This is a genomic window from Mycobacterium sp. PO1 (assembly GCF_017312405.1).
Taxonomy (GTDB): Bacteria; Actinomycetota; Actinomycetes; order Mycobacteriales; family Mycobacteriaceae; genus Mycobacterium.
This window is the reverse complement of sequence record NZ_BLTG01000077.1, coordinates 1-57,012: the sequence shown is the minus strand read 5'-3', so window position 1 is coordinate 57,012 and position 57,012 is coordinate 1. Positions and strand designations below refer to the sequence as shown.

Here is a 57,012-nt window from a genome sequence, read left to right as displayed (position 1 = left end):
CGGGCGAGTGGCGGAATGGCAGACGCGCTGGCTTCAGGTGCCAGTGTCCTTCGGGACGTGGGGGTTCAAGTCCCCCTTCGCCCACATTTGAGCGGTTCTACGAACTGCGACGCATGAGGTCACGAACCAGAAATGGTTCGTGACCTTTGTGCTTGTGGGCGGGTTCTTTCAGGACTGATCTCGGGAGGCCAGCCCCGGTGGGGAGGCGGACTTCAGGAGAGTCTCGGTTCTCCAGATCTGAGACGGCTGTCTGCTCACGTGACGGGCTCGAGGGTGTCGTGGATCATTCTTCTGAGAGCGGCTACGCCTGGGTCGTTGTCGACGCGGGTGTGCCAGTGCAGACGAATCTCGTATTCCGGTAGTACCAGCGGTAGTTCGAAGATGTGCAGTGCTGACTGCCCGGCGTGGTGGTGTGCCAGCCGGCGCGGCACGGTGGCTACGCAGTGCCCGTTCTCCACGACAGCGACCAGCGCGCTGTAGTACGGCATGGTCAGTTGAATGTTGCGTGTCAAGCCCAGCCGGGCCAGGGCGTCGTCGACTTCGCGACCGCGGCCCGAGGTGATTTCGACATTGGCATGAGGCAGGTCCACGAACCGTTCGAGTGTCATGGGCGTGCTCGCTGCGGGGTGATCGCGGGCAACGATGCCGACGATGTCGTCAGAGAACACCGGCTCCGATCGCCATGCCGGTGAGGTGGTGGTGGGGATGCCGAGGTACAGGTCGAGCTCACCGGTGGCCAGGGCGTCGGTGACGGCGATGCGATCCAGGGCCATGACGCGCAGGGAGGATCGCGGGGCGTCCCGTTGGAGCCGATGGTGGAGTTCGGGAAGAAGTAGCGGGCCGTACAGCTCGGCGAAGGCGATGACCCATTCGCGGGTGGTCGACGCCAGCTCGAAGTCGTCGAGGTCGTGCACGATTCCGTCCAGCAGTCCCAGCGCCTCCTTGAGGCGCGGCTGAATGGCGAGAGCGGCGGGGGTCGGGCTCAGACCGCGACCGGATCGCACCACCAGAGGGTCACCGAGCAGCAGACGTAAACGTGCCAATGCGTTCGACACCGTTGGCTGGGTGGTGTGAAGCCGCGCGGCGGCCCTGGTGGCGCTGCGCTCGTCGAGTACGGCATCCAAGACCACCAGCAGGTTCAGATCAACCGACGCGAGATTCACCAGATGAATATCGCACATCAGCAATCATTGTTGGTGTGCATGCTTTGCCGCTTCTACAGTCGAAATCGACCAGTCTTTCGACGAAAGGGCGTTGTCATGCGCGTACTGGTGACCGGAGCCCGCGGCGGTGTCGGGGGCTGCATCGTCGATCGACTGCGCGACACGGGAGTGGCTGTGCGTGCGACCTGCCGCCACCCAGCTGCCCAGCGCTGGCCGTGGGCCGAGACCGTGGCCGGCGACCTTGATCATCCGCACACGTTGAGGCCTGCACTCGATGGCGTGGACGCGGTCTTCCTCTACAGCTTCGCCCAACCAGAGACCCTGCCGGGACTTGCCGCCGAGATGCGCGCCGCCGGGGTGCGCAAGGTGGTGGTGCTCTCCACGATCGACACCACCCGTAACGAACCATTCGTCGAGTACAACAAGCAACGTCACCTCGCGGTGGAGAACGCCATGCACGACGGGGGATTCACCACCGTCTGCCTGCGCCCCGGCGCGTTCGCCCGCAACGCGATTCGGTTCTGGGCCAACCAGATCCGCTCCGAAGAGCGGGTGCGTCTGCCGTTCCCGCAATCCCAGCAGGCGCCCATCGCCGACGAGGACATTGCCACGGTCGCTGTACACGCACTGACCTCGCAGCAGTTGGACGGTCAGAAGATCGTCCTCACCGGACCGCACTCGCTGACAATGCGCGAGCAGGTCGAAATCATCAGTCAGGCCATCGGCAAAACGATTGACGTCATCGAGATCCCAGACACCGAGGCCCGCGTACTCTACGGACGAATCCTGCCTCCGGAATACCTCGAGCTACTCATGGGGCAATGGGCCTTCGAGGTCACCGAGCCAGCCGTCGTCACCGACGCCGTGGAACGAATCACCGGCCGCCCAGCCACCACCTACGTGGAATGGGCAACCAGCCACAGCGACGCGTTCACCGAGAATTCGCCGGCCACCGCCCGTACCGATACGTGAGGAGACGACGGGGGGCTCGGAGACAAGATGTGAGCCGTCCACATTCCTGGAAGCGACACGTGGCGAAATTCCACGCAGCCCTGTCGGCGATGAACGACCAAGATCATTTTGCCGGTGTGCTGGTAGACACGGATGTCGTGCGGAAATGGGTTATCGCAACATCGATCGCGCTGGTAATGCTGCTCGCGGCCACGTTCGCCGGCTACACCTTGGCCACGTCTCGGACCTTTCAACTAGCCGGTGAGATCATCGACCGGGTCGACACCACTGACAAGGTGGTGGCGCTGACCTTGGACGACGGCCCCACCGAATGGACACCAGACATCCTCGACGCACTGGCCACAGCGGATATCCCGGCGACGTTCTACCTCAACGGCGCCGACCTGGACCGCCACCCCGACCAAGGTGCGGCGATTGTGCGCGCAGGACACGAAATCGGAAACCACACCTACACCCACCGCCGAATGGTGTTCGTCTCCGGTGCCACCGTTGCCGGCGAAATAGAGCGCACCGACGAAGCCATCGCACGCACTGGCTATCGCGGTCCGGTGACATTTCGACCGCCGTACGGCAAGAAGCTCTGGGCGCTCCCGCACTACCTCGCCGAACACAGCCGCACCACAATCACCTGGGATCTGGAACCAGATTCGGCAGGCAATCCCACCACCGGCCAGATCGTCGGCGACACCGTGGAAAGCGTCCGCCCGGGCTCGATCATCCTGCTGCACGTCATGCTGGAAAGCCGTGCCGCGTCTCGCGCCGCCGTCCCGCAGATCATCGACCGGCTCCAGTCCGACGGCTACCGATTCGTCACCGTGAGCGAACTACTCACCCTCCGCACAGCTGGTGCGCCCGCTGACTGACTCCGGCCCATTAGCGCTGGTCGTGTCGGAGCTGTCTCAAGTTTCATGAAAACGAGGCCGCATCGCGTGAGGCTCTACGTGGTGGTCAGAGCACGGGGTTGCCCTGCCCCAGCGAATCCGACGAAGGCCAGCGTCGACTGCGTGTGTTCGGTAGCGTGAGGCACGCAAATCTGTGGTCGTCAACAGAGCGAACTGGGCCGCGGCGTCGATCATGTGTGGTGCCCGAGTGAGGAATTGGCCGGCCTCGACCCGACCAGGGGACGGGGGTGACGTGGAAAGAGTGATCCAGGCTCTGGTCGCGTCGCTGGAACCGGCGTCGTTGGTGAGCCGCGTCGCGGAGCAGGCATGTGCGTTCGCGCCCAAGGCCGACGGCGCTGCGATCACGCTGCTGCGGGCCACCGACAATGCCTACGTCACCGTATCCGCCCACGGCGTGCTCGCCACGGCGGTCGGCTTCGTGGTGCCCAAGCGAGGCAGCTTGCAGGGACGCGCCGCGCGCGAGCGACGTCCCCAGCTGATCGCCGACGCGATGGTCGACTCGCGCCTGACCGCGCGCGTGCGCTCGATGAACAAGCAGTGGGGGACCCGTTCCTGGGCGGCGATTCCGTTGACCTACAACGATCACGCGATCGGCTCTCTGCTGTTGGCCGCCGCGGAGCCCGGCGCGTTCACGGAGGAGGACCTCGATTCACTGCTCGCGATCAGCGAGTTCGTCTCGGCGTTGATCGGGGCGCAGTCTCAGATCTCGAGCCTGTTGACCCAGGTGATGACCGACAGCGAGGAGCGTGGACAGCGGGCGCTCACCGCCCGGTTCGTCGCGTCGGTGATGCTGCCGGAGACCGCGGAGGTCGGTGGATTACAAGACGAACTGGAATCGCTGCTGGCGCAGTCGAACGTTCTGAGTGTGGTCTTCCAACCGATGGTTCATCTCGCCAGCGGTGAGGCCCTTGCCTACGAGGGGTTGACGCGTTTTCCTCCCGATTCCGCGTTGACACCGCAGAAGTGGTTCACCACCGCCCGCCGCCTGGGCCGCGGTGTTGCGATCGAGCACGCCGCGTTGCGGGAGGTGCTGACCGCGGCCACACGCATTCCCGACCGCTATCCGGTCGCCGTCAACCTGAGCCCGAGCGCTGTTCTGGACCCGTCGATCCAGGAGCTGTTGGTCAGCGTCGACCGGCCTTTGATCGTGGAAGTCACGGAGCACGAACCATTTCCCGAGTCGTTCGGAGCCGATCTGGAGAAGCTGCGCGGTGCGGGGGTCTCAGTGGCCGTCGATGACGCCGGCGCGGGGTACGCCAGCTTCGTCCAGCTCTTGCGGCTGCGTCCCGACATCATCAAGATCGACGGGGAGTTGGTCGACGGCATCGACGAGAATCCCGTGAAGCGCGCCTTCGCCACGGCGTTGAAGGCGTTGGGCGCAGAGCTCGGAGCGAAGATCGTCGCCGAAGCCGTCGAGACACCCGCCCAGCTCGACACCCTGACCCGGCTGGGCATCGAATACGGTCAGGGCTTCCTGCTGGGGCGCCCGGTATCCGAGCCGTTCCCGACGTAGGGCCTCCGGCTTCTGGTGATCGGCATCGTCCGGCTCATCGTCCCCGCCAGCGCAGCACGTCCAGCGCCACCGCGACGTCGACGACGTTGTCGGACAGCGGCCGAGGCAGCAGTTCATCGGCGCGGGCGAGCCGGCGCAGCAGGGTGTTGCGATGGGTGTAGAGCCGTGCCGCTGCGCGAGAGGCGTTGCACTGCAAGGCAATGAATGTCCGCACGCTGTCCTGTATGTCAGGCTCGGCGGCCGCGAAGTCACCCAGGACCCGGTCGACGAAGCTGGTGGCGCGGTCGGGGTCCGTGGTCACCAGCGCGACCAGTTCGATGTCGGCGAAGAACGCGAGCTGCTGTGGTGAGCGCAGTCGCGCCATCATCTGCTGGGTGGTCAGCGCGTCGAAGTGGCTGCGGCGGAAGCCTTCCGGACCGAGGGCAGTGGACCCTACGGCGACTCGGATGCCCTCGGGCGGGTGCACCGCCTGGAGCACCGAAGCGCCGTCGGCCGGGATGACACCCGGCACCCACAGCCACCGCGTCGCGGTGCTGGCGAGCACGCTGAGGTGGTGAGCCGCCCCGGCGGCCTGCGCGATCGCCTCGGCGGTCCGGTCGAGCCGCGGCGCCGCGTCCGGATCGTCGCTCCAGATCACCGCGGCGGTGTGCGGTCCGGTCAGCGCATAGCCGAGGCGGTCCTCGGCCCGTCGGCGGGGGATGGGCGCGCCGTCGAGCAGCAGCGCCACCGTCTCGCGGCGTTCGGCGTGCGTGCCGCGGGTGAGTTCGTCGCGCTCGGCGTCGATCTGCGCCGCGATCCCGGCCAGCGTGGCGTCGATGAACGAACTGATCGACCGCGAGCACACGTCGAGTAGCTCGTGCAGCTCGGCCGGGTCGGAGGTCAGCTCGAAGGCGATCTCCATCAGCCGCCGCCACGCCACGGCTTCCCCCACCCGGTAGGCGTCGAGGGAGTACGCGTCCAAGCCTCTGCGCACCACCTCGCGGGCGATGGTCAGCGGTTCGGGACCGGTGTTGGGCGGGACCGGGGCCCCGGGGTCGCGGATGTTGGCGGTGCCCCAGAAGAACAGGTTGGCGCGGTTGCTCCGGCTGACCGCCGCGGCGAGCTCGGGGTCAGCGGCGATCGTCGGGCTGGCCGCCAGCACGGATGCGTCCAGTTCGTCGAGCCATTCGGGGCGGGCGTTGACGACGATCTGCGCGCACTGCCGGATCAGCTCCCGAACCGCTGGTGAGGGGAGTGCCGACGACATGCTCCGACCGTAGTCCAGTGGTGCATTGTGCACCACTGAACCGGTGCATCAGGGTCGTTCTGACCTTGGCTGGGGGCGTCGAGAACGCGACGATCGGTACATCGCTCGACCACCCGCACAGGAGCTGCCGCCATGGACCATCCCCAACACCTCGACGTCCTGATCGTCGGCGCCGGAATCTCCGGCATCGGCGCCGCCTATTACCTGCAGCGCCACCATCCCGATCGGCAGTACGCGATCGTCGAGGCGCGCGGTGCGACCGGGGGCACCTGGGACCTGTTCCGCTATCCCGGTATCCGCTCGGACTCCGACCTGCACACCTTCGGTTACGAGTTCAAGCCGTGGCGCGACGAACACGCCATCGCCACCGCCGACAAGATCCTGGCGTATCTGCGTGAGACCGCCGCCGAGAACGGCATCGACGACAAGGTCCGGTTCCACCACAAGGTGCTCGGCGCCGAGTGGAGCAGCGCCGAGGGCCGCTGGATCGTCGACATCGAACGGACCGACACCGAAGAACGCCTCCAGATCAGTGCGAACTGGCTGTTCTGCGCCGGCGGCTACTACCGCTACGACGAGGGCTACACCCCGCACTTCGAGGGCCGCGAACGCTTCACCGGCCGCATCGTCCATCCCCAGCACTGGCCGGAGGACCTCGACTACACCGGCAAGAAGGTCGTCATCATCGGCAGCGGCGCCACGGCGGTGACCCTGGTGCCGGCGATGGCCGGCACGGCGGGACACGTCACCATGCTGCAGCGCTCACCGACCTACGTCCTGCCGGTGCCGTCGAAAGACCGGTTCGCCAACATCGCCAAGACCGTGCTCGGCGACACGCGCGGATATGCGCTGGCCCGTCGCAAGAACATCGCCAAACAGCGCTTCGTGTACCAGTTCTGCCAGCAGCACCCCGCCGCCGCGCGCCGGCTGATCCGTCGGCTGAACGCCAAGCAGCTGCCCGCCGGCTACCCCGTCGACGAGCACTTCAGCCCGACCTACAACCCGTGGGATCAGCGCCTGTGCGCGGTGCCCGACGCCGACCTGTTCACCGCGATCAGCGACGGCAGCGCCTCGGTGGTCACCGACCGGATCACCACGTTCACCGAGACGGGGATCCTGTTGGAGTCCGGACGTGAACTGGACGCCGACATCATCGTCACCGCAACGGGATTGACCATGCAGGCTTTCGGCGGCATGTCGCTGACCGTCGACGGCGCCCCGGTGAATCTGCCGGACACCGTCGCCTACAAGGGCATGATGCTCTCGGGCGTGCCGAACTTCGCCTACGCCATCGGTTACACCAACTCGTCGTGGACGTTGAAGGTGGGCCTGCTGTGCGAGCATTTCTGCCGGCTGCTCAGCCACATGGACGCCCACGGCTATGACACCGCGTGCCCCGTGCCCGACGATCCGAACATGCAGACCCGTCCGTTCATCGACTTCTCCGCCGGATACGTCCAGCGCGCCGTCGACCAGCTGCCCCGTCAGGGCGCCGGTCAGCCCTGGGTGACGTCGATGAGCTACCACTCCGATGTGCGGTTGCTGCGCGACGAGGCCGTCGGCGATCCACAGCTCAAGCTGACGTCCTCGGCCGACGTGGCCGCCACGCTGGTGGCCCGGTAGGTCGGACGGGGCGGCCCGGCCACGCCGTGAGGTCAGGAGGCGCGGTGGTGAGCGTCGTCGGGGGTTCGGATTTCCGACCGCGCACTCCAGCGTCGATGGTGGCGACTGTGGGCGATGCGGTCGAGTCGCCGCAGCGCCGCGCGCAGGTTGTCCGCCAGCGGAAGTTCGCCGCCGGGATCGCAGATCGACAGCAACCGGCGCACGTGGCGGCTGCCGACGATCGCCCAGTCGACGTCGGTGCGGGCGCAGTGCACGCTGATGTAGTAGAGCGCGGTGAAACCCTGGGTGCCGAAGAAGTCGACCGAACGCAGATCCAGCACCAGTTGCCGCGAGGCCCGGGTGTGGTGCACCACGTAGCGGGCCAGGTCGCGACCGTTCACCACATCGATGTCGCCCCGGACTCCGACGGCGATCCGGTCGCGCGAGCACGGCCGCACGGCGAACGTGGCGTTGCTGATTCGTCTTCGGTCGTCGCCCGGCACCGGCGGATGGACCCACGTGTTGTCGACGTCGACCGTTCTCATGCTTCGCGTCCTGTCGCTACGGCCTTGTAGGGGACTACGACGGCTTCCCCGCGTCGGTGACGCCGTCGCGGGCTGGAAGCTCAACCCGAGCCCAGGGTAGTACGAAATCCGAAGGTCGCCCACCGGTTCGCCGAACTGGCCCGAAATCGTTCGCATCCTGGCTCTTCTGAACAGGCCGGTCCCGAACGGTGGAAGTTCCCACGCGGGGGTCAGAAGGCTCGGCGACGGAATCCGCAGCGGACGTTCATCGGCTCGACCCGAACGGCTCGAGCAGTTGATCGACCGGAGCATGGTCGTCGGTCAGCACCTGGGTGTCGCCGATCCAACGGGCGAGATCGTCACCGCTGATCGCCGTCCACCCGGTGTCACGGGCAGCCAGTCCCTCGCGGAGGGCCGGCACCGAGATCGGCCGGTCGGACGCGACGACGACGAAATTGCCGCCTCGCTCTGTTGCCGGGCCGGCGGCCAGATCGGTGGGTTCGCCCAGCAGCGCGACGTGGTCGAACACCTCGGCCACCGTGGCGACCTCGGCGCGGGCGAACGCCAGCTCGCCGTGGTCGATCAGATTGGCCGCGTAGACACCGCCGGGCGCGAGCACGCGCTGGATCCCCGACAGGGCCTCGACGGTGGTCAGGTGCCACGGCACGCTGACACCGCCGAACGCATCACCGACAACCAGGTCCCGGGTGTCGGTGTCGAGGCGCTGCAGACCCAGTCGGCCGTCTTCGACGCGGATGTCGATGCCGGTGCCGGCCAGCTCGCCGAACTCGTCGCGGTCGAGTCCGACGACGCCGCCGTCGATCTCGGAGACCACGCTGCGCGTGCCGGGCCGGACCTCGGCGAGATAACGGGGAAAGGTGAGCCCACCGCCACCGAGGTGGTACGCCTCGAGGGTCTCCCGGTCGGGAAACGACGCGTCGACCACCGCGGCGAGGGCGCGCACGTAGTCGTACTGCAGGACGGTGGGGTCGGCGGTGTCGACGTAGGAGTGCCGTAGTCCGTCCAGTACCAGGGTGCGTCCGCTGTCCCGGTCTGGGTCGGCGACGACGTCGGCGCAGTGGTATTTGGTCTCGGCGTCGCAGCCGCCGGGGGCGACGGCGCTGGCCAGGGCGGCGACCGTCAGCGCAATGACCAGCACGGCGGCGCGCGACCGTACCCATCCGTGTGCCCGCCACTCCACGACGGCGGCTCCGATCACCAGCAGCACGCCGAGGCCGACCAGGATGGCGCTGACCGGCAGCCGCGAGATCAGCACGAAGCCGGTGATGACGGTGCCGGCGATGGCGCCCACGGTGCCGACGCCGGAAAGCTTGCCCACCACGGTGCCGGTGTCGGCCAGATCGAACAATCGGATCTTGGTCACCATCGGCGTCACTGCCGAGAGCAGCGCACCCGGGACGAGGATGGCCGCCGACGCGACCAGGATCAGCAGCGGCGGCGCCCATTCCGCGGCCATCCGGACCACGGCCGGGCTCAGCGCCACCACGACGCCGGAGACACCCAGCGCGGGGGCGATGAGGCGACGCGGGTCGACGCGGTCGGCTGCCCGCCCGCCGGCCCAGGAGCCGAGCGCGATCGCCGCCAGCGCGATGCCGATGACCAGCGTGCTGGTCTCCAGCGTGAGCCCGAGGTAGGGCGCCAGCAGCCGGAGCGCGGTGATCTCGACGACCAGCACCGCCGCCGACGACCCGAAGACCAGTGCCGCGGCGGCGCGTGGGCCCATGGCCGGTGGCGGCGGGGGCGGCGGGTCGGTCACAGGGTCAATCCTGCCAACCGCTTGCGTCTTGTATCCCGCGCCCTCGCGTCGACCGGGATCACGCCCCAGCGCGCCGAGCGTGAGCTGGTTGCGATTTTCGAGCCGATTCTTCGCAGAGAATTCACGCTCGGCGAGGCGGCTGGAGGGAGGGCCGGCCGCGGCCGGCTACGCACGGGGAGGCAACCGACAGGTGCCGGAGCCGGCCGGCCCTTGCCCCGCTTACTGGCCGGCGCTGGCCGCCGCCTACTGGTCGGTGGGCTTGTCGACCTCGTTGTCGGGCAACGGCAGGGCTTCGGCCCCGGGTGTCGCCGGCGCCAACACCTGATCTTCTTCGGCGGTCTGGTCCGACGTTACATTCTGCTCGGGGTTTGTCATGACGACGTGGTACCCCGACGGGCTCGGCGCTAATCGGGCGTCATGTCGAAAACCAGGCAGAACGGATGCCCCGACGGGTCGCGGAAGACACGGAAGTTCTCCTCGCCTGGCGCGTCGGTCACCCGGGTGGCGCCCAGCTCGAGCACATCGGATTCGGCCCGGTCGATGTCGTCGACCTCGATGTCGAGGTGGAACTGCTGGGAGCCGTGCGGGTCGGGGAAAGTCGGTGGTTCGTGCTCGGGGGAGAGCTGGAAGGCGAGCCGGCGCCCGGTCGGGTCGTCGAGGGTCACCCATGTTTCGTCGTCGGCCTCGACGCGGCCGCCCAGCACTTCGGCCCAGAATTGAGCGAGCCCGCGCGGGTCGGCGCTGTCCATGACGACGGCGTGCAGTTTTCCGATCATGCCCACCAGATTGCCGGGTCGGATGCCGCCGAAACGAGTGCCGTTTGCGACCGGTTTGATGTCCGCGGTGTTACCGCCGTTGGCGTGCCCGTTAAATCTGTCCGACCAGCAGCTGACCCGGTGTGGAACTGGGAAGCCTGACGCATCCGGTTTGGCCTTTCCGAGGGAGGACGCATGTCAGCTTCATCAGTTGAGCCCGAGCGGCGGAAGCTCTCACTGACCGCAAAAGTCGCGATCGGCATGGTCGCCGGACTGGCGGTGGGGGTCGCCTTCAACGTCCTGGGCAATCAGTGGATCAGTGACAACGTCGTCAACGGCTTCCTCGACATGGTCGGCACGGCCTTCCTGAACGCACTCAAGCTGCTCGTCGTGCCGCTGGTGATCTTCTCGCTGATCACCGGCGTCACCGGGATCGGCGACGTCCGGATGCTGGGTCGCGTCGGCGGCAAGGCGCTCGGGCTCTACCTGATGACGACCGCGCTCGCGATCAGCGTGGCCATCGGCATCGCCCAGTTGATCGGTCCGGGCCGCGGATTCGACATGACCGGCGTCGACACCTCGGGCATCGAAACCGAAGAGGCGCCCTCGTTCTGGGAGGTCATCTCCGGCATCATCCCCACCAACCCGATCGAGGCCTTCGCCGAGGGCGAGATGCTCCAGATCATCTTCTACTCGATTCTCGTCGGAGTCGCCGCGCTGATGCTCGGTGAGCGTTCCGAGGGCTTCGTCAGGGCCTGCGGATTCATGAACGAGCTGATGATGAAGATCGTCAGCATCGTGATGGCGGTCGCTCCCTACGGTGTCTTCGCACTCATCGTTCGGGTGTTCGCCGAAGAGGGAATCGATCTGTTCAAACCGGTGATGGCCTATGTGGTGACACTGGTGGGCTCGTTGCTGTTCCATCTGTTCGTCACGCTGATGGTGTTGTACTGGGCACTGACCCGGCTCAACATCCGGACGTTCATGCGCAAGATCCGCGCCGCGCAGGTGTTCGCGTTCTCGACCGCCAGCTCGAACGCCACCATTCCGATCACTCTGCGCGCCGTGACCCAGCGGATGGGCGCCGGCAATTCCGTTGCCTCCTTCACGGTTCCGTTCGGCGCCACCATCAACATGGATGGCACGGCGATCATGCAGGGCGTCGCCACGGTGTTCCTGGCCAACGTGTACGGCGTCGACCTGGGAATCGCCGGTTACCTCACCGTCATCGCGATGGCGGTGCTGGCGTCCATCGGCACGGCCGGGGTGCCCGGCGTGGGCATGGTGATGCTCACGATGGTGCTCACCCAGGTGGGTCTGCCGATCGAAGGTGTGGCGATCATCCTCGGCGTGGACCGGCTGATGGACATGATCCGCACCGCGGTCAACATCACCGGCGACGCGGTCGTCACCTGCATCGTGGCCAAGAGCGAGAACAAGCTGGACCGCGCCGTCTACGACGATCCCGACGCAGGGCTGCGCGGGGACGACGACATCGAGTTCGACCCCGAGGCCGAAGAGGAGCTCGCCCATACGCTCGAGGGAGCCAGGCGGTAGCCGATATCCTGCCCGGTATGGGCAGCCAACCGGTTCCAGGTGGAGTGGTGCACGAACTGCCCGCTGACCTGCGGGCGGCGTTGAGCGGCAATGACACCGCGCTGGCGGCGTGGCAGGACATCACGCCGCTGGCGCGCAACGAGTTCATCTGCTGGGTGGAGGACGCCAAGCAGCAGAAGACGCGCGAACGCCGCATCCGCCGCACCCAGGAGGAACTCGAGGAGGGCAAGCGCCGGCCGTGTTGCTGGCCGGGATGCAAGCACCGGGAGCGAAACGGCCGCTGACCGCGACCCACGACGCGACGTGGCAGCACCGCGTGACCAGCGGCCAGGTTGACGGGTGACGCCGCTGTGCTGTCGTGTGATTCGGGAATCCGACGGCAATGTCGCGCGGCCCCGGCGCCGGGATGACACGATGGCACGACTGATTCACCGACGAGACACCGGGAGCGGTCGTGGAGTTCATCCAGGAGCACCTGATCAACCCTGTCAGCGACCTGCTGTACAGCTACATCCTCGTCTACCTTCTGGTCGGCGTTGGCCTCTACTTCACGATCCGCACCCGCTTCATCCAGCTGCGCTACTTCCGGCGGATGATCGGCCAGCTCTTCCACTCCCGCACCCACTGTGACGGGGTGTCACCGTTCCAAGCGTTCTGCGTCGGCCTCGCCTCCCGCGTCGGCACCGGCAACATCGCCGGGGTCGCCATCGCGCTGACGGTCGGCGGGCCGGGCGCGATCTTCTGGATGTGGGTCGTCGCCGCGATCGGTATGGCCACCGCGCTGATCGAGGCCACGCTCGGCCAGATCTTCAAGGTCCGCGCCGACGACGGTTCGTTCCGCGGCGGCCCGGCCTACTACATCCAGCGCGGGCTCGGGTCGCGGGCCGGCGGCGTCGTCTTCGCGATCCTGCTGATCTTCACGTTCGGCATCGCGTTCAACATGGTGCAGGCCAACGCGATCAGCGACGTCGTCAACGGTGCCTACGCCATCGACGTCCGGTGGATCACCGCCGGACTGGTCATCCTGGCGGCGCCGGTGCTGTTCGGCGGGGTGCGCCGCGTGGCCCAGGTGGCCGAGATCGTGCTGCCGCTGATGGCGGTGGTGTACGCGCTGTTGGCGTTGGTGATCGTCGCGCTCAACATCAGCTATCTGCCGGAGGTGCTGATCCAGATCGTCGGTGGCGCCTTCGGGTTGACCGAACTGGCCGGCGGTTTCGCGGGCGGCATCGCCGCGGCGCTGCTCAACGGTGTCAAACGCGGGCTGTTCTCCAACGAGGCCGGAATGGGCAGCGTGCCCAACGTGGCTGCCACGGCGACGGTGTCGCACCCGGTGAAGCAAGGGCTGATCCAGTCGCTGGGCGTGTTCGTCGACACGATGATCATCTGCACCGCCACCGCGTTCATCATCCTGGTGTCCGGGCCCAGCATCTACGACCCGGCGACGCCCACCCGGGTGGAAGGCGCCACCCTCACCCAGGCGGCGATCGCCGACAGCCTCGGCACGTGGACGGTGTCGTTGATGACGGTGCTGGTGTTCGTCTTCGCGTTCTCGTCGGTGCTGGGCAACTACGTCTACGCCGAGATCAACCTGTTCTTCCTCGGCGCCGGCCGCAAGACCATCAACGTGTTCCGGGTTTTCGTGTTGATGGCGATCGGCGTGGGCGGGGTGTCGAAGCTGACCGCGGTGTGGGCGCTGGCCGATGTGGCGATGGGGTTGATGGCGCTGGTCAACCTGGTGGCGATCGTGCTGCTGGGCAAGTGGGCGTTCGCCGCGATCAAGGACTTCCACCAGCAGTCCGACGCGGGCGCCGACCCGGTGTTCATCGCCGAAGAAGCAGACCTGCCCGGGCATCTGTTCGGCGACATCTGGAGCAGGCCTGCGCCGGTCGGCAGCAAGACCTGAGTCACCGCAGCGCGGCGCGCCCCCGGATGCGGCCGAGCACGATCAGGGCCAGCAGCGTGACCGCGAGCAGCAGTGTGGTGCTCGCGGCGGCCTGGAACACCTGACCGCGGTCGGTGAGACCGAAGATGGTCACCGGCAACGTCTTCCAGGTCGCGGGGTAGACCATCACCGTCGCGCCGAGCTCACCCATGGACAGCGCCACCGCCAGCCCGGCCGCCGCCCCGAGCGCGGGCAGCAGCAGCGGCAGCGTGATCCGCATCAGCACCCGCACCGGGCCGGCGCCCAGTGACTCGGCGGCCTGCCGGTAGGCCGGGTCGAGGCGGTCGAGTGCAGCAGAGACTGCGCTGAAGGCGAACGCCAGCACCAGCACGGTGTGGGCCAGGATGACGATCCAGCGGGTGCCGCCCAGCAGCAGCGGCCGGGAGTTGAACGCGATCAGCAGCCCCAGCCCGATCGCCACCGACGGCACCGCGATGGGCAGGTGTAAAACCGCATCGGTGATGCGGCGCAACCAATCCGGTGCTTCGCGGGCCGCGAGCGCCGCCCAGGTCCCGACGACCAGCGCGATGCCGCCGGCCAGGAATGCGGTCTGCAGGCTCACCGACAGGCTCGCCAGATCTTCACCGGACAGGGCGGTGCCGAACCGCGCCAATCCCAGGTTCGACGGCAGCGGACCGGTCCAGGAACCGGCCAGCCCGGCCAGCACCACGGTGCCCAGCGGCAGCACGAACACCACGGCGACGACGAGCGCGAACACCGTGAGCACCGCAGCGCGGCTGCGCGGACTCCACAGCAACATCGACGACTCCTATCTCGCCGTCAGCCGGGCGAAGATCACCCGGTAGAGGCCGTAGAGCAGCAACGAGAGCACCACCTGCACGGTTGCGATCACCGCGGCGCCGGGCAGGTCGAAGGTGACGATGCCGCGGGTGTAGATCAGTACCGGCAGCGTGATCACCCCTTTGGCGCCGGTGAACAGCACGATGCCGAACTCGTTGAGCGTCAACAACAGCACCAGGCTGCCGCCGGCGGCCAGGGCGGGCCACGCCTCGGGCATGATGACGCTGCGCAGCACCGTCAGCGGCGACGCGCCGAGGCTGGCCGCGACGTCGAGCTGGGCCCGGGGGATCAACGCGAACGCCGCGAGCAGGGGGCGCACCACGAACGGGGTGAAGAACGTGATCTCGGCGGTGATGACGCCGGCCGGGGTGTACAGAAAATCCAGGAGGGGAGAGGACGATCCGGTGAGGGCCGAGATCGCCGCGTTGACCGCCCCGGCGCTGCCGTAGAGGAACGTGAACGCCAGGGTGATCAGGAACGACGGCAGCGCCAGCACGGTGTCGATCAGGCGACCCACCAACGCCGAACCGGGGAACGGCACGAACGCCAGCACGATCGCCAGGAAGGTTCCGAGCACCAGGCACCCGGCGGTCGACGTCGCCGCAATCGCCACGGTGCGCCACAACGCGTCGCGGAATACCTGGGAGCCGAGTACCTCGCCCCACGAGTTGCCGGTCGAGGACTCCCAGAACACCCGCAGCAGCGGGTAGAGCACCACCAGCAGCACCAGCGCCAGCGGCGGCAGCACCCACAGCCATGCGGTCGACCGGGGCGGGGCCGGGTCGGGCGGTGCCGTCAGATCGCGGTCGAGAACCGTTGTCACGGCGCGCTTCCCGTGGAGACCAGCACGCCGGCCGGTTCGGGTAGGCGCAGCCCGACGACGCTGCCCACCTCGAAGGGGGTGTGGCCGGGCACGTCGACGTCGACGAGCACATCGGGCAGTGACTGCACCGACAGCACCAGCCGGGTCACCGCGCCGCGCCACACCGCTGCGTTGACCGTGGCGGTGAACGCGTCCTTCTCGCGGGTGGAGACGATCTGCAAGGCGTGCGGACGCACGCACAGCAGCGCCGCCGATCCGGGGCCCCAGTCGTCGTGGCCGAACGCCGGCGCCGGGGCCTCGGCGTTGACGGTGCGCGAGCCGACGGTGACCAGCGCCGAGCCGCCGATCACCCGTCCCACGGTGCACGGCAACAGGTTCGCGCCGCCGAGGAAGGCCGCGCTGAAGCTCGTGGGCGGGCGCTTCCACAGGTTCTCGGCGGTGTCGACATCCATCAGCCGCGCGTCGTTCATCACCACGATCCGGTCCGCCAGCGCCAGCGCTTCGGCCTGGTCGTGGGTGACGTAGAGCATCGCGGTGTCGGGCAGGGCCTCTTTGAGCAGTTGCAGCTCGGCCAGCATCGACTGGCGCAGCGCCGCGTCGAGCGCGGCGAGCGGCTCGTCGAGGAGCAGCACCGCCGGCCTGATGGCCAGGGCCCGGGCGATCGCGACGCGCTGCTGCTGGCCGCCGGACAGCTCGCGGGGCAGCCGCTTCAGGTACCCGGACATGCCCACCATGTCGAGGACTTCGGCGACCCGCGAGGCGATCTCGTGCCGCGGTGTCCGCTGCGCCCGCAACCCGAACGCGACGTTGTCGGCGACCGTCATATGCGGAAACAGTGCGTAGGACTGCAGCACGACGCCGATACCGCGCCGAGCCGGCGGCAGGTCGGTGACGTCGCGCCCGGCCAGCCGGACCCGCCCGGAGGTGGGGCGGACGAACCCGGCCAGCGCGTTGAGCGCGGTGGACTTGCCGGACCCGCTGGGCCCGAGCAGCGCCACCGTCTCGCCGGCGGCGACCCGCAGGTTGAAGTCGATCAGCGCGTGGGTCTGCTTGCGGCCGCGGCCGTAGGAGACGCCGACCCGGTCGAACAGGATTGCGGCACTTCCGGGTTCGACGAGCGCTGAGCGCTGACGCAGGCCGGCCTGGCTGACGCGGGTGTCGGCCATCTCAGCTGCCGGTGGCCTGCTGGTAGGCGGCCAGGTCGGCGTCCAGGTCGGCGAGCACCGCATTCCAGTCCGGCACCCAGACGTCCACACCGTCGAGGACTGCTGCCGGGGTGTTGGGTTCGGCGGCACCGTCGGACTTCAGCGACTCCAGCACCGGCATCCCCAGCGCCTCGGGTTCGACCGTCTTCTGGGTGTCCTCGGAGATCAGGAACGCCAGCAGCTGCTTGGCCTCCTCGGCGTGCGGTGCGCCGGCGGTGACCCCGGCGACGTAGGGCAGTGAGACGCTGGTGCGGGTGCCGTCGGCCTCGGCGGGGATGAAGATGGTGAAGGTGGAGCCGTCGTCCTTGATCGAGGCGAGGTTCATCTGCACGTCGCCGTTGGCGACAAGCAGCTCCCCGTTGCTGACCTTGGGCTGCAGCTTGCCGGTCGACGAGGAGGGCCCGACGTTGTTGGCCTGCAGCGCTTTCAGGTACTCCATGGCGCCCTCTTTGCCGCGCAGGTGCTGCAGCAGCACCAGCACCGCGGTCCCGTCGCCGGCCTGACCGGGGGTGGAGTACTGCAGCTTGCCCTTGAACTCGGGCTTGAGCAGGTCGTCCCACGTCACCGGCGGGGGGTTGGCGCCCGGGTTGGCGATGAAGCTCAGCGCGTTGTCGACGATCGGCACGAACGTCGCATCCGGGCCCACCTGGTCGCTCTCGATGCCGCTGGTGTCGGCGCCGCTGGGTTGCAGCAACTCGAGTTGCGCGGCCTTCTGGATGAACGGCGGCAGCGTCACCAGCAGGTCGGCCTGCGGGTTGGACTGCTCCTTCTCCACCCGCGACACCACCTCTCCGGAGCCGGCTTCGACCAGGTTGACGTTGATCCCGGTTTCGTCGGTGAACCGCCGGAACGTGCTCTCGTACCAGGTGGCCAGGCCGTCGGCGCTGTACACCGTCAGCGTGGTGCCGTCACCCGAACCGGAGGTCCCGGTGCCGCCGCAGGCGGCGGTGAGGGTGGCCAGGGCCGCGACCGAGACGGTCGCGAGGGCGGTGCGCAGTTTCATTGTTCAGCCTTTCAGGAGGAGGTCGGCGAAGTCGGTGACGGAGGAGACGACGTGGGTGGCGCCGGCCGCCACGAGCTGACGCTCGTCGTGGGCGCCGGTGAGAGTGCCTGCGGCGATGGAGCACCCGGCCCGCAGCGCGCTCTCCACGTCATTGGCGGTGTCGCCGAGCGCGGCGACGGCGTGCACGCTGTCGGCGCCGAGGCGCAGCAGCGCGGTGAGGATCAGGTCCGGGTAGGGGCGCCCGCGCACCCCGGGCCCGGGGGCCAGGACCAGGTCGGCGAGGTCGTGCCAACCCAGTGCCGCGATGAGCTTGGCCTGGGTGTCGGGGGAGAAGCCGGTGGTCAGCGCGACGCGGATGCCGCCGTCGCGCAGGCGTGAGAGCGATTCGGCGGCGCCGGGTATCGGGACCGCGCGGCCGGCGCCGATGAGCGCGGCGTAGGCCTCTTCGAATGCGGCGTTGGCGCGTTGGGCGCGGGCCTCGTCGTCGAACAGCGCGCGGAAGACCGTGATCTTGGATTGGCCCATCGTGTCGAGCACGTACTGGCGGGCCCGCTGGCGGTCGGGCCCTTCGTCCGGCAACCCGGCCGCGGTGGCCGCGGCCTCGAATGCCTCGACCACCAGGCCGTCGTCGGCGACGGTGGTGCCGGCCATGTCGATGACGGCGAGCTGAATGGTGTTGTGGTGCATCAGTTACAGTCCGATCTCGTCTGCGGTGTGTTCCCCGATGACCGGCCCCAGGGTCATGCCGCGCCCGCCGGGGCCGGTCACCACCCACACGCTGTCGCTCACCTCGGCGCGGTAGACCAGGCGGCCGGGGTCCACGCACTGGCTGTACACGCCGGCCCACCGTTGCCGGATGGGCGGCAGGGGGCGGCCGAGCAGCTCCTCGACGACGCCGGCGAGGTAGGTGTAGGGCGCCTCGGCGACGTCGAACGCGAACGGTTCGCGGTACTCGTGGGTGTCGCCGATGGTCAGCCCGCCGTGCCGGCGCTGCACGCACAGCAGCTGCATGCAGTGCTCGGCGGCGATCGGGTCCTGGTGTTCGCTGCGCCGCAACTCTTCCAGTGCGTTGCCCGCGTAGGCCGGGTAGTAGCGCAGGCTGTCGCCGTCGGCGATCGCCGTGGTCAGTGGCTCGTCGAGCGGCGCGGTCTGCATCATCTGCAGCCGGACCCGGCGCACCGGCAGCGGACCGGCGAGTTCGGCGACCAGACCGCCGTGGGCGGCGCCGGCGCAGACGATCACCACGTCGCCGTCGTGACTGTCGCCGCGGTCGTCGACGACGCGGGTGCCGGTGACGGTGCGCGCCTCGGCGCCGGGGACGAACGTGTAGCGTCCGCTGGTCTGCAGTGCCGCCCGGATCGCGGGTAGCGCCTGGCGGGACTCGACCGCACCGTCGCGCGAACAGTGCAGCGCGGCAAGGAATTTGCCGCGCAGCGCCGGGTTGATTCGCCGCGCCTCGCCCGGTTCGAGCAGCCGGAATCCGCGGCGGCCGGTGTCGGCGCGGGTGCAGACCTCCTCGGCGACCGCCACCTCGGCGGGGGTGCGCAGCAGCGTCAGCGACCCGCAGGGACGGAACCCGATCCCGGGCACCTCGGCGCCGAGTTCCTCCCACAGCGTGCGCGAGCGCAGGCTGGCGTCGAGTTCTCCCGACGAGCGCCCGGACACCCAGACCAGCCCGAAGTTGCGCACGGTCGCTCCGCGCGCCTCGACCTCGCGGTCGAGCTGGGCGACCTCGTGGCCGCGGCGCACCGCCTGCCAGGCGTGGGCGGTGCCGAGGATTCCGCCGCCGATGATGGTGACCCGCATGGGGGTTGAGACAACCGGGCGTGAGCGTCGGCACCGCAATGGTGCGATGTGGCGCCGCGGAACACCCGGTGAACTATTGGTATAGACCAATCAGGGGTATGGTTGGCGCCATGCCGACCAGAGCCGAATACGTGCGGGCCGAGACCGCGGCCCTGCTGGACTCGCTGCGCGGGGTGTGGGACGAGACCGCCGTCGACGAATGGGACCATGCGCTGCAGGCCGCGGCGTGCGCCATCGCCGACGGCGCCGACGACGAGCTGATTCTGGCCGCGGCGCTGCACGACGTCGGGCACAGCCCGCTGCTGGGCGGCCCCGGCGTCGACGACCACTCCGGGATCGCCCGCGACTGGATCACCGCCCGGTTCGGCGCACGGGCCGGCTGGCTGGCCGGCGCGCATGTCGCCGCCAAACGCCACCTCGCCGCCGTCGACCCCGGCTACGCCGCGGCGCTGAGCACCACCTCGGTGGCGTCGCTGGCCGCGCAGGGCGGCGCCGCGGCGGATCCCGATTTCGCCGGGCATCCCTGGCATTCGGACGCGTTGCGGCTGCGCCGCTACGACGACGCCGCCAAGGACCCCGCGGCACCGGGGGTGCCGGTGCAGGTCGTGCTCGACCTGGCGCAGCGCCTGGCCCGATGAGCCTGCCGAAGCCGTATCTGGTGCGCACCGGGCTCGACGAGATTCTCGACGGCCTGCGCGAAGGTGACCCGTTCCCGCCCGAGCGGGAACTGGCCGCCCGGTTCCAGGTGGCCCGCGAGACAGTGCGTCAGGCGGTGCACGAGCTGCTGGTGGAGGGCCGCATCGAACGGCGTGGTCGCGGAACGGTCGTTTCCCGCCCGAAGTTGGTGCAGCCGTTGTCGCTGCAGTCCTACACCGAGGGCGCCCAGCGGATGGGCCGGTCGCCGGGCCGGTTGCTGGTGACGTGGGAAGACGTCACCGTTGAGCCGGAAACGACTGCCGCGCTCGATGTTTCGCCGCGGGATCGGGTGATGCACCTGGAGCGGGTGCTGCTGGCCGACGGCGCACGGATCGGGTTGGAGAGTACGTATCTGCCGCGGCACCGGTTCGCCGACCTGGCCGACGACTTCGACCCGACGACGTCGTTGTACGCGGCGCTGCGCGCCCGCGGGGTGGTGTTCGGTCAGGCCACCGAACGCATCGAGACGGTGCTGCCGTCGCCGCGGGAGGCGGCTCTGCTCGAATCCACCACCGCGATGCCGATGCTGCTGCTCAACCGCCGCTCCGTGGACACCGCCGGGTCGCCGATCGAGGTGGTGCGCGCGCTCTACCGCGGTGATCGGGTGGCCTTCGAGGCGACGCTGACCGACCGGTGACGGCGCGCCGCGCGGGTGTCGTACGTCGGTGCTCGCGGGTATGAACGAAAGCATGCGTATCGCAGAGGGAGTCACCCTGGACAGCGGGCTGCAGGCGGTGCAGGCGACCGCCGGGGCCCTGTTCGCCCAGACCGGGGACCTGTTCGCCGCTGGAGACACATTCGCCGCGACGTTGACCATCGATGGCCGCGCCGACGTGCCGGGTTCGGCGACGCTGCTGCAACCGGGCAGCTCCCACGACGCCGTCGTGCAGGTCGGCCCTGACACCCCGGAACGGGCCGCGCGCGGCCTGTGCATCAAGATTCCGGACGCCTACGGGCCGGGAAAAGACCAGGACTTCCTGCTGGCGTCGTCGGGGGACGGTGCGCCACTGCATCATGCGGTGCTGCCGGCCGATCCGGTCGCCCCGCTGTACTCCTCGCTGTGGCTCTACCTGGTCGGGTTCACGCCGCTGCTGTTCGGGGTCCGCCCGCGCACCACCGGCCCGGATGCCCGCTTCGGAACCGGCGACCGGCTCAGTTTCCAGGTCAGCGCGCCGGTCGGCCAGTTCCGGCCCGTGGGTGAGCTGACGCTGGGCCCGCCCCGCGAGGGGCCGGTGCGGTTCTCGGCCCGGCACAGCGGCGGCGGCGGCATCCGAGCGCTGCCGCCGGTGTCGTTCTACTGAGCGCGGACGCGCCATGCTGGTGGTCACCGGACCTTCCGGGAACGTCGGCGCCGAGCTGGTGCGGCTGCTAGCCCGCAGCGACTCCGCTCGTCCGTGGCGGGTCGCCAGCCGGAACCCGGTACAGGCGGACGGGGCCGAGGCGGTGCACTTCGACTTCTTCAACCGTGGCACCTGGGCGGCGGCTCTCGATGGGGTGCAGTCGCTGTTTCTGCTGTTCCCGCTGCCGGGCAACAAGGCCGCCCGGTCGGCGCTGGTGCCGTTCGTGCAGGCCGCGCAGCAGGCGGGCTGTCGGCACGTGGTGTACGTGTCGGTGTTCGGTGCGGACCGGGCCCGCTTCATCCCGCATCACACGGTCGAGAAGGCGCTGCGTGACAGCCGAATGACGTGGACCGTACTGCGGTGCGGGTTCTTCATGCAGAACTTGCACCGCGCCATCTCCACTCACGGAATCGACATCACCGACCACCATGAGCTGTTCATCCCGGCCGGCCGCGGCGCCACCGCGTTCCTGGACGCCCGCGACGCCGCGGCGGTCGTTGCCGCCGTCCTCGACGACCCGGACCGGCACCGCAATGTCGTGCACCACCTCAGCGGCCCCCGCCGGTGGCGGATGGCCGAGGTGGCCGACGAACTCAGCGCCGTGCTGGGGTATCGGGTCCGTTACACCGACCCCAACCTGATCGCGTTCGCGCGCCGGCTACGTGCCCGCGGTGTCGGGTGGGACACCGTCGGGTTCATGGCCGCGGTCTACACCCTGACCCGATTCGGGGCCAACCAGCAGATCACCGCCGACGTGCAGCGCCTGCTGGGCCGGCCGCCGGGCACGCTGGAACAGTTCCTGCGCGACAGCGCCTGGCGGTTCCGCGATCGGGTGTGGACCTAGGAGTCACTCGCCACGGTCGGATATGGCGGTCACTGTCCGCGATCAGGAGTGGACGCGGCCGGTCACTCGCCGCGCCCGGTCTGCTGCTGCAGGTCGTCGATCATCTCGAAGGCCTGGGCCTTGGTCAGGTCGTCGGACACCTTGGCGCCGGCTTCCTGGGCCAGCGTGTGCAGGTAGCTGCGCTGCGCGCCGGTCATCGGCTCGTCGCCGGTCACCCACTGCGAGGTGTCCTTCGTGGGGTTCTCCTGCGGGGCCTGGGTGATGTCTTCGCTCATGCCCAGCCGAATTCCCATCGCAAGTGTGTTCGAAACACGGGCCTCGGTGACGGGCACGATCGCGGCACTGCCAGTATCGACGGGTGGGCAAGAACGAACGCGCCAAGATCGTCATGACCGACGGCGAGATCGCCGAATTCATCGAACGCAGCCGCACCGCCACGATGGCCACCGTGCTTCCCAGCGGCCGGCCTCACCTGGTGGCCATGTGGTACGCCGTGCTCGACGGCGAGATCTGGTTCGAGACGAAAGCCAAGTCGCAGAAGGCGGTGAATCTGCGGCGCGACCCGACCATCACCGTGATGATCGAGGACGGCCTGTCCTACGACACGCTGCGCGGGGTGTCGATCGACGGGACGGCCGAGATCCACGACGATCCGGAGACGAATCTGCGGGTCGGCATCAGCGTGTGGGAGCGCTACACCGGCCCCTACACCGAGGAGATGCGGCCCTTCGTCGACCAGATGATGAACAACCGCATCTGTGTGCGCGTGGTCCCGTCGCGGCTGCGCAGCTGGGATCACCGTAAGCTGGGCATGGACGGCATGCCGATCTCCGGCAGCACCGCCCAGTACCTCTAGGCCAAAAGGCCGTTTGACCTGCAGTCATGCGCCTGTGCATGTCATGCTGCAAGCATGCCTAAGACGGTGCGAATCCGTGACATCGACGATGAGGTGTATGCGGGTTTGGTGCGCCGAGCCGGCGAAGAAGGAATCAGCGTCCCGGAGCTGCTGCGCCGTGAGGCGGCGCGCATAGTCGCGTGGCCATCGATCGCGGAATGGCTGCGGCGGGCCGGTCGTCGGCCCTCACAGATCACGACCGGTGACGTGGTGCAGACGCTGGACGGGTGGCGCGGTGCGTGGCCCGATGCTGATCGTTGACGAGGACCTGGCCCGCTAACGCTGCGACGCCACCTGCTTGGCCTCGTCGGTCACCGGGTCGGTGATGTCGCCGAACTCGGTGTTCTTGTCGATGAACGCGGCGACCATCGGACACACCGGCACGATCCGCAGTCCGGCGTCGCGGGTGGCTTCCAGCGCCTGACGCACCAGGATGGTGCCCAGACCCCGGCCTTCGAAAGTCTCGTCGACTTCGGTGTGCGGGAAGATGCGCTGGCCGTCGCGGTCGAGGAACTCGGCGAAGCCGGCCTGCTCGCCGTCGACACTGATGGTGAACCTGTCGGACTGCTGGGTGACTTCGGTGAGGGCACCGGTCTTGTCGGTCGTCGTCATGGTCTCTGGCTACCCACTCGAGCGGTCGAGCAGATCAGCGAATTCCGGATTCTTGTCGATGAACTCCGCGACCATCCAGCAGTGCGGCACCACCCGCAACCCGGTGGGACGGGTGGCCTCCAGCGCTGCACGTACCAGGATGGTGGCCAGACCGCGGCCCTGGAACTGCGGGTTGACCTCGGTGTGCGGGAAGAGGCGCCGGCCGTCGCGGTCGATGAAGTCGGCGACGCCGACGATGCGGCCGTCGACCGAGATGGTGAAGCGGTCGCCCTGCTCGCTGACCTGGGTGGGCGCACCGGTCCGGTCGGTGGTGGTCATCTGTTCTCTATACCCCCGGGTTGGCGCGCGATACCCCCGGATTGGACCGCGGACGCAGCCTGCCGTTGGGCAGCGGAGGCGCGGGCAACCGATCCGGCGATCCGCGGTAGCCGTCGACGGCGCCGAACCGGGCGTCGTGGCTCTGCCATTGCTCGCGGTAGGCGGCGATGTCGTCGTGGCTGCGGCCGACGAAGTTCCACCACATGACCAGCTCCTCGCCGAACGGGGTGCCGCCGAGCACCAGGACCCGCGCCGGCGTCGAACCGCGGTTGGCCAGGTGTAGCCGAGGTCGGCCCGGCTCCTGGTAGGCCAGGTCGGCCACCTGTAGCCGCGCTCCGCACGCCTCGACCTCCCCCTGGTCGACGAGCACGCCGTGTTCGAAGCCCGGGTCGACGTCGAGGTCCGCCTGCGCGCCCGCCTCGAGGTCCAGCTGCGCACCGAGCAGCGGAGTGAACGTATGCACCGGGGAGCGCTGCCCGGCGAGCTCGCCGAGGAACACCCGCGCGGTCACCCCGTCGCCCGCGGCGCCGGGATCGGGCGCGTAGTGCGCGAAATCGCGCGCGGTGTCGCGGTCGGCGTGCGGCAGCGCAACCCAGAGCTGCACCCCGTGCAGCACCTCGTCACCCGGCGCGGTCGTCACCGACACCTCGGAGTGGCAGATGCCGGCCCCCGCCGTCATCAGGTTCAGCTCACCCGGACGCACCATGGCGTGCACGCCGGCGGAGTCGCGGTGCTCGACCAGGCCGCTGAACAACCAGCTGACCGTCTGCAGCCCGGTGTGCGGATGGGGCGGCACGTCCATGCCGGAGCCGCCGCGCTGGTCGTGCGGGCCGTAGTGGTCGACGAAACACCACGCCCCGATCAGGGAGCGTTCCCGCTGGGGCAGTGTCCGGCGCACCCGGATGGCGCGCGGCCCACCCAGCGGCACGTCACGGGGATGCAGGACACCGGTGAATGACGATGGGGCACAGTCGACTTCGTCAGGCGCCGTGTCGGTGTTGCTCACGTGTCCACAGTAGCCTCCCCGATGGGTACCAGCATGGCCGATCGCAGCACGTCGAGGTCGTGGTCGTCGATGCGGAACACCCCGAAGCGGAACTTGAAGCCCCAGCGGGACTTGTCCTCGATGAAGTTCAGCCGCTCGAGCAGCGGCCGGATCGGAGCTTCCACGCAGTCGAGGAAGTCGACCTTGCGCCGCCACGGCGTGAAGTCCGGGGACACCTCGGCCTGGTACGGCTCGTCGTCGGTGATCTGTCCGATCGCGGTGAATGCCTGCAGCGGCGGGCCGCCGGGGTAGACCGTGCGCGGTGAGTAGAAGGCAATCCAGTCGCCGCGGGCCATCTTCGCCAGCATGTGCGGCTTGCCGTGGTTGGCCTGGGTGAACCCGCCTTGCACGCCGCGTTCGACATGGTCGCGGCTGACCGTGTTGATCCAGTTCGTCATGGACTCAAGCTAGGACCGGGCACCGACGATCTGCGGCCCTCGCGAGACCGCCTGTGGATAACTTTGTCAGGGGGATGTGCTGGCGGCCGTGATGTCGGAGACGGCCTGTGCCACCGCGGCCGGGTTGTCCAGCGCGACGAACGTCGTCGCGTCGGGCACGGCGACGAGCATCGCCGCGGGGAACGCCTCGGCCAGCCGACGCCCGAGTTCCGGGGTGAAGCACCGGTCGCGTTGACCCCACACCAGCATGACGGGCTTGGTGAACCGGTTCAACCGTGTCCCGACGTCGGTGAGGTCGGTGGCCGCGACCGCGCGCAGCAGCGCAGCAAGATCAAGCCGGATGCGGACGTCGCGGCGCGCCGGCGCCAACCACGAGTCGGTCAGGTGCGGGTCGGGGCGGGTCATCAGCAGGCCATAGCCCAGCGGAGAGTGGCGCAACGGACGCAGCCGCAGCTGCTCGGCCAGCACCTTGATCGAGCGGGGACCGCGCAGCAGCGCGAACACCAGTGTGAACGGAAACGGGGGAAACTGTTCGAACGCATCGCAATTGGTCAGCACCATCCGGCCGATCCGCTCGGGGTGCGCGTCGACGACCAGCTGGCAGATGCCGCCGCCGGTGTCGTTGCCGACCAGCGTCACGTCCTGCAGGCCCAGCTCGGTGATGAAGTCGTGGACCAGGTCTGCCATCCCGGACGGTGACAGCACCGCGGTATCGGTGACCGGGATCGTGTGGGAGCCCAGTGGCAGGTTCGGCAGGAAGCAGCGATAGCCCTGCTCGGCGAGCTGTTGCGCGGCGGCGGTCCACAGTCGGCTGTCGACGAGGATGCCGTGGACGAACACGACCGGCGGGTGGGGCGAGGTGTCCGGCCCGACCACTCGGTAGTCGATCGTGGCCTGGGGGAGCGCGAGCTGCGGCATGGCCGCTATCCTTTCCGGGAAACTTACAAACACTGTGTATGAAAGTTACGTACAGACTGTATGGAAGTCAATGGTCGCCGTAGGACGCAGGCCGAGCGCACCGCCGCCACCCGAGCCGTCCTGATCGACGCGGCACGGGCGCTGTTCGCCGAGCAGGGCTTTGCCAACGTGTCCACCCAGGCCATCGCCGCCGCGGCGGGTGTCACCCGGGGGGCGCTGTATCACCAGTTCGCCGACAAGACAGCGCTGTTCACCGCGGTGTACGAGGACGTCGAGCGCACGGTGGTGGCCGAGGTCGCCGAGCGCATCGCCGCCGCGCAGCCGCCCGACTCCCTGGCCGCCATGCGGTTGGGGGCGCGGCTGTTCCTGGAGGTCTGCTCGGCGCCCGACGTGCAGCAGATCGTGCTGATCGACGCGCCGGCGGCACTGGGCTGGGACACCTGGCGCGCGGTGGGGGCGAAGTACGGACTGGGGGTGATCGAGGCCATGCTCGCCCAGGCCGTTGCGGAGGGCGCGATTCCCGAGCAACCGCTGCGTTCGACCGCGCACGTGCTGCTCGGTGCACTCGACGAGGCGGCGTTGTTCGTCTCGCGCGCCGAGGATCAGGAGCAGGCCCGCGCGGAGATGGACGCGGTGTGCGCGCGGCTCATCGACGGCATCGCCGGGCGACCGGGGTGATCAGTTTCCGGGCATGTACGTCGCTGAGGTGACTCGCCGCCAGTGAGGCGCGAACCCGCGGAGACCGCTCATCGCCGGGGCTAGAGTCAGGCTCCATGGGCGACGGCGTGCTGCGAGCTGAGGATCTGCGCAACATCACCTTCGAGAAGCCGGCGTTCGGCAAACGCGGCTACGACGAGAAGTCCGTCAACGACTTCCTGGCGCTGGCCGCCCGCCGCCTCGACGGGCGCGGGCATCTGTCGGCCGACGACGTGCGGGGCATGCGGTTCAACAAGCCCAAGCTCGGCAAGCGTGGCTACGACCCCGCCCAGGTCGACTCGCTCGTCGACGAGATCGCCACGGCCATCGCGCATCTCGATGGCTGAGCGCGACGATCTGACCGAGCTGCGTCGTCGCCGGGAGCTGACCGAGGACGCCGCCCGCCCAGACGCGGTGACCCGGCGGCACGAGCGCGGCGGGCGCACCGCGCGGGAGAACCTCGCCGACCTCGTCGACCCCGGTTCGTTCGTCGAGTACGGCCGCTTCGCCATCGCCCCGCAGCGGATGCGCCGCGACGTCGAAGACCTCATCGCGCGCACCCCGGCCGACGGGCTGGTCGCCGGCACCGCCCGCGTCAACGGCGACGTGTTCGGCGCTGAAGCCAGCGCCTGCGCGGTGCTGTCCTATGACTACACGGTGCTGGCCGGCACCCAGGGCGCGCTGGGGCACCGCAAGAAGGACCGGTTGTTCGAGCTGATCGAGCGGATGCGGCTGCCCACGGTGTTCTTCGCCGAGGGCGGCGGCGGTCGGCCCGGTGACACCGACTATCCCGTGGTGTCCGCCCTGGACACCCGCGCCTTCGCGCTGTGGGCCAAGCTCTCCGGGGTTGTGCCGCGTATCGCCGTGGTGCACGGCCGCTGCTTCGCCGGCAACGCCGTCATCGCCGGAGCGTCGGATCTGATCGTCGCGACGAAGAATGCGTCGCTGGGCATGGGCGGGCCGGCGATGATCGCCGGCGGCGGGCTCGGCGAGGTGGCGCCCGACGACGTCGGGCCGATGTCGGTGCAGGAACCGAACGGCAACGTCGACGTCGTGGTCGCCGACGAGGCCGAGGCGGTCGCGGTGACCAAGACCCTGCTGGGCTACTTCCAGGGCCGGGTGACCGCGTGGAGCGCGCCGGATCAGACGCCCCTGCGGGACGCGGTACCCGAGCGGGCGCGGCGCGCCTACGACGTCGCGCCGGTTATCGAGACGCTGGCCGACGCGGGGTCGGTGACGTTCCTGCGCCCCCGGTTCGCCCGGGAGATGGTGACCGCGCTGGCGCGTATCGAGGGCCGTGCCGTCGGCATCATCGCCAACGACACCCGCTTCACCGCCGGCGCGATCACCGCGGCCGCCTCGGACAAGGCTGCCCGGCTGCTGCAGTTGTGTGACGCGTTCGGGTTGCCGGTGGTGTCGCTGATCGACTGTCCCGGATACATGGTGGGCCCGGCTGCCGAGGCGGAGTCGCTGGTGCGCCGGGCATCGCGGATGCTGTTGGCCGGGGCGGCATTACGGGTGCCGATGGTGGCGGTGATCCTGCGCCGCGGTTACGGGTTGGGTGCGCAGGCGATGGCCGGCGGCAGCCTGCACGAACCGGTGCTGACGGTGGCGTGGCCGGGGGCGCACCTGGGCCCGATGGGCCTGGAGGGCGCGGTGCGTCTGGGTATGCGCAAGGAACTCGAGGCGATCGCCGACGACGCCGAACGTGAGAAGCGGGTCGCCGCGGCGACCACTACGGCGCAGGACAACGCGAAGGCGCTCAACGCAGCGATGCTCTTCGAGATCGACGACGTGATCGACCCCGCCGAGACCCGCGGCGTCATCGCCGCGACGTTGGCGGCGGCGCGTACCCGAGACCAGCGCGACAGGTTCGTCGACACCTGGTGAGAGAAGTTTGGGGGACGGTGCCGGCTGCGCCTCTCGGCAAGTGGTCGCTCGAAGCGACGGTTCTGAGTTGGGGCCCGGGGCATGCCCGGCACCGTCGGACGGTGTAACCACGCGGTACGGCGCGCTATTCCACCGGACCCGTGCGCTGCCGGACCCCTCGTTCCCGGCAGCGGGCGGGCGCGGCATCAGGCGATGTCGGCGTAGTAGACGCGCCGCTCGCGGACCGGGTAGCCGTTGCGCTCGGCGAGTGACTTGAGCTGGCGAAGGGCAAAGGTGCGGCCACGACCGGCCTCGGGAACGTAGATGCCGGCCCACAGGCCTTCGGCGCGGGGCAACTCGCAGGCATCCCGGGCGCACAGCCAGCGGCGCGGGCACGACCGGCACAGCGCCTTTGCCTCGTCGTCGGCCGTCGTGGTCCACCTTTCCGGATCGCGGGTGCAGACGCCGACCGGTGTCTCGTCGAAGGGATTGGCGGTCATCGGCTTGCTCCTCACGTGCGCTGGGCGGCGCTGTCGCCGCGGTGAAGTGAAACTATCGCACAAAACCGTAGCAACGCAACAGTTAGATCGAGTGGAAGCGCAGCGGCCGCTGTGGCGCTCACGCATGGCAGCGCCACCCAGCGATTCAAATACCTGCGATCAACTGCTAAAACATCTAGACACGTCGCGTCGAGAACGGTCTCGGCGCGTCACCAGAAACGAACCGTGAAACCAGGTCGGCGCGGTACTCGAGGTGTAGCTTTGACATGGAAACGTCGCCGAATGAAGCACCAAGTCGTAGCGGGTTGCGTAGCGATCGCTACGATGAATTCCGCCGATCCCAGCCCGATCCGGAGGACGCCGGTAGATGACCACCCCCGAGCCGGTCGATCAGTCGACCGGCGCTCCGGATCCCGGGATGGTCCGGGCGGGGGCTGCCGCGGCGGCCCGGCGCCGTGAGCTGAACATCAGCCAGCGCAGCCTGGCCAGCAGCGGCATCATCAACGCCGGGGCGTTGATCGCCTTCGAGAAGGGCCGAAGTTGGCCTCGTGAACGGACGCGGGCAAAGCTCGAAGAGGTGCTGAAGTGGCCGCCCGGAACGATCACCCGACTGCGTCGCGGCGAGGTGTTACGGCCCGTATCGCGACCCGAGACCGCATCTGCAGCCTCCGACGGGGACGAGGTGTCGCTGCTCGCACAGGCGGTCGTCGCCGCGGTCGGGGGCTTCGGCTCAACCGTCGCCTCGCTCCCACCGGTCGAGGACCCGGCATTCACCCCCCGGGTCACCGCGATCCTGTCCGATCTGCGTCAACTCGAAGCAGTGGCCGCGCGCGCCGCACGCATCGGCAGGGTCACCCCGGCGTTGATCAAGGCGCTCGGTACGGTGCGTCGGCTCTACGACGACGTGATGTTGAGGGCGGCCACCGCGCCGCAGGCCACCCTCGGGCAGCGGCTCTACGCCGCCCGACGCGAAGCCAACCTGACGGTGGATGAGACCGCCCAAGCCGCGGGCGTCGACGGGGCGGCGATCCAGCAGGCGGAGTCAGAACTGCCCGTCCCCGCCGCCGACGCCGAGGCCATCGAAGCGCTCGTCGCACAGCTCAGGTGAGCTCGGTTCGGCTCAGCGCCGGTCGCGGGTGCGGTCGTCCTGGCGGGGGAAGTGCTCGGCCAGCGCTGCGCACACTTCGAGCAAGCGCGTGCGGGTGGGCCGCGACATCTCCGCGGTCCCGTCGATCACCCCGCCGGGGCGCAGGTGACCGTCGAACGGCACCTCGATGACCCGTTGGCCCTGACTCGAGAATTGCTGAGCCAACGTCGATTTGGTGCGCTTGTCGGCGTGACCGTCGGAGTCGTTGAGCACCACGACGGTGCGGCGCAGCAGTCCGGTCATCCCGCGCGCGGACAACCAGTCCAGTGTCTGGCCGGCCGCGGCGGCACCGTCCACCCATGGCGACGACACCACCACCAGCGCATCCAGGTCGCGCAGCACTTCCTGCGTGACCGGTGAATCCATCGTCGAGCTGCAGTCGATGACCGAGATCGAGAAATGGCGGTCCAGGCGGGCCGCGGCTTCCCGGTAGATGGCCGGGTCGAGCACTCGCCGACGGGCCGGCGTGGCCTCCCCGGCAAGAACGAACAGACCGGCGGCGTTGCTGCCGACGCGGTGACGGATGTCGGCGAACGTCTCCAGATGTTGATCGGCGGTCAGTTCCCAGAACGAGGTTTGTACCCGAGGGTCGACCCGACTGCCGAGCTTGCCGAATGCGGTGTCGGCGTCGACGGCGATGACGCGGTCGTCCTGACGGAGCTCCGCGAGCACCGAGCCGATGCTCGCCGAGACGGTGGTCTTGCCGACCCCGCCCTTGCCCATCACACCGACTTTGAAATGCCCGCGCAGTGGGCCCCGGATCATTTTCTCCAGCTCCGCGATCCGGCGTTCCTCGGGGGAGGGCCCGAGGTTGACCAGGCCGAACGTGGCGGTGTACAGAGCCCGTCGCCAACCCCGGCCCGGCGTGGGTTTGCGGGTCGGAACGACACCGTCGGCGCGGATCAGCTCGGCATAGGAGTTGGTTTGTGGTGGTGCGGGGGGCTGCGGCGCGCCACCGAACATCGGCGCCGGCTGCCCGGGCTGGATCGGCCGGGTGGGCGGGGTCCAAGCCTGTGGACCCGGTGCGGAGCCCCACCCGCCCGGACGTGCGGGCGGCGCGCCGTACACCGGCTGCCGAAACGAGTTGCCGGGGCGCTCGGCCTCGAACGGGTGCGGGTGAGTGCCGGCGGGGGGCCGAGGGGGCACGGGTTGCCGCGGCGGCGACGCCGGTTCCTGGTGCGACGCCGGCTCGGCATCGGGGTCCCCGGGTCCGGTCCAGCCCGGCTCGTTCCGCAATGTCTCATCGCGGTCGGTCACAGCACGTCTCCTCCAGGTTGGTCGGTCGCCGAGACTAAGCGAACGCGTACCACGAGCGTCCGCCAGGCTAGCGGGCGACGGATGCGAGCAAATCGACGCGTGGGTCACTGTTCGCAGGACGGCGCGGGACGCGACACCTACCGGCAGCCGCCGCGTCCGACGTCGAGAGGCGGAGATCGCCTGCAGCTACAAAAATTTGCTGACAGCTGAAACAAGCACATCAATGAGTAAGTAGAAGTTGCTGATCGGCGCTGCAGATGGAGGCCGCATCCCCTTCTGGGCAGCGATATTGGCGTCTGGAGGACCCGGGCTCCACTGGTAGTCTGCCCTGGGGAAGGGGAGGTTCAGCATGCGCGGAATCGATGGGGTCGGCAGTTCCGGCAAAGGTACCGGTTCGCCGGTTCTCGAAGCCGGTCTCGACGTCATCGACGGGATGCGCAGAACCACCGGGTCGGGGGAGCCGGAGCGCGGCGAAGCGTTCCGGCGGGGTGCGCAGCGATTCCGAGAGGCCGGCGACCACATCACGGCGGCACAGCCCCAGGACTGGGTGGGTCGAGGCGCTCAGGCGTACGGGCTGGCCAACCGCCGCCACGCTCGCCGCGTCGCCGCGGTCGCGGCACTCGACGATGCCGCGCATGCCGTACTGGCCCGCCAAGCCGAGCAGATCGTCCACCGTCGGCACGTGATCGATGACCAAGCGGATCGCCTGGCCCGCTTCAGCCGCACCTCGCGCGACATCGCCACGACGCCAGGCGTCGGCGCAGCGTTGAAGGCCACGTTCGAGATGGCTGCGGTGGCGACCGCCCTCGACACCTGCCGCGATGCGCTTCACGGGCTGATGCAGCAGGTCAACGACAATGCCGATGAGCTGCGCAGGATCACCGTCGAGTACGCCGTCCTGACCGACGATCCGCCGGGTCCGTCGGACGCGCCGGCGGAGCAGCGCGACCCCGGGCCGGGCGGCCGTGAGGACGAGAATGAGGCCGAGCCGCAGATCGCAGTGCCGGCCGGGTTCGGTGGTGCCGGCGTACCTGCGGCCACGGCTGACGTGGCTGGCCCGGCGCCGGAATCGCATCAACCCGAAGCGATGCCTGCCGAGGCGATGTCCGCGCTGAGCTCCGCGATGGGGGGCGCGGGCGGAATGATCGGCGCACTGGTCGCCCCGGTCGCCGCGGCGCTCGCGGGGGTTGCCGGTGCGGTGACGCAGGCTCTGCCGGTCCTCTCGGACTCCCCGGGGACACTCGGTGACGAAGCTCGCTCCGATGACAAGGCACCTCCCGAAGAGTCGGTGGACGTCGAGGACGAGAAGGCCGAGCACGACGAGACCGACGAGGCCGAGGACCCGGACAGGGCCCCGGCGCCCGCCGAGAATGCCGCCTCGGCCACGGCCACCCCATCCCCACCGCTGCTGCCGCCGACCGTGCCGAGTCCCGCTGCGCCCATCAGGCCGCCGACATGACCGAGCAGGAGACTGTTGTGACCTCCCACCGGCTGCAGGTGACGACGACGCACCTGCGGGCTCTGGGTGACCATCACGCCCGCGCCGCCGGCGCGATCGACGCAGCCGCAGGCTTCACGGCCGACACCGACCGGTCGGTCACGTCCTCGCACGGCCTCATCGCCGCATCGACGGTGCAGGTCATGGAGGTACTCCTGCAGGCCCGGCGGCGGTGCAGCTCCGCGGCGGCCCACGCCGCGCGCGCGGTCAGCGAGGACTTGGCGGTCGTGGCGCAGCGCTACGAGGGGACCGACGAGTCGGCCGGCGTCGACCTCGACCGCCAGATCGGGTCGCCGTGATGGCCAGCCCGTTCATCGGCGACGGGGAACCCACCCACTACGACGATGTCGTCGGCGTCGAGGTGACGATCGACGGAATGCTGGTGATCGCTGACCTGCTGCACCTGGTCGACTTTCCTCTGTCGCTGGGTATCCGGCCCAACATCCCGTACGAAGACCAGCGCAAGATCGTGTGGGACCAGGTCACCCGCGATCTGACCGCGCAGGGGATTCTCACCGCCTTCGGCGATCCGCACCCCGAGGTGGCGGCCATGGTCGACACCCTCAGCAGGCCCGACCGGCTGCTGGACTGCCGGTGGTGGCGCCGCGACGTCGGTGGCAAAATGGTGCGCTTCGTGGTGTGTCGCAAGGGGGATCGGCATGTCGTGGCCGCGCGGGACGAGGACATGCTCGTGCTGCAGCGGGTGGCACCCCAGGTGGGGCTGTCCGCCATGGTGAACGTCGTGATCGGCGACGCCGCCGCCGCCGACGTCGAACCCCTGACGGGGATCGCCACGAAGCTGGCGGAGGTCCGCACCGCAGAACAACTCGCCGGTTACGGCATGCCGCCGTCGTCGGCCCGCATCTATGCCGAAGTGACCGGCAACCCCGACAGCTGGGTGGAGATCACCGCCTCCGAACGTCACCCCGGCGGCACGTTCTCCCCGGCCGGGGTGGCCGCGGGAGTGCTCGACTCGCCGCACGGCAGAATCGTGTCGATTCCGCGGCGGGTGAGCGGCGAGCTCTACGGCAGCTTCCTGCCCGGCACACCCGAGAACTTCCGGCGTGCGCTCGACGGCCTGATGGAGTTCCTGCCGTCCAAGAGCTGGTTCGAGCACAAGGACATGCTCGAACCCGACAATGTCCTCGAAACCGACGCAGACCTGTCGTACCCCGACTGAGAAAGGCGATCCACGGTGGCCCACCTCCCGCCCGGTGATCCCGGGGACGACGGGAATCCCGACGGCGACTTGGCGGCGCTCGACTTCGGCGCCGCCGCAGACGACGACGCTCCTGAGACCGACCTCGGCGTCATCCTCGGGGACTACCCCGGTGACAGCGGCGACATCGACGCGGCGACGGACGACGACCCCATCGCCGCGTTCCCGTCCCCCGGCCTCGGAGACGGGCACGCCGACGATGCCGCCGCACCGCTGTTCACCGTGGGCAACCCTCCCGGCACCGTCACCGTGACGACGTTCCTGGATGGCCGCGTCCACCGGGTGGACCTCGCGCCGGCGACCGCGACGATGGCCGAGTCCGCTCTGGCCGACGAGATCGTCGTCATCGCGGCGCTGGCGACCCAGGATGCCCGGTCGGCCCAGTACACGGTCATGCTAGACGGCATGCGTGAACACGGCCACGACAATGCCGCCACCCGCGACTTCCTCAATCGCGACCTGGATCTGCCCACCCCGGAACAAGCTGCGGCCGCACGGATCGAGCTGTTCACGAACCGCTACGCAGGTGAGGAATGACTGAACATCTGGCCGGTCTCTTCGGTACCGCGGTCGGCATGCTGCCCAGCGCGCCCGCACGCTCGCTCGAGCTGTTCACCGAGATCACCGATGTCGACGACACCGCCTGCGACGCGTGGGTGGGACGCATCCGCTGCGGTGACCGAGATCGGGCGACCATGTTCAGGGCGTGGTTCTCGCGCACCAGTTTCGGCCAGCTCGCGGGCGCCGCCGAGATGTCGATGAACAGCCTGGGCACCAGGGTCCCGATCGGCGGCATGTTCGGTGACATCACCTATCCGGTCAATTCGCCGCTGGCCATCACCATGGGATTCGCGGTGAGCGAGGCCGCCGAGGGTAACTACGCCGACGCGATGGAGGCGATCGAGGACGTCCCCGCGGCCGGCGCCGAACACCTTGTCGCCTGGGTCAAGGCCGTCATCTACGCGGCGGCGCAACGATGGACCGACGTCATCGAGGAGGTGCGCAGCGCCGCGGCCTGGCCGGACAAGTTCCTCGCGGCCGCGGCCGGGGTGGCGCACGGGGTCGCCGCAGCCAACCTGGGCCTGTTCACCGAAGCCGAACGCCGGCTGACGGAGGCCAACGCCTCACCCGCCGGGGAGGCCTGCAACCAGGCGATCGCCTGGTTCCTGGCGATGACCTACCGGAGCCAGGGTAACGAGGAGGGCGCTCTGGCACTGCTGGAATGGCTGCAGGCCAGCCACCCGACGCCTATGGTCACCGCCGCATTGCGCGACCCGGCCTATCGGCTGCAGACCACCACCGCTGAGCAGATCAGCGCGCGACGCGACCCCTGGGATCCTGGCAGCGCCGAAGCCGACACGTCGGTGCGCGATCAACTGCTGGCCGATGCCCAGGCCGAACTTGACCGCCAGATCGGGCTCAGCCGGGTCAAGGAACAGATCGAGCGCTACCGCGCGGCGACACAGATGGCCAAGGTGCGGGCCGCCCGGGGGATGAAGGTCGCGCAGGCGTCCAAGCACATGATCTTCACCGGCCCGCCCGGCACCGGGAAGACCACAATCGCGCGGGTGGTCGCCAACATCCTGGCGGGCCTCGGTGTGATCGCCGAACCCAAACTCGTCGAAACCTCCCGCAAGGACTTCGTCGCCGAATACGAAGGGCAGTCAGCGGTCAAGACCGCCCGCACCATCGACCGGGCCGTGGGCGGCGTGCTGTTCATCGACGAGGCCTACACCCTGGTGCAGGAACGCGACGGCCGTGCCGACCCATTCGGAACCGAGGCGCTGGACACCCTGTTGGCCAGAATGGAGAACGACCGCGACCGGCTGGTGGTGATCATCGCCGGCTACAGCAATGACATCGACCGGCTGCTGGAGACCAACGACGGATTGCGTTCGCGGTTCTCCACCCGCATCGAATTCGACTCGTACTCACCGCAGGAGATCGTCGAGATCGCCGAAGTCATTGCCGCGGGAACGGATTCGAGCCTCAGTGCGGAGGCAGCGACCGCGGTGTTCGAGGCCGCGACGCTGCTGGTTCAGAGCAGCACCAACGGCAAGCCCGCGATCGACGTCGCCGGAAACGGGCGCTACGCCCGCCAGCTGGTCGAGGCCGGTGAGCAGACCCGGGACATGAGACTGGCCCGGTCCGCGGACATCGACAGCCTCGACGTCGCCCAGCTCAGCGAGATCAGCGGGGCGGACATGGCTGCGGCGATCACATCGGTGCACAGCAGACTGAACATCAGCGGGTAGACGATGGCAGGTTTCAGGCTCACCACCAAGGTGCAGGTCAGCGGCTGGCGTTTCCTGCTGCGCCGCGTTGAGCACGCCATCGTGCGACGCGACACCCGCATGTTCGACGACCCGCTGCAGTTCTACAGCCGCGCAGTGAGCGCAGGCATCATCATCGCGGTCCTCATCTGTCTCGGCGCCGCGTTGCTCGCCTACTTCAAACCGCTCGGCAAGCGCGGCGGGGACAGCCTTCTGGTCGACCGCACCACCAATCAGCTCTACGTCGTGCTGCCCGATACCGGCCAGCTGCGTCCCGTCTACAACCTCACCTCGGCGCGACTGATCCTGGGCAACAGCAACAACCCGGTCGCGGTGAAGTCCGAGGAACTCGACAACATGCCAAAGGGGCAACCGCTCGGCATCCCCGGGGCCCCATACGCCACCCCCGTCTCGTCGTCGCCCGTCTCGCAATGGTCGTTGTGTGACACGGTGATCCAACCGGAGACGGTGGCGCCGAGCGTCGACACGTCGGTGCTGATCACACCCCTGGCGCTGGACGGTTCGGTCGGCGCGCTGAGATCCGGGCAGGGCATGCTGGTGTCCTACGAGGGACAGGACTGGCTCATCACCGACACCGGCCGCCACTCGATCGACCTCGCCGACCGGGCGGTCACCTCGGCGGTCGGCATCCCCGTCACGGCGCGTTCGGCACCGATCTCCGAGGGCCTGTTCAATGCTCTATCCGACGCCGGGCCGTGGCGGCTGCCCGCGATCCCGGGCAGTGGCGCACCCAACACCGTCGGGCTACCACCGGAACTGGTCATCGGATCCGTGTTCACCACCGACACCGAATCCGACGAACAGCATTACGTGGTGCTGCCCAATGGCGTCGCCAAGGTCAACGACACCACCGCCGCGGCGCTGCGGGCCACCAACTCCTACGGATTGGTCGCCTCGCCGTCGATGGCACCGAGTGCGGTGGCCGCGATCGTCGAGCAGGTGTACGACTCGCCGCTGCCCGACGCACCGATGGACATCCTTGCGCGCGAGGAACTTCCGGCGCTGTGCTGGACATGGCAGCGTGAGACCGGCGACCAGGCGCCGCAGACGACGGTCATCGCCGGCCGCCACCTGCCGCTACCCGCCGCCGACATGGCCACCGGGATCAAACAGATCAGCGGTGACGCGACCGTGCACATCAGCGGTGGTCAGTACATTCGGCTGCAATCACCGGATCCCCGCTTCGGCGAGAGCCTCTACTACATCGACCCACAAGGCGTCCGCTACGGACTGCCCGACGAGGACACGGCAGCCAAATTAGGGCTGACGTCGCCGCGCACCGCGCCGTGGCAGGTGGTCAGCCTTCTCGTCGACGGCCCGGTGCTGTCCAAAGAGGCTGCACTGATCGAACACGACACATTGCCGCCGAACCCGAACCCGCGCAAGGTCGGAGCAGGGGACGCCCAGCCCGCCGGAAGCAACGGAGGTGGCGGATGACGACCCGCAAGTTCACACCCATCATGAAGCGCGGCCCGAGGCTCAGCCCCGGGGAGATCAACGTGGTCCCGCCCGACGACCTCGGCGTCGACATCCCGCCGTCGGGCATGCAGAAGGCCCTGCCCTGGGTGCTGGGCGGCTGCATGCTCGGCATGATCGCGATCATGATCTTCAGTGGGGTGCGGCAACTCTCGCCGTACATGTTCATGATGCCGCTGATGATGGTGATGGGCGCCGTCGGTCTGGTGGCCAGCGGCGGCAGCGGAGGCAAGAAGGTCCCGGAGATCAATTCCGACCGCAAGGAGTACCTGCGTTATCTCGCCGGACTGCGGACGAGGGTCACGTCGTCGGCGGCGGCGCAGGTGACGTTCTTCAACTATCACGCACCGCATCCCGACGACCTGCTGTCCGTAATCGGCACCCACCGGCAGTGGTCACGGGCGTCCACCGCCGATTTCTATGCGGCGGCTCGAATCGGCATCGGGTCCGAGCCCGCGGTGGACCGCCTGTTGAAGCCTGCGGTCGGCGGCGACTTGGCCGGACCCGCGGGTGCGCCGCAGGCGCACCTCGAGCCCGTCAGCCACATGTGGGTCACAAAATTCTTGCGCACCCACGGCCTGATCCATGACTGCCCGAAACTCGTTCAGCTGCGCACGTTTCCGACGATTGCGATCGGGGGCGACCCCGACGGCGCGGCCGGACTGTTGACGGCGATGATCTGCCACCTGGCGGTGTTCCATCCGCCGGACCTGTTGCAGATCCGGGTGTTGACCGACGATCCGGAGGATTCCCACTGGGCCTGGCTGAAGTGGCTGCCCCACGTGGCACACCAGTCCGACACCGACGCCGCCGGTCACACCCGGATGATCTTCACCCGGCCCGACGGTCTGAGCGACCTGGCCGCTCGTGGCCCGCACACCGCCGACGCCACACCGAACGGCCCCTATGTCGTCGTCATCGACCTGTCCGGCGGCAAAGCGGGCTTCCCCGCCGACGGCCGGGCCGGCGTCACCGTCATCACGCTCGGTAACCATCGCTCGGCCTACCGCATCCGCGTCGACGCCGACGGCACAGCCGACGACCGGCTCCCCAACCAGACCTTCCGGCTGGTGGCCAGCCAGGTCGACACGATGACCGCCGGGCAGGCCCAGCGGGTGGCGCGCAAGCTGGCGGGATGGTCCATCACCGGGACGATCATCGACAAGAGCACCCGGGTGCAGAAGAAGGTCGCCACCGAATGGCACGAGATCGTGGGCGCGCAATCGGTGGAGGAGGTGACCCCCGCGCGCTGGCGAATGTTCACCGACACCGACCGTGACCGGCTCCGAATCCCGTTCGGCCACGAGCTCAAGACCGGCGACGTGATGTACCTCGACATCAAGGAGGGTGCAGAGTTCGGCGCGGGCCCGCACGGCATGCTGATCGGCACCACCGGCTCGGGTAAGTCGGAGTTCCTGCGGACGTTGATCCTGTCGCTGGCCGCCACCCACCACCCCGACCAGATCAATCTGCTGCTGACGGACTTCAAGGGTGGATCGACATTCCTGGGCATGGAGAAGTTGCCGCACACCGCCGCGGTGGTGACCAACATGGAAGAGGAGGCGGAGCTCGTCAGCCGGATGGGCGAGGTGCTCAGCGGCGAACTGGACCGTCGGCAGTCGATCCTGCGCCAGGCCGGCATCCAGGTCGGAGCGGCCGGCGCCCTGTCGGGCGTGGCCGAGTACGAGAAACATCGTGAGCGCGGCGCCGATCTGCCGCCGTTGCCCACACTGTTCGTCGTCGTCGACGAGTTCGCCGAGCTGCTGCAGAACCATCCCGACTTCATCGGGCTGTTCGACCGCATCTGCCGGGTGGGCCGTTCGCTGCGGGTGCACCTGCTGCTGGCCACGCAGTCGCTGAACACCGGCGGCACCCGCATCGACAAGCTCGAGCCGAACCTGACCTATCGCATCGCGCTGCGCACCACGAGCTCCGCGGAATCCAAGGCGGTGATCGGGACGCCCGAGGCGCAATACATCTCGAACAAGGAGAGCGGCGTCGGGTTCCTGCGGGTCGGCATGGAGGATCCGGTGAAGTTCCAGAGCGTCTATACGGGTAACCCGTACGTGCCCGTCGTCGCCGCCGCCGGTGACGACGACGCACCTCGGGCCCAGGCAGACAAGACGCTACGGATCCACCGCTTCACCGCAGCCCCGATCATGGATGCGACGGTGGCGCAATGACGATCGAGTCCGGGCAGAAGGTGCTCCGCGAGGTCGTCCTCGACCAGCTGACCACCGGCGAAAACCATGCGTATCGGATGTGGTTGCCCCCGTTGGCCGATCCAACTCCGGTCAACGAACTGATCGCGCGTGACTACGATCGTCGCCCACTGCGGATCGGTCTGGGAGTCATGGACGAGCCCCGCCGGCACCGCCAAGAAGTCTGGGGTATCGACGTCTCCACCGCCGCGGGCAACATCGCCGTCGGCGGAGCCCCACAGACCGGCAAGTCGACCTTCCTGCAGACGTTCATCCTGTCGGCCTCGGCGTCGCACACCCCGCGGCAGATCCAGTTCTACTGCGTGGACATGGGCGGCGGTGGCCTCATGTACATCGAGGACCTGCCCCACGTCGGCGGTGTCGCCACCCGCGCCGAGCCCGACCGGGTGAACCGCGTGATTGCGGAGGTCAAAGCCGTTCTGCGGCAGCGCGAGCAGACCTTCAAGCAGTTCCGGGTCGGCTCGATGGCCGACTACCGGCAGATGCGCGAAGATCCGGACAACCCGGCGTCGGCGGATCCGTTTGGTGACGTGTTCCTGGTGATCGACGGTTGGCCGGCCTTCGCCGCGGAGTTCACCGACCTGGAAGCCGTCGTGCAGGACATTGCCGGGCAGGGGTTGGCCTACGGTGTGCACACGATGATCTCCACCCCGCGGTGGACGGAGCTCAAGGCGCGGATCCGCGACTACCTGGGCACCAAGGTCGAATTCCGGTTGGGCGATGTCAACGAGACCCAGATCGACCGCATCACCCGCGAGATCCCACTGAACCGGCCGGGGCGCGCGGTGTCCACCGAGAGGTTCCATCTGATGATCGGCGTGCCGCGCCTGGACGGTGTGCACAGCGCCGAGGCGTTGGTGCCGGCGATGGCCGCGGCCGTACAGGAAGTGTCCGCGCGCCACACCATGGAAGCGCCGCCCGTGCGGGTGCTGCCCAGCCGGATCCATCTGCACCAGCTCGATCCGAATCCACCCGGCCCCGAGGCCGATTACCGGACCCGGTGGACAGTGCCGGTGGGGGTGCGTGAATCCGATCTCACCGTGGCGCACAGCCACATGCACACCAGCCCGCACCATCTGATCTTCGGAGCGCCCAAATCCGGGAAAACGACCATCGCTCATGCGCTGGCCCGGGCCATCTGCGCGCGCAACAGTCCAGAACAGGTGCGGTTCATGGTGGCCGACTACCGGTCGGGGCTGCTGGAAGCGGTCCCGGAGACCCATCTGCTGGCGGCCGGCGCCATCAATCGCAACCATGCCACCCTCGAACAGTCGGTCAAGGCGCTGGCGGCGAACCTGACCAAGCGTCTGCCACCGGCGGATCTGACACCGTCACAACTGCGGGCCCGGTCATGGTGGACGGGCCCCGACATCGTGCTGTTGGTCGACGACTGGCACATGATCGTCGCGGCCGGCGGGATGATGTCGCCGATGGCCCCGTTGGCGCCGCTGCTTCCGGCGGCCGCGGACATCGGTCTGCACCTGATCGTGACCTGTCAGATGAGTCAGGCCCACCGGGCCACGATGGACAAGTTCGTCGGCGCTGCCTACGGGGCGGGTACGCCGACGATGTTCCTGTCCGGTGAGAAGCAGGACTTCCCGTCGCGCGAGATCCTGGTCAAGAAACGACCACCTGGCCAGGCGTTTTATGTGACGCCGGATGGTAAGGAAGTGATTCAGGCGGCGTATGTGGATCCGCCCGAAGAAGATGCGTTCGCAGCACCCTCGGACGCCGGTTAGTATGGAATCGCGGTTCATTCCAGCAAACGCTGTTTGACCGGATGGCAATTGGGTCGGGGGACTCCAATCTCACCCACAGATAATTGCTGCTGTTTGCGCAAGTAACTAAATACATGCATGTCTTTAGCAAGAGTGAGGAGAACAGCAAATGCAACCACTGAGCCACAATGCAGGTGCTGTGGGGGTCGGCGGTCAGGTCGTCGCAAATGGCGCGCGGGGATTGGCAACGGGAACTGCGGCGACTGCACAAGTAAGTGCACTTACGCCCGCCGGTGCTGACGAGGTGTCCGTGCTGGCCTCGACGGCGTTCATGGCCGAGGGGGTGCAGACGCTCGGCATCAACGCACTGGCTCAGGAGGAGATCTCCCGCGCCGGCGCGACCGTGATCGAGGTGGCCGGCGTCTATCAGGCTGTCGACGGTGAAAACGGCGCCACGCTGATCTGAGCTGACCACCCGATTCGAGTCGAGTGAGCCATGGCCATTCCACCCATCTTCATTCCACCCATCTGGGGAGCGTTTCCTCCCGAGGTGAACACCTCGCGCCTGATGGCAGGCGCGGGGCCCGCGCCGATGTTGCAGGCTGCGGCCGGCTGGGAGGTGCTGGCGGTCTCGCTGGAGACGCAGGCTGACGAGCTGGCCGCCAGCCTGGCCTCGTTGGCCCAGATGTGGCAGGGCATGGGCAGCGAGCGGGCCATCACCGCATCGATGCCCATGGTGGTGTGGTTGCGGATGCTCGCACTGCAGGCGCAGAAGCGCGCGCTGCAGGCCTCGGCGCAGGCCAGTTCCTATACGACGGCGTTGGCCACGACGCCCCCACTGCCGGAGATCGAGCTCAACCACGTCACTCACGGGGTCCTCGAGGCCACCAACTTCCTCGGTGTGAACACCGTGCCGATCGGGCTGAACGAGGCCGACTACGTGCGGATGTGGGACCAGGCCGCGACCGTCATGAGCGCTTATCAGGCCGAGACGACGGCCAACGCCACGTTCGAGCCGGTCGCTCCTCCCCAACCGATCGTGCTGCCCGGGGCAGCGAGCGCAGCGATGTCGATGGGCATGGCCAGCGCCGCCCCGATGGCCGGCAGCGCCGCGGTCCGCAATGCGGCGTTCACACACGTCAGCGGGCAGGGCAAGATCGAGGAAGCCAACCTCAAGGCGGGCCGCATGGAGCAGGCCGTCAACCAGGCGACCAATCAGGGCCGCTCGCAGGGCGACCCGGGTCAGATGATGCAGCAGGCGCCCCAGATGGGCATGCAGATGGCTTCGCAGCTCGGCTCCACGCTCGGTCAGTTGCCTCAGCAGATGATGCAGGGCGTCACCCAGCCTTTCCAGCAGCTCACCCAGCCGCTGCAGCAGGTGTCGTCGATGTTCGGCCAGATGAGCGGAATGATGGGCGGCGATCGGGGCGCGCAGATCGGAATGCTCGGCGCCACACCGTTTTCCAATCACCCTGCGATCGGCGGCAATGGTGCGGCCAGCGGCGCCGGCCTGGTCCGGGCCGCGTCACTGCCCGGCGCCGGCGGCACCGCGGCGCGCACCCCGCTGATGTCGAACCTGGTGGGCAAGGAACTGCAGCCCACCTTGTCACCGGTATCGGTCGGTGCCGGCGCGGCTGCGGGGGCGGCCGCGGCAGGCCTGGCCCCCGTCGGTGGTGGCGGCATGGGCGGCGGACCGATGGGCATGCTTGGCCAACGGGGGAAAAGCGGCGGCAGCAGGGCAAGTCTGAATGCGCCGGCCCCACTCGAACACGACCTCAGTGAGGACGACGAGGACGACTGGTGATCGTCCCCCACGACTTGCCGACCGCCTGGGTCGGGAGGGCCCGCCGACGTCGGCGGGAGCACAGGTAAACAGAGAGAAGGTCAGCAATGGCATTGGTGAATGCGGATACCCCGCAGTTGATGGCGGAGGCGGCGAACTTCGACCGGATCTCCGGTGAGCTTCAGTCCGTCCTCGCCCAGGTCGAGTCGACAGCAGCTGCGCTGCAGCAGAGTCTGCACAGCGAAGGTGCGGGGCAGGCCGCGCAAGCCGCGCTGCTGCGTTTCCACGAGGCGTCGAATCAGCAGATCCGTCTGCTCACCGACATCTCGCAGAACATCCACACCAGCGGATCGTCGTACCTCAACACCGACGCGAACAACGCCGACGACCTCGCGTCGCAGATGCAGATCTAGCCAAACCCCGAGACCGAGACTGAGAACGGAGAACACAAGTGGGACAGATCAACTACGAGTTCGGCGCGATCGAGGCCGGCGCGGGCGAGATCCACGCCGCCGTCGGACGCACTGCGGGGCTGCTCGACGAGGGCCAGGGGTCGCTCGCCCGCCTGCAGTCGGCATGGGTCGGCGACGGCTCGATGTCGTATCAGGCCGTCCAGCAGCGCTGGGACGCGAACTCCAACGAACTCAACATGGCCCTGCAGAGCCTGGCTCAGGCCATCAGCAACGCCGGTTCGACCATGGGAACCACCGAAGCGGGCGTGATCGGGACCTTTTCCTAAACGCGGTGGAGCGCGCCGGTGGGCGACCGGTTTAGATGAAGGGATCGCCCACCGCGTGCACCGCGTTCCATGCCGAAACACTGAGAGGTACACATGTCGGCCGACTACGACCGGCTCTTCCACTCCCCGGATGCCGTTCGAACGGCCGACGAGGAGATAGAGCACGACACCCCGCCAGCCGGCCGGGACACCGCGTCCTCGCATGTGGCTGCGCCGCGCAACGACGCGACCCCACCGCCCATGCCGATCGCGCAGCCGCGCGCGCAGGCTGCCGCCGCTCCGCCGCCCCGGCAGTCCGAGATCACCAGCCAGATCCCGGCGACGCAGACGACCGGCCCGCAGCACGTTCCCAACAACGGGATGATGCGCGCGCCCCAGACCTCCGCGCCGCAGGGGGCACGCCACGAACAACAGCGGCCTGCCCCGGCGCCTGCCCCCCGCCACGCGCCCGCACCGGCACCGTCGCAGCACTTCGCGGATCCCGCCGCCGACTGGCGTCCCGCGCCGCAGCCGGCGCCGACGTCCGCGGCGTCGATGGGTAACCACCGCGCGATCGACGCGCTGTCGCACGTCGGCGTCCGCTCGGCGGTCAAGATGCCCTCCCAACGTGGGTGGCGGCACTGGATCTACCTGATGACCCGCATCAACCTCGGCCTCTCGCCGGACGAGATGTACGAGATGGATCTGCACGCCAGGATTCGGCGTAACGCGCGGGATTCGTACCAGATCGGCGTGTTCGGCCTCAAGGGCGGAGTCGGAAAGACCGCTGTCACCGTGGCGCTCGGCTCAGCTCTGAGCAAGGTGCGCGGCGACCGCATTCTCGCGATCGATGCCGATCCCGACGGCGGGAACCTCGCCGACCGGGCCGGCCGGCAGTCCGCGGCGACGATCTCGGATCTGCTCTCCGACAAGGAGCTGCACCGCTACAACGACATCCGTGCCTACACCAGCATGAACGGCTCCAACCTCGAGGTGCTCTCCTCCGAGGAGTACAGCGCGGCCCGTCGCGAGTTCAACGACGAGGATTGGCAGGGCGCCACCGACATCGTGTCGCGGTACTACAACCTCGTGCTCGCCGACTGCGGCGCCGGGCTGTTCCAGCCGGCGGCGCGCAGCGTGTTGTCGACGGTGTCGGGCCTGGTGATCGTGGCCAGCGCCTCGATCGACGGTGCGCGGCAGGCGGCGATCACCATGGACTGGTTGCGCCAGAACGGATATCAGGATCTGCTCGGCCGCTCCTGTGTGGTGATCAACCACGTCGTCCCGGGCAAGCCCAACATCGACGTCGACGACCTCGTGCAGCAGTTCGAAAGGCATGTGTCCCCCGGTCGGGTGATCGTGTTGCCGTTCGACAAGCACATCGCGGCCGGCACCGAGATCCAACTCGACCTGCTGGGCAAGACGTTCGAGCGTCGGATCGTCGAGTTGGCGGCCGCGCTGTCGGACGACTTCGACAGGCTCGAGCGGCGTTGACCGCCACGGCGACCCCGGCCAGTTCGCCGAGCGTCACCCCCGGCCGTCCGTCGACCACCCGGGTCACCATCCTGACCGGGCGGCGGATGACCGATCTGGTGCTGCCCTCGACTGCGCCGATCGAGAGCTACGTCGACGAGACGGTGTCGGTGCTGGCCGAGATCCTCGACGACACCCCACCGGACGTGCTGGCCGGCTTCGACTTCAACGCACAGGGGGTGTGGTCGTTCGCCCGGCCAGGTGCCCCGCCGATGAAGCTCACGGAGTCACTCGACGAGGCGGGGGTGGTCGACGGTTCGCTGTTGACGGTGGTGTCGGTGAGCCGTACCGAGCGGTACCGGCCGCTGGTCGAGGACGTCATCGATGCGATCGCCGTCCTCGACGAGACCCCGGAATTCGACCGGCGCGCGCTGTACCGCTTCATGGGGTGGATGGTGCCGTTGGTGGCGTTGGTCGTCACCGTGGTCACGATGCTGTCCTGGTCGGCGACGGGTCGCGACTGGTGGTGGGCGGCCGCGCTCGGTGCATTCGGGCTGGGCCTCGCGGCCGCAAGCACATTGGCCCAGAACAGGTTCAACAGCCTCGACATGGCTGAGAGCCTGCTGGTCGCGTCGCTGTTCACCCTCGGCGGTGCGGTGGCCCTGGCGGTACCGCTGCCAAGGGGCGTGGACAGTATCGGGGCGCCGCAGATCGCCGGTGCAGGGGCGCTGATCTTCTTGATGGTGCTCGCCTCCCGCGGTGGACCACGTCGGCGGGCCGAAGTCGCCGCGTTCCTCGCGGTGATGGCGTTGGCGGTGACCGTCGCTGCGGTCGCGTTCGGCTACGGCTGGGACAGTTGGGTGCCGGCCGGGGCCATCGCATTCGGTCTGATCGTCGTCACGAACGCGGCCAAACTGACGGTCGCCGTAGCGCGGATCGCGTTGCCGCCGATCCCGGCGCCGGGCGAGACCGTGTCGAACGACGAACTGCTCGACCCCGTCTCCACGACCGACACCTCAGAAGAGTCCGAGACCTGGCAGGCGATCATCGCATCGGTGCCCGACTCGGCGGCGCGGCTGACCGAGCGCAGCCGCCTTGCCAAACGGTTGCTGATCGGGTTCCTCACCGCCGGTGCGGCGATCCTGGCGGCCGGGTCGATCGCGGTTGTCGTGCAAGGCCATTTCTTCCTGCACAGTCTGATCGTCGCGGGGCTGGTGACGGTGGTCTGCGGGTTCCGGTCTCGGCTCTATGCCGAACGGTGGTGTGCCTGGGCGCTGATCGCTGCCGCCATCGCCATTCCCACAGGCGTGATGGTCCGACTGTGTCTGTGGTACCCGGAGCGGGCCTGGCTGGTGCTGGGGATCTACGTGCTTGTCGCGGTGGTGGCGGTGATCGTCGTCGGCGCCACCGAGAGCGTCAGGCGGGTGTCTCCGGTGACCAAACGCATTCTCGAGCTGTTCGACGGCGCGGCGATCGCTGCGGTGATCCCGATGTTGTTGTGGATCTCCGGGGTGTACGACCTGCTGCGGAATCTGCGGTTCTAGGAGGCTGAGCATGGGCAATCCACCACCGCTGTCGGTCGATCCCGAACAGCTCGGTGCGGCCGGAAACGAGCTGAAGTACGCGGCGGGCCAATTGCCCGATGCCCCTGGCCCGTTCGGTGTAGTGGGTTCCGACCCGTTGACGCAGGCCATCGACGCGCAGATTCCCGCTATCGAACACCCGATCGCGACGCAGCTGCCCGCCGTGAAGGCGCAGGCGACCAAGACCGCGCAGAACGTCATCTCAGCAGCCGAGGCATACCTGACCACCGATCAGCAGCTGGGCGGACAGATCAGCCAGGAGATGCAGAACCTCCCTGCTGCCGAAGGGCTTTCCGGTGGGAGCGGCTCCGCCGGTGGTGCCGCGGCGTCCGCTGCCGGCGGCACGGCCGGTGCGGCGGGGTCGGCAGCGGGTGGGGCCGGCTCGATGAGTCAGATGATGGGCATGCCGATGCAGATGGCCAGCCAGATGTCGCAGATGCCGACCCAGGCGATGGGCGCGATGACATCGGCTCCGCAGGGCGTGATGCAGGGCGCCCAGCAGGTTGGGCAGCAGGTGCAGCAGATGGTCGGGCAATTCGGCGAAGCCGGCTCGTCCGACGTCGGCTCAGGTTCTCACGCTGAGCCTGCAGCGCAGGAGGGCGCTGCGGCGGGTGATGTCACTGCTGAACGTGCGCCGGAAACGAGCGACAAGGTCGAGGGCGAGGACGCCGCCCGGGAGGAGTCCGGCGGGCGGCATCGGCGTGCCGAGGACGACCCGGGCATCGACCTGTAGCCCCAACTCCGTGCTTGCTTCCTGCCGGGCGACGCGTCGTCCAGTCTCCGTCAGCTGTTGATGTACTGGGTGATGGCGTTCATGGCCTTGTCGGCGATCTGTGCCTTGAGAACCGTCACCAGTGCAGTCACCTCGAATATGGCTGTCTGCAAAGGCGCTCCGCCACTTCCGTCGGTGGCCAGGTCGCTGACCACGGCGCCGTCGGTGGCCACCGCGTCGGCGAGGTTGTCGTCACCGAGGGCAATGGCGTTGGCCGAGCCGTTGACGCTGTCGGCCAGAGCGGCGCTCATGTTGCCGACGACGGTGGCGTCGGACCGGCCGGCGTCGGTTCCGGCCTGGGCGGCGTTGTCGCTGCCGAGGATGACGCCTCGGCTGTGGCCGCCGTTGTCCGCCTGACTGGCGATCACGCTGTTCCCGCCGATGTTCGTGGCTGACGCAACGCTGCCAAATCCGTCGGCCTCAGAGACATTGGTCGAACTGCGGCTGACTCGTACGTAGGCGCGTGCGCCGTTCTCGGCCGCCGCATTTCCTGAACTGTTGGCGTCGCTGGCGACCGTGGCACGGCCGTCATTCTGCGCATACGCAAGGCCGTCCGAGCTCTCGCGCACGCGGACCGTGGCCCGACTGTCATCGATCGCGACGGCATTAGCGATGCTGCTGATACGGGCCACGGCACTGGCGACGCTGTCCTCCGCGCCGAAGGCGGTTGCGCTGCTGGTGTCTTCGGCAACCGCGCGAGCCGAACCGCCGTCGTAGCCGCTCGCCGTGGCGGAGCTGGTGTTCCCAGCCAGAGCAGTGGCCAGCCCCGATTTGCTGGTGGCTTCAGCCGCGCTGCCGTACTTGGCGACGGCGCTGGCCAGGCCGCCGTCAGCACTGGCGGAGGCGGCACTGGAGTCGTCGGCGTATGCGTTGGCCAGGCTGCCGTCGGTGCTGTCGGCACTGGCGACGCTGGAGTCGAAAGCAGCAGCTTTCGCAGAACCGCCATCGGTGTCGGCAACCCCCGTGCTCCCGGAGCCCGCCGTGGCTTTGGCCACCCCGTTGACCGAGCTCGCCTGCGCGGAACTGTCGGTGCCGACGGCCAAGGCACGGCTGATGCCGCTAGCGGCAGCGTCGGCGTCCGCGGTGTTGCCGCTGCCGATCACCCGAGCATAGGCGTCACCGCCGTCGGTTGATTCCGCTGTCCCATGATTGCCGGTGCCGCTCACCAGGACCGTGGCACGAGACTCGGTCGCTGCAACTGCAGTACCGACATTATCGTTGCCGAGCACGACGGCCCTGCCACCGTCGGTGGCTGAGACGGCGTTGCCGCTGCCGTAGGCCGCTGCACGCGTGTAGCTCTGCGACAATGTCGTGTGGACGAAGGCGGAGCTGTTGTCGCCGACGAGTTCTGACCACGCCACGCCACCGAACGCCGTGGCCGCAGAGGAGCTGTCGGCCGCGAGGATACGGCTGACGCTGTAGCCGGCATCCTCGGCGCTCACGGCGTTGGCGTTACCGTCTCCAAGGACGACAACTCGGGCGACCGACTCACCATCAGCGTCGGCATTTGCCGAGTTTCGATCACCCGTCACGACGGAGCTGGCCCAGGATCCGTTAAAAGATGCCACGGTCGAAACGTTGTCGCTGCCGATCATCGAGATGGCGGCCGCGCTGTCCTCGGACAGCGCCAGCACAGAGTTCTCATCTCCCAGCGCGACGACCTTGGCGCGTCCACCCGATGCGGCGGATGTGCCCTCGTTTGAGTCACCCACCAGCAACAGGGTGATGTGTGCGCCGCTGTCGGCAGCCGTGCTCGCCTCGTTCTCATCGCCGTGCACGATGATCGTGGACCGGCCGTCAGAAGCGTCGGCGTCACCGGTGTTGCCGTTCCCGCTCATCCGCGCGTAGGCGTCACCGCCCTCCTCTGAATCCGCGGTCCCGGTGTTACCGCTGCCACGCACCAAGACGGAGGCACGCGAGTCGGTGGCGGCCGCCGAGCCGACGTTCTCGTCCCCAATGAGAACGACACTGGCGCCCCGGCCGAAAGCACCGTTCCCCTCTGCCGAGGCGTTCGCCGAGCTGTCTGTACCGATGACGAGGCCCGTGGAACGTGCACCGCCTTGCCCGAACGCCAGGATGTCGTTGCTGGAGCCGATGATGCGTGCGACCGCGAAGGACCCGTCCAGAGCGACGGAGTTCGCGACACTGCTGGAGCCGACGATGACAGACTTGCTCTGCGCTCCGGCACCTGCGAACGCCGCGGCGTTGCTGTTCGCACCGATGATGGTTGCCCGGCTGAATCCCTCACCACTTGCGGTGGCGGTGTTTCCCTGGCCGTGGCTGCGGACGTAAGCCACGCTGTACCCGTCATTGGCGGTGCCGACGTTGCCGTCTCCGACGATCCGCACCGTGTTGAAGTTGCCGCCGGTGGCGTCAGCGTCGTTGTTGTTGCCGTAGACGCGGGCGGTGTTGAAGTTGCCGTCGGTGGCGTCGGCGGTGGAGTCGTCGCCGCGCACGATGGCGCGGCTGAACCAACCGTCGGCGGTGGCGATGGCGTTGTCGCCGTGGGCGATGGCGATAGAACCGAAGCCGTCGGAGATGGCGATGGCGGTGCCTTGCTGGATGATCTGGTTGCCGTTGATCGAGACGCTGAAGTCGGCGAAGGACACCCCGATTTGTTCGCCGATCCAGCTGAGCACACCCACCAGCACCGAGGCCTGCGCCGGTGCCGAGGCGGGGGCCGGTCCGGTCGGCGGAGTTGCTTGTTGAGAGACCAGCGTGGTGGCGACCTGAGTGAAGGTGGCTGGAGAGTATCGGAACGCCGCGGCTCCCGCGGGTGGGGTCTCGGTGGAGTCGTCTACTCCCGTGGCGGCAGCGGGCTGTGCCGCCGCAGCCGCGGCGGGTGCCAGCACTGAACGTCTCGACGATTCGGCGGCCATTGCTATCGGCAATGCGGGGCTTTCCGTAGGCGGCGCCGGAGTCTGCGGGGCGGGGGCGCCGTCGACGTCGTCGCCACTGTCTAGACCGCCGGCATTGTCGGGTTCGTCGGCGACGTCCACTTCCGTGAGGTCGCCGTCGATGTCGTCGAGCTCGGCGCCCAGGTCCTGCTCAACGTCCTTGTCGTCGGCCGCGTCGTCGGTCTCGTCGACGTCAGCGTTGAGCTCGTCGTCGGCGTCGTCGAGCTCGTCGGCCTCCGCACCGAAATCGTCGTCATCCTCGTCGGTGTCGGTGTCGGTGTCCGAGGATCGCTCGCCGGACGAACCCGAACTGTCGGAGCTGCCGTCTGAGGAAGCCCCCGATGACGAGGACGATGCAGAGGAACTGGCGCTGCTGCCCGACGATGAGGAGTCGTCGGAGTCAGCGGCCGCGGTCCAAGGCGCGGCGAACAGCACAGCCCCCACTCCGAGTGCGGCGGCCAGCCCGCCGACCCGGCCGATGCTCTGGGCATGGGCGCGCACCTCTGCCCGACGGTGGGCACCCTCATATGGTGTCTGCAGCCGATGCTTGCCCGTCGAACCCACCTGTGACCCCCTTGAATCGCCTGCCGGGCAGGCCGCCTGAAAACTTGCTGCGAATGCGCTGGGCTTCCACGCTATCGCCGTCGACGACGGTGGGGATATAGGGAATTCCCTACACTTCACCCTCGCTGTCGGTGCCAGGATCACCATTCAGCGCGAGGCCGCCGGCCCGGATCAAACACGCCTAGGCACTCCAAATCACGCCCTTCCGGCTCGTGACTGGGCGTTCGGTGTCCGCTACGACGACCCCAAACGCTGGTCTGCGGGTCTTGCGCCAACCGTGAGTTGCGACGATGCAAATTCAGGGTTTCGGCCTCAAACTTGAAATCTGAAGCGCCAAATTCAAGGTTGGGGGCTCAACCTGATAATCGATGCACCCATTTTCATGTTGACCGGTATGACATTGTGGGCCGGCCCCCGACATTCTCGCGTTGGAGCTGCATTGCAGCCCTGACGCCGTGCTTGGTTCTTGCCGGGCGCCGCGTCGTTCAGTCTGCGTCAGCTGTTGATGTATTGGGTGATGGCGTTCATGGCTTTGTCGGCGATTTGGGCCTTGAGAACCGTCACCAGTGCAGTCACCTCGAAGATGGCTGTCTGCAATGCCGCTCCACCGCTGCCGTCGGTGGCCAGGTCGCTGACCACGGCGCCGTCAGTTGCCACCGCTTCGGCGAGGTTGTCGTCACCGAGGGCGATGGCGTTGGCCGAGCCGTTGACGCTGTCGGCCAGCGCGGCGCTCATGTTGCCGAGCACGGTGGCGTCGGACCGGCCGTTGTCGCTGGCTGCCTGGGCGGCGTTGTCGCTGCCGACGATGACGCCTCGGCTGTGGCCGCCGTTGTCCGCCTGACTGGCGATCACGCTGTTCGCGCCGATGTTCGTGGCCGATGAAACGCTGCCAGCTCCGTCGGCCTCGGAGACATTGGTCGAATTGCGGCTGACGCTGACGTGAGCGTGTGCACCGTTCTCGGCGGCCGCACTTCCTGAACTGTTGGCGTCGCTGGCGGCCGTGGCGCGGCCGTCATTCTGGGCATAGGCAAGGCCGTCCGAGTTCCCCCGCGCGCTCACGGTGGCCCGACTGTCATCGATTGCGACGGCCCTAGCGATACTGTCGTCACGGGCGACCGCACTGGCCACGCTGGCTTCGGCGGCGAACGTGGTGGCGTTACTCAGGTCTCGGGCCATAGAACGGGCGGTGCCGCCGTCGAAGCCGTTCGCGGTGGCCGAGGCAGTGTTGCTGGCCACGGCTTTGGCCCAGCCCATCACGCTGGTGGCGTCGGCGGCGCTGCCGTCGGCAGCTCTTGCGTTGGCCAGGCCGCCGTCCGCGCTGGCCGAGGCGGCACTGGAATCGGCGGCGTACGCGTTGGCCAGGCTGCCGTCTGTGCTGTCGGCGCTGGCGACACTGGAATCGAAAGCAGCGGCTTTCGCCCAACCGCCGTCGGTGTCGGCAACTGCGGTGCCCTCGGTGCCCGCGACGGCTTTGGCCACGCCGTCTACTGCGCTCGCCTCCGCGGAACCGTTGTCGCCGAACGCCAGGGCACGGCTGATGCCGGTGCCGATAGCGTCGGCGGTGTTTCCGTCGCCGATGACCCGGGCGTACGCGTCACCGCCCTCCTCTGAATCGGCGTTTGCGTTGTTACCGGCGCCGCGCACCATGACCGTGGCGCGCGAGTCGAGGGCCGAGGCGGTGCCGGCGTTGTCGTCACCGATCAGGACAACCGTAGATCCCTGGCCGAAGCCACCCTCACCTTCTGCGGTGGAGACCGCCGAGCTGTCCGTGCCGACGACGAGGCCTGTCGAGTTTGCACCTCCTTGCCCGAATACCAAGGCGTTGCTGTCGGAACCGATGATGCGGGCGATCGCGGTGGAACCGTCAACAGCTACGGAGTTGGCGACACTGCCGGAGCCGACGATGACGGACTTACTCCGTGATCCGGACTTACTCTGTGATCCGGCACCGGCAAACGCTGAGGCGGTGTTGGTCTCACCGATGATCGCGGCGGTGGCGAAACCCTCGCCACCTGCGGTGGCGGTGTTGCTGTCGCCGCGGATGTAGGCCACGCTGTACCCGTCACTGGCCGTGCCAACGTTGCCGTCACCGACGATCCGCACCGTGTTGAAGTTGCCGCCGGTGGCGTCGGCGTCGTTGTTGTTGCCGTAGACGCGGGCGGTGTTGAAGTTGCCGCCGGTGGCATCGGCGGTGGAGTCGTCGCCGCGAACGATGGCGCGGCTGAACCAGCCCTCGGCGGTGGCGGTGGCATTGCTGCCGCGCGCGATCGCGATGGAGCCGAAGCCGTCGGAGATGGCGATGGCGGTTCCCTGTTGAATGATCGTGGTGCCGTTGATCGAGACGCTGAAGTCGGCGAAGGACACCCCGATTTGTTGGCCGATCCAGCTGAGCACACCCACTAGCGCGGAGGCCTGCGCCGACGCTGGCGCAGGGGCGGGCTCGGTTATTGCGGCGATCTGCTGCGAGACCAGGGTGGTGGCGACCTGGGTGAAGGTGCCGGGAGCGTATTGCAACGCTGCTGGCTTGGTCGGCGGGGCCTCGGCGGAGTCGTCCACTTCGGCGGCTGCAGCGGGCTGTGCGGTCGCGGCCGCTGCGGGGGCCAGCACTGAGCGTCGCGACGACTCCGTGGACACCGCTACCGGGAGCACCGGGCTTTCCGTGGGAGTTGCCGGCGTCTGCGGGTCTGGGGCCTCGTCGGTATCGCGGACGGTGTCGGCGACCTCGACTTCGGCCAGGTCGCCCGCGGAGTTGTCCAGGTGGGCGGTGAGGTCCACCTCGTCCTCAGCCGCGTCGTCGGTGCCGAGATCGTCAGCGTCGTCAGTGTCCGCGTCGGCAATGTCGACATCGTCGACCTCTGCGCCGAGATCCTCGGCATCCTCATCGGTGTCGGTGTCGGTGTCGGTGTCGGTGTCGGTGTCGGTGTCGGTGTCGGTGTCGGTGTCGGTGTCGGAGGACCGCTCAGCGGAGGGGCTGGAACCGGCGGAGCTTCTGGCCGAGGACGCCCCAGGCGACGAGGATGACGATGCTGAGGAGCTGGCGTTGCTGCTCGATGATGAGGCGTCATCGGAGTCAGCGGCCGCCGTCCAGGGCGCGGCGAGCAGCACAGCCCCCACACCGAGTGCGGCGGCCAGCCCGCCGACCCGGCCGATGCTCTGGGAGTGGGCCCGCACCTGTATCCGACGGTGGGCGCCTATAGGCGGTGTCTGTAGCCGATGCTTGCCCGTCGAACCCACCTGTGACCCCCTTGGATCGCCTGCCAAAGCAGGCACCTGAGAACTTGCTGCGAATGCGCTGGGCTTCCACGCTATCGCCGTCGACGACGGTGGGGATATAGGGAATTCCCTACACTTGACCCTCGCTGTCGTTCCAGGATCAACCATTCAGCGCGAGGCCGCCGGCCCGGATCAAACACGCCTAGGCACTCCAAATCACGCCCTTCCGGCTCGTGACTGGGCGTTCGGTGTCCGCTACGACGACCCCAAACGCTGGTCTGCGGCTCTTGCGCCAACCGTGAGTTGCGACGATGCAAATTCAGGGTTTCGGCCTCAAACTTGAAATCTGAAGCGCCAAATTCAAGGTTGGGGGCTCCACCTTGAAAACCGAGGCACCCATTTTTATGTTGACCGGTATGACATTCATGGGGCGGCCCCGGGCATTCTCGCGTTGCAGCTCCACGGCGACAGTGTCCTAGCCGTGCTCCTGGAGCGTTGACGGCCGTACGCCGGACTCAGGCAGGCGCCTCCGAGGCGACAGCGTCATTCATGAGGACGCCGAGGTGTTGCCAGTAGATCCAGTCGGTGATGGCGTGACGCTGCGCATCCGGCTCGGAAGCGGTTTGCGCGCGGTGCAGCGCCAACTCTTGGGCGTGGTTGGCGTAGGCGACGAAGGCATGCAAGTGCGCTGCACCCCGTTGGGGGCTGGTGCTCATCAACGGCTTCGCGACGTCGAACCACAGCTTGGCGCTCTGATCGGCCGGCGGTTCGAGATCTGTCGCTGCCGGAGGTAGCAGTTCGGTCAGTCCGGTGTCGGCGATTGAGGTGAGGCGCTGTGCAGCGTCTGGGGCGATGACCTCTAACCGGCTGCGGCCGTTCATTGTTCCGTCGTCGGGAATGTCCTCGGTGGTCAGGATGATCTTCGCGACTCCGGGATCGAAGTTCGCGAACTGCTCTTCGGTTGCGACGACGGCGCGCAGTTGCTTGTCGTGGTGGCGGCACCAACCCTGGACAGCCACGATGGGATAGGTCGCCCAGGTGGCGCGTTCAGCAGGAGAGATCGACTCGTCGGCGGTCGCCATCTTCACGTGTTCGGGCAAGTGGATTCCGTCGGGGATGTAGGCCAGTCCGTAGGAGTTGGCGACGACGATTGTGCCGTCAGCGATGAGGCCGGTGACCCAGAAGAAGCCGAAGTCCATCACGCCCACGTTGAGGGCGGCGCCGATGTGGCGTGCCCGCTGGAGCGGATCGCTATCACCGGTTCTACGCCGTCCCCCCGGAGTGGAAGCGGCCAAGATCGCGTCGCGCTCCGCTCGGGCCGTTGACACGGGAACCGGCGCCGGGGCTGCCGCGACGCCACTAGAGCTCGCCGTCGACATCGGGCCGACACCCGGCCCCGCAGCGGCAGGAGCCGTGCCCGCGGGGGGCGGAGCAGGCGGGGCAGGAGTTGTTGGGG

Annotated in this window: 55 protein-coding genes and 1 tRNA gene; 33 read left to right on the top strand and 23 right to left on the bottom strand. The window is 68.4% G+C overall.

Going from position 1 to position 57,012, the window contains the following annotated elements:
* Position 1: 1 nt before the first annotated feature.
* Positions 2-84: transfer RNA gene (locus J3476_RS22555), tRNA-Leu, on the top strand.
* A 170-nt stretch (positions 85-254) separates the two neighbouring features.
* On the opposite strand, the gene J3476_RS22550 is transcribed toward J3476_RS22555, so the two are convergent.
* Positions 255-1,181 (bottom strand): LysR family transcriptional regulator, encoded by a 927-nt coding sequence (locus J3476_RS22550; protein WP_286183559.1) that lies wholly within the window; start codon positions 1,179-1,181, stop codon positions 255-257.
* Here J3476_RS22550 and J3476_RS22545 point away from each other — a divergent pair.
* The 3 genes from J3476_RS22545 (at position 1,071) to J3476_RS22535 (ending at position 4,550) form a co-directional block, all read left to right on the top strand.
* Positions 1,071-2,135 (top strand): SDR family oxidoreductase, encoded by a 1,065-nt coding sequence (locus J3476_RS22545; protein WP_286183558.1) that lies wholly within the window; start codon positions 1,071-1,073, stop codon positions 2,133-2,135. The genes J3476_RS22550 and J3476_RS22545 overlap by 111 nt on opposite strands.
* Positions 2,136-2,272: 137 nt before the next feature.
* Complete coding sequence (locus J3476_RS22540) at positions 2,273-2,998, top strand: polysaccharide deacetylase family protein (protein WP_286183557.1); 726 nt, start codon at positions 2,273-2,275, stop codon at positions 2,996-2,998.
* Between the two features lie 271 nt (positions 2,999-3,269).
* Positions 3,270-4,550, top strand: a complete 1,281-nt coding sequence (locus J3476_RS22535) for an EAL domain-containing protein (protein ID WP_207068569.1) — start codon at positions 3,270-3,272, stop codon at positions 4,548-4,550.
* A gap of 34 nt (positions 4,551-4,584) precedes the next feature.
* Here the strand turns inward: J3476_RS22535 and J3476_RS22530 are convergent, their stop codons facing one another.
* Positions 4,585-5,796, bottom strand: coding sequence for a CdaR family transcriptional regulator (locus J3476_RS22530; RefSeq protein WP_207068568.1), 1,212 nt, complete (start codon positions 5,794-5,796; stop codon positions 4,585-4,587).
* 69 nt (positions 5,797-5,865) lie between these two features.
* Between J3476_RS22530 and J3476_RS22525 the strand changes: the two genes are divergently transcribed.
* The gene (locus tag J3476_RS22525; protein WP_286183562.1) at positions 5,866-7,419 is read left to right on the top strand and encodes an NAD(P)/FAD-dependent oxidoreductase; all 1,554 of its coding nucleotides are present in this window, start codon (positions 5,866-5,868) and stop codon (positions 7,417-7,419) included.
* Positions 7,420-7,451: 32 nt separating this feature from the next.
* Here J3476_RS22525 and J3476_RS22520 read toward each other — a convergent pair whose 3' ends face one another.
* From J3476_RS22520 to J3476_RS22510, 4 genes are all read right to left on the bottom strand, one after another.
* Positions 7,452-7,943, bottom strand: coding sequence for an STAS domain-containing protein (locus J3476_RS22520; RefSeq protein ID WP_207068566.1), 492 nt, complete (start codon positions 7,941-7,943; stop codon positions 7,452-7,454).
* Positions 7,944-8,187: 244 nt separating this feature from the next.
* On the bottom strand, positions 8,188-9,699 hold the full coding sequence (locus J3476_RS22515) for a fused MFS/spermidine synthase (protein WP_286183553.1): 1,512 nt from the start codon (positions 9,697-9,699) through the stop codon (positions 8,188-8,190).
* Between the two features lie 243 nt (positions 9,700-9,942).
* Positions 9,943-10,074, bottom strand: a complete 132-nt coding sequence (locus J3476_RS28025) for a hypothetical protein (protein ID WP_286183552.1) — start codon at positions 10,072-10,074, stop codon at positions 9,943-9,945.
* Positions 10,075-10,103: 29 nt separating this feature from the next.
* Positions 10,104-10,475, bottom strand: coding sequence for a VOC family protein (locus J3476_RS22510; RefSeq protein ID WP_207068565.1), 372 nt, complete (start codon positions 10,473-10,475; stop codon positions 10,104-10,106).
* A gap of 174 nt (positions 10,476-10,649) precedes the next feature.
* Here J3476_RS22510 and J3476_RS22505 point away from each other — a divergent pair, with 174 nt between their 5' ends.
* The 3 genes from J3476_RS22505 to J3476_RS22495 all read left to right on the top strand — a co-directional run bounded on the left by J3476_RS22505 (position 10,650) and on the right by J3476_RS22495 (position 13,914).
* Complete coding sequence (locus tag J3476_RS22505) at positions 10,650-12,011, top strand: dicarboxylate/amino acid:cation symporter (protein ID WP_207068564.1); 1,362 nt, start codon at positions 10,650-10,652, stop codon at positions 12,009-12,011.
* A 17-nt stretch (positions 12,012-12,028) separates the two neighbouring features.
* Positions 12,029-12,295, top strand: a complete 267-nt coding sequence (locus J3476_RS22500) for a YdeI/OmpD-associated family protein (protein WP_152514851.1) — start codon at positions 12,029-12,031, stop codon at positions 12,293-12,295.
* Positions 12,296-12,465: 170 nt separating this feature from the next.
* Entirely contained in the window at positions 12,466-13,914 is a 1,449-nt protein-coding gene (locus J3476_RS22495; RefSeq protein ID WP_207068563.1) for a sodium:alanine symporter family protein, read from the top strand.
* Position 13,915: 1 nt separating this feature from the next.
* Here J3476_RS22495 and J3476_RS22490 read toward each other — a convergent pair whose 3' ends face one another.
* From J3476_RS22490 to J3476_RS22465, 6 genes are read right to left on the bottom strand one after another with little or no spacing between them, the layout of a single operon-like run.
* A complete protein-coding gene (locus J3476_RS22490; protein ID WP_207068562.1) occupies positions 13,916-14,713 on the bottom strand; it encodes an ABC transporter permease in 798 nt (265 codons plus the stop codon).
* A gap of 9 nt (positions 14,714-14,722) precedes the next feature.
* Entirely contained in the window at positions 14,723-15,577 is an 855-nt protein-coding gene (locus tag J3476_RS22485; protein ID WP_207068561.1) for a 2-aminoethylphosphonate ABC transporter permease subunit, read from the bottom strand.
* Positions 15,574-16,743: an ABC transporter ATP-binding protein gene (locus J3476_RS22480; protein ID WP_207068560.1), complete on the bottom strand. Its 1,170-nt coding sequence runs from the start codon at positions 16,741-16,743 to the stop codon at positions 15,574-15,576. The genes J3476_RS22485 and J3476_RS22480 overlap by 4 nt, the downstream gene beginning before the upstream one ends.
* Before the next feature lies 1 nt (position 16,744).
* Positions 16,745-17,785, bottom strand: coding sequence for a 2-aminoethylphosphonate ABC transporter substrate-binding protein (locus tag J3476_RS22475; RefSeq protein ID WP_207068559.1), 1,041 nt, complete (start codon positions 17,783-17,785; stop codon positions 16,745-16,747).
* A gap of 3 nt (positions 17,786-17,788) precedes the next feature.
* Positions 17,789-18,472, bottom strand: coding sequence for a phosphonatase-like hydrolase (locus tag J3476_RS22470; RefSeq protein ID WP_207068558.1), 684 nt, complete (start codon positions 18,470-18,472; stop codon positions 17,789-17,791).
* A 3-nt stretch (positions 18,473-18,475) separates the two neighbouring features.
* Complete coding sequence (locus tag J3476_RS22465; RefSeq protein WP_207068557.1) at positions 18,476-19,591, bottom strand: TIGR03364 family FAD-dependent oxidoreductase; 1,116 nt, start codon at positions 19,589-19,591, stop codon at positions 18,476-18,478.
* A gap of 110 nt (positions 19,592-19,701) precedes the next feature.
* Here J3476_RS22465 and J3476_RS22460 point away from each other — a divergent pair, with 110 nt between their 5' ends.
* From J3476_RS22460 to J3476_RS22445, 4 genes are read left to right on the top strand one after another with little or no spacing between them, the layout of a single operon-like run.
* Entirely contained in the window at positions 19,702-20,229 is a 528-nt protein-coding gene (locus tag J3476_RS22460; protein WP_286183548.1) for an HD family phosphohydrolase, read from the top strand.
* Positions 20,226-20,924, top strand: coding sequence for a GntR family transcriptional regulator (locus J3476_RS22455; RefSeq protein WP_207068555.1), 699 nt, complete (start codon positions 20,226-20,228; stop codon positions 20,922-20,924). Before J3476_RS22460 ends, J3476_RS22455 begins: the two co-directional genes overlap by 4 nt.
* A 52-nt stretch (positions 20,925-20,976) precedes the next feature.
* The gene (locus tag J3476_RS22450) at positions 20,977-21,588 is read left to right on the top strand and encodes a hypothetical protein (protein WP_207068554.1); all 612 of its coding nucleotides are present in this window, start codon (positions 20,977-20,979) and stop codon (positions 21,586-21,588) included.
* 13 nt (positions 21,589-21,601) lie between these two features.
* Positions 21,602-22,471: an NmrA family NAD(P)-binding protein gene (locus tag J3476_RS22445; RefSeq protein WP_207068553.1), complete on the top strand. Its 870-nt coding sequence runs from the start codon at positions 21,602-21,604 to the stop codon at positions 22,469-22,471.
* Positions 22,472-22,533: 62 nt separating this feature from the next.
* On the opposite strand, the gene J3476_RS22440 is transcribed toward J3476_RS22445, so the two are convergent.
* On the bottom strand, positions 22,534-22,746 hold the full coding sequence (locus J3476_RS22440) for a DUF3072 domain-containing protein (RefSeq protein ID WP_207068575.1): 213 nt from the start codon (positions 22,744-22,746) through the stop codon (positions 22,534-22,536).
* Positions 22,747-22,829: 83 nt separating this feature from the next.
* Between J3476_RS22440 and J3476_RS22435 the strand changes: the two genes are divergently transcribed.
* Both J3476_RS22435 and J3476_RS22430 read left to right on the top strand, forming a co-directional pair.
* A complete protein-coding gene (locus J3476_RS22435) occupies positions 22,830-23,327 on the top strand; it encodes a pyridoxamine 5'-phosphate oxidase family protein (protein WP_207068552.1) in 498 nt (165 codons plus the stop codon).
* A gap of 54 nt (positions 23,328-23,381) precedes the next feature.
* Entirely contained in the window at positions 23,382-23,627 is a 246-nt protein-coding gene (locus J3476_RS22430) for a hypothetical protein (protein WP_207068551.1), read from the top strand.
* 15 nt (positions 23,628-23,642) lie between these two features.
* On the opposite strand, the gene J3476_RS22425 is transcribed toward J3476_RS22430, so the two are convergent.
* The 5 genes from J3476_RS22425 to J3476_RS22405 form a co-directional block, all read right to left on the bottom strand.
* Complete coding sequence (locus J3476_RS22425; protein ID WP_207068550.1) at positions 23,643-23,978, bottom strand: GNAT family N-acetyltransferase; 336 nt, start codon at positions 23,976-23,978, stop codon at positions 23,643-23,645.
* Between the two features lie 9 nt (positions 23,979-23,987).
* A complete protein-coding gene (locus tag J3476_RS22420) occupies positions 23,988-24,296 on the bottom strand; it encodes a GNAT family N-acetyltransferase (RefSeq protein ID WP_163672477.1) in 309 nt (102 codons plus the stop codon).
* Between the two features lie 7 nt (positions 24,297-24,303).
* Complete coding sequence (locus J3476_RS22415) at positions 24,304-25,302, bottom strand: pirin family protein (RefSeq protein ID WP_207068549.1); 999 nt, start codon at positions 25,300-25,302, stop codon at positions 24,304-24,306.
* A complete protein-coding gene (locus J3476_RS22410) occupies positions 25,299-25,739 on the bottom strand; it encodes an EVE domain-containing protein (protein ID WP_207068548.1) in 441 nt (146 codons plus the stop codon). Before J3476_RS22410 ends, J3476_RS22415 begins: the two co-directional genes overlap by 4 nt.
* A 66-nt stretch (positions 25,740-25,805) precedes the next feature.
* On the bottom strand, positions 25,806-26,657 hold the full coding sequence (locus J3476_RS22405) for an alpha/beta fold hydrolase (protein WP_207068547.1): 852 nt from the start codon (positions 26,655-26,657) through the stop codon (positions 25,806-25,808).
* 60 nt (positions 26,658-26,717) lie between these two features.
* On the opposite strand from J3476_RS22405, the gene J3476_RS22400 reads away from it, so the two are divergent.
* The 3 genes from J3476_RS22400 (at position 26,718) to J3476_RS22390 (ending at position 29,243) form a co-directional block, all read left to right on the top strand.
* Entirely contained in the window at positions 26,718-27,335 is a 618-nt protein-coding gene (locus J3476_RS22400) for a TetR/AcrR family transcriptional regulator (RefSeq protein ID WP_207068546.1), read from the top strand.
* A 95-nt stretch (positions 27,336-27,430) separates the two neighbouring features.
* Complete coding sequence (locus J3476_RS22395) at positions 27,431-27,700, top strand: DivIVA domain-containing protein (protein ID WP_207068545.1); 270 nt, start codon at positions 27,431-27,433, stop codon at positions 27,698-27,700.
* Positions 27,693-29,243, top strand: coding sequence for an acyl-CoA carboxylase subunit beta (locus tag J3476_RS22390; RefSeq protein ID WP_207068544.1), 1,551 nt, complete (start codon positions 27,693-27,695; stop codon positions 29,241-29,243). The genes J3476_RS22395 and J3476_RS22390 overlap by 8 nt, the downstream gene beginning before the upstream one ends.
* A 185-nt stretch (positions 29,244-29,428) precedes the next feature.
* On the opposite strand, the gene J3476_RS22385 is transcribed toward J3476_RS22390, so the two are convergent.
* Positions 29,429-29,722: a WhiB family transcriptional regulator gene (locus J3476_RS22385; protein WP_152514878.1), complete on the bottom strand. Its 294-nt coding sequence runs from the start codon at positions 29,720-29,722 to the stop codon at positions 29,429-29,431.
* Between the two features lie 367 nt (positions 29,723-30,089).
* Between J3476_RS22385 and J3476_RS22380 the strand changes: the two genes are divergently transcribed.
* Positions 30,090-30,830 (top strand): helix-turn-helix transcriptional regulator, encoded by a 741-nt coding sequence (locus J3476_RS22380; protein ID WP_207068543.1) that lies wholly within the window; start codon positions 30,090-30,092, stop codon positions 30,828-30,830.
* Between the two features lie 12 nt (positions 30,831-30,842).
* Here the strand turns inward: J3476_RS22380 and J3476_RS22375 are convergent, their stop codons facing one another.
* Positions 30,843-32,126, bottom strand: a complete 1,284-nt coding sequence (locus J3476_RS22375) for a MinD/ParA family protein (protein WP_207068542.1) — start codon at positions 32,124-32,126, stop codon at positions 30,843-30,845.
* 349 nt (positions 32,127-32,475) lie between these two features.
* Between J3476_RS22375 and J3476_RS22370 the strand changes: the two genes are divergently transcribed.
* The 15 genes from J3476_RS22370 (at position 32,476) to J3476_RS22300 (ending at position 48,843) form a co-directional block, all read left to right on the top strand.
* Positions 32,476-33,585, top strand: a complete 1,110-nt coding sequence (locus tag J3476_RS22370) for an EspA/EspE family type VII secretion system effector (protein WP_207068541.1) — start codon at positions 32,476-32,478, stop codon at positions 33,583-33,585.
* Positions 33,586-33,602: 17 nt separating this feature from the next.
* Positions 33,603-33,923 carry a type VII secretion target gene (locus J3476_RS22365; protein WP_207068540.1) on the top strand — a complete coding sequence of 107 codons (321 nt, stop codon included), beginning with the start codon at positions 33,603-33,605 and terminating at the stop codon, positions 33,921-33,923.
* Entirely contained in the window at positions 33,923-34,804 is an 882-nt protein-coding gene (locus tag J3476_RS22360; RefSeq protein WP_207068539.1) for an ESX secretion-associated protein EspG, read from the top strand. Before J3476_RS22365 ends, J3476_RS22360 begins: the two co-directional genes overlap by 1 nt.
* Before the next feature lie 15 nt (positions 34,805-34,819).
* Positions 34,820-35,380, top strand: coding sequence for a hypothetical protein (locus J3476_RS22355; RefSeq protein WP_207068538.1), 561 nt, complete (start codon positions 34,820-34,822; stop codon positions 35,378-35,380).
* Positions 35,377-37,098, top strand: a complete 1,722-nt coding sequence (gene eccA, locus J3476_RS22350) for a type VII secretion AAA-ATPase EccA (protein ID WP_207068537.1) — start codon at positions 35,377-35,379, stop codon at positions 37,096-37,098. Before J3476_RS22355 ends, eccA begins: the two co-directional genes overlap by 4 nt.
* A 3-nt stretch (positions 37,099-37,101) precedes the next feature.
* On the top strand, positions 37,102-38,574 hold the full coding sequence (eccB, locus tag J3476_RS22345; RefSeq protein WP_207068536.1) for a type VII secretion protein EccB: 1,473 nt from the start codon (positions 37,102-37,104) through the stop codon (positions 38,572-38,574).
* Positions 38,571-40,796, top strand: coding sequence for a type VII secretion protein EccCa (eccCa, locus tag J3476_RS22340; RefSeq protein WP_207068535.1), 2,226 nt, complete (start codon positions 38,571-38,573; stop codon positions 40,794-40,796). Before eccB ends, eccCa begins: the two co-directional genes overlap by 4 nt.
* Positions 40,793-42,574: a type VII secretion protein EccCb gene (gene eccCb / locus J3476_RS22335; RefSeq protein ID WP_207068534.1), complete on the top strand. Its 1,782-nt coding sequence runs from the start codon at positions 40,793-40,795 to the stop codon at positions 42,572-42,574. Before eccCa ends, eccCb begins: the two co-directional genes overlap by 4 nt.
* Before the next feature lie 148 nt (positions 42,575-42,722).
* Positions 42,723-43,019, top strand: a complete 297-nt coding sequence (locus J3476_RS22330; RefSeq protein ID WP_152514889.1) for a PE family protein — start codon at positions 42,723-42,725, stop codon at positions 43,017-43,019.
* Between the two features lie 30 nt (positions 43,020-43,049).
* Positions 43,050-44,357, top strand: a complete 1,308-nt coding sequence (locus J3476_RS22325) for a PPE family protein (RefSeq protein WP_207068533.1) — start codon at positions 43,050-43,052, stop codon at positions 44,355-44,357.
* Between the two features lie 86 nt (positions 44,358-44,443).
* A complete protein-coding gene (locus tag J3476_RS22320; RefSeq protein ID WP_152514891.1) occupies positions 44,444-44,749 on the top strand; it encodes a WXG100 family type VII secretion target in 306 nt (101 codons plus the stop codon).
* A gap of 38 nt (positions 44,750-44,787) precedes the next feature.
* Positions 44,788-45,075, top strand: coding sequence for a WXG100 family type VII secretion target (locus J3476_RS22315; RefSeq protein ID WP_152514892.1), 288 nt, complete (start codon positions 44,788-44,790; stop codon positions 45,073-45,075).
* 93 nt (positions 45,076-45,168) lie between these two features.
* Positions 45,169-46,548 (top strand): MinD/ParA family protein, encoded by a 1,380-nt coding sequence (locus J3476_RS22310; protein WP_207068532.1) that lies wholly within the window; start codon positions 45,169-45,171, stop codon positions 46,546-46,548.
* A complete protein-coding gene (eccD, locus tag J3476_RS22305; protein ID WP_207068531.1) occupies positions 46,545-48,071 on the top strand; it encodes a type VII secretion integral membrane protein EccD in 1,527 nt (508 codons plus the stop codon). The genes J3476_RS22310 and eccD overlap by 4 nt, the downstream gene beginning before the upstream one ends.
* Before the next feature lie 10 nt (positions 48,072-48,081).
* Positions 48,082-48,843: a type VII secretion target gene (locus J3476_RS22300; RefSeq protein WP_207068530.1), complete on the top strand. Its 762-nt coding sequence runs from the start codon at positions 48,082-48,084 to the stop codon at positions 48,841-48,843.
* 50 nt (positions 48,844-48,893) lie between these two features.
* On the opposite strand, the gene J3476_RS22295 is transcribed toward J3476_RS22300, so the two are convergent.
* The 3 genes from J3476_RS22295 to J3476_RS22285 form a co-directional block, all read right to left on the bottom strand.
* Positions 48,894-52,280: a hypothetical protein gene (locus tag J3476_RS22295; RefSeq protein ID WP_207068529.1), complete on the bottom strand. Its 3,387-nt coding sequence runs from the start codon at positions 52,278-52,280 to the stop codon at positions 48,894-48,896.
* 558 nt (positions 52,281-52,838) lie between these two features.
* Positions 52,839-55,514 carry a hypothetical protein gene (locus J3476_RS22290; protein ID WP_207068528.1) on the bottom strand — a complete coding sequence of 892 codons (2,676 nt, stop codon included), beginning with the start codon at positions 55,512-55,514 and terminating at the stop codon, positions 52,839-52,841.
* Between the two features lie 557 nt (positions 55,515-56,071).
* On the bottom strand, positions 56,072-56,755 hold the full coding sequence (locus J3476_RS22285; RefSeq protein WP_286183546.1) for a secretion protein EccK: 684 nt from the start codon (positions 56,753-56,755) through the stop codon (positions 56,072-56,074).
* Between the last annotated feature and the right edge of the window lie 257 nt (positions 56,756-57,012).

Bases quoted from the DNA above. Each gene is read 5' to 3' on its own strand.
- J3476_RS22550 (WP_286183559.1), bottom strand. From the start codon at position 1,181: ATGTGCGATATTCATCTGGTGAATCTCGCGTCGGTTGATCTGAACCTG.
- J3476_RS22530 (WP_207068568.1), bottom strand. From the start codon at position 5,796: ATGTCGTCGGCACTCCCCTCACCAGCGGTTCGGGAGCTGATCCGGCAG.
- J3476_RS22520 (WP_207068566.1), bottom strand. From the start codon at position 7,943: ATGAGAACGGTCGACGTCGACAACACGTGGGTCCATCCGCCGGTGCCG.
- J3476_RS28025 (WP_286183552.1), bottom strand. From the start codon at position 10,074: ATGACAAACCCCGAGCAGAATGTAACGTCGGACCAGACCGCCGAAGAA.
- J3476_RS22510 (WP_207068565.1), bottom strand. From the start codon at position 10,475: ATGATCGGAAAACTGCACGCCGTCGTCATGGACAGCGCCGACCCGCGC.
- J3476_RS22505 (WP_207068564.1), top strand. From the start codon at position 10,650: ATGTCAGCTTCATCAGTTGAGCCCGAGCGGCGGAAGCTCTCACTGACC.
- J3476_RS22500 (WP_152514851.1), top strand. From the start codon at position 12,029: ATGGGCAGCCAACCGGTTCCAGGTGGAGTGGTGCACGAACTGCCCGCT.
- J3476_RS22490 (WP_207068562.1), bottom strand. From the start codon at position 14,713: ATGTTGCTGTGGAGTCCGCGCAGCCGCGCTGCGGTGCTCACGGTGTTC.
- J3476_RS22480 (WP_207068560.1), bottom strand. From the start codon at position 16,743: ATGGCCGACACCCGCGTCAGCCAGGCCGGCCTGCGTCAGCGCTCAGCG.
- J3476_RS22475 (WP_207068559.1), bottom strand. From the start codon at position 17,785: ATGAAACTGCGCACCGCCCTCGCGACCGTCTCGGTCGCGGCCCTGGCC.
- J3476_RS22470 (WP_207068558.1), bottom strand. From the start codon at position 18,472: ATGCACCACAACACCATTCAGCTCGCCGTCATCGACATGGCCGGCACC.
- J3476_RS22465 (WP_207068557.1), bottom strand. From the start codon at position 19,591: ATGCGGGTCACCATCATCGGCGGCGGAATCCTCGGCACCGCCCACGCC.
- J3476_RS22460 (WP_286183548.1), top strand. From the start codon at position 19,702: ATGCCGACCAGAGCCGAATACGTGCGGGCCGAGACCGCGGCCCTGCTG.
- J3476_RS22455 (WP_207068555.1), top strand. From the start codon at position 20,226: ATGAGCCTGCCGAAGCCGTATCTGGTGCGCACCGGGCTCGACGAGATT.
- J3476_RS22450 (WP_207068554.1), top strand. From the start codon at position 20,977: ATGCGTATCGCAGAGGGAGTCACCCTGGACAGCGGGCTGCAGGCGGTG.
- J3476_RS22445 (WP_207068553.1), top strand. From the start codon at position 21,602: ATGCTGGTGGTCACCGGACCTTCCGGGAACGTCGGCGCCGAGCTGGTG.
- J3476_RS22440 (WP_207068575.1), bottom strand. From the start codon at position 22,746: ATGAGCGAAGACATCACCCAGGCCCCGCAGGAGAACCCCACGAAGGAC.
- J3476_RS22430 (WP_207068551.1), top strand. From the start codon at position 23,382: ATGCCTAAGACGGTGCGAATCCGTGACATCGACGATGAGGTGTATGCG.
- J3476_RS22425 (WP_207068550.1), bottom strand. From the start codon at position 23,978: ATGACGACGACCGACAAGACCGGTGCCCTCACCGAAGTCACCCAGCAG.
- J3476_RS22420 (WP_163672477.1), bottom strand. From the start codon at position 24,296: ATGACCACCACCGACCGGACCGGTGCGCCCACCCAGGTCAGCGAGCAG.
- J3476_RS22410 (WP_207068548.1), bottom strand. From the start codon at position 25,739: ATGACGAACTGGATCAACACGGTCAGCCGCGACCATGTCGAACGCGGC.
- J3476_RS22405 (WP_207068547.1), bottom strand. From the start codon at position 26,657: ATGCCGCAGCTCGCGCTCCCCCAGGCCACGATCGACTACCGAGTGGTC.
- J3476_RS22400 (WP_207068546.1), top strand. From the start codon at position 26,718: ATGGAAGTCAATGGTCGCCGTAGGACGCAGGCCGAGCGCACCGCCGCC.
- J3476_RS22395 (WP_207068545.1), top strand. From the start codon at position 27,431: ATGGGCGACGGCGTGCTGCGAGCTGAGGATCTGCGCAACATCACCTTC.
- J3476_RS22390 (WP_207068544.1), top strand. From the start codon at position 27,693: ATGGCTGAGCGCGACGATCTGACCGAGCTGCGTCGTCGCCGGGAGCTG.
- J3476_RS22385 (WP_152514878.1), bottom strand. From the start codon at position 29,722: ATGACCGCCAATCCCTTCGACGAGACACCGGTCGGCGTCTGCACCCGC.
- J3476_RS22380 (WP_207068543.1), top strand. From the start codon at position 30,090: ATGACCACCCCCGAGCCGGTCGATCAGTCGACCGGCGCTCCGGATCCC.
- J3476_RS22370 (WP_207068541.1), top strand. From the start codon at position 32,476: ATGCGCGGAATCGATGGGGTCGGCAGTTCCGGCAAAGGTACCGGTTCG.
- J3476_RS22360 (WP_207068539.1), top strand. From the start codon at position 33,923: ATGGCCAGCCCGTTCATCGGCGACGGGGAACCCACCCACTACGACGAT.
- eccA (WP_207068537.1), top strand. From the start codon at position 35,377: ATGACTGAACATCTGGCCGGTCTCTTCGGTACCGCGGTCGGCATGCTG.
- eccB (WP_207068536.1), top strand. From the start codon at position 37,102: ATGGCAGGTTTCAGGCTCACCACCAAGGTGCAGGTCAGCGGCTGGCGT.
- eccCa (WP_207068535.1), top strand. From the start codon at position 38,571: ATGACGACCCGCAAGTTCACACCCATCATGAAGCGCGGCCCGAGGCTC.
- eccCb (WP_207068534.1), top strand. From the start codon at position 40,793: ATGACGATCGAGTCCGGGCAGAAGGTGCTCCGCGAGGTCGTCCTCGAC.
- J3476_RS22330 (WP_152514889.1), top strand. From the start codon at position 42,723: ATGCAACCACTGAGCCACAATGCAGGTGCTGTGGGGGTCGGCGGTCAG.
- J3476_RS22325 (WP_207068533.1), top strand. From the start codon at position 43,050: ATGGCCATTCCACCCATCTTCATTCCACCCATCTGGGGAGCGTTTCCT.
- J3476_RS22320 (WP_152514891.1), top strand. From the start codon at position 44,444: ATGGCATTGGTGAATGCGGATACCCCGCAGTTGATGGCGGAGGCGGCG.
- J3476_RS22310 (WP_207068532.1), top strand. From the start codon at position 45,169: ATGTCGGCCGACTACGACCGGCTCTTCCACTCCCCGGATGCCGTTCGA.
- J3476_RS22300 (WP_207068530.1), top strand. From the start codon at position 48,082: ATGGGCAATCCACCACCGCTGTCGGTCGATCCCGAACAGCTCGGTGCG.
- J3476_RS22285 (WP_286183546.1), bottom strand. From the start codon at position 56,755: ATGGACTTCGGCTTCTTCTGGGTCACCGGCCTCATCGCTGACGGCACA.